Below are 57,671 nucleotides of genomic sequence, written 5' to 3'. Positions count from 1 at the left end.
GGTCGGGTTCGCGCTGGGTTATTGCGAACTGGCGCATGAAGAGGGTCGCAGGCGCCATTTCAACACGATGGATCTGGTCGGGCCGGAGGGCGCCTCCATCGGCCGCTATCGCAAGATGCATGTGCCGGGTTCGAGCGAGCCGGAAGCAGGCACGACCACCCATCTCGAACGGCGCTACTTCGAACCCGGCAACCTCGGCTTTCCGGTCTTCGACTATCGCGGCGTGCGCGTAGGTCTCGCCATCTGTAATGACCGCCGCTGGCCCGAGACCTATCGCATGCTATGCCTCAACGGCGCCGAGGTGGCGCTGCTCGGCTACAACACGCCGCTGCTGCTCGACGAGGCGCCGGCGCTGGCGCATCTGAGAATGTTCCACAATCATCTGCCGATGCAGGCCGGCGCCTACCAGAACACGCTTTGGATAGGCGCCGCCGCCAAGGCGGGCCTGGAAGACGGGCAAGCGCTGATCGGCGGATCCTGCATCATCGCGCCGACCGGCGAGATCGCCGCGCAGGCGATGTCGCTCGACGACGAGGTCATTGTCCACCGCGCCGATCTCGATCTGATCGAGACCTGCCGGAAGGTGAATTTCAACTTCGAGCTCTATCGCCGCCCCGACCAGTACAAGCGCATCTCGGAGCCTGTCTGAGACCGCGATGGGCCTGATCGAAACCGGATCCAGCCAGGACACCGCGGCGCTCGCAGCCGGCCCGCTGTCGCTTGGCGACATCGTGGAGAACGGACTTTGCATCGGTTGCGGCCTTTGCGTCTCGATTGCCGGTGCTGGAGAAATCGAGATGGTTATAACGCCGGAAGGCCGAGAGCGGCCAGTGGCGAGGCAGGCGCTGGATAAGGCGACCTTGGCGAAGATCAACGCCGTCTGCCCAGGAACGAGGATCGCCGGTCCGCCTCCGGCGCAACGGCGCGAGGCCAGGCTAGCGGATACCGTCTGGGGGCCTGTCGAACGGCTTGTGCTCGGCTCCGCTGGAAATCCCACAGTGCGGTTTATCGGCTCCGGCGGCGGGACGCTGACGGCGCTCGGGCAGTTCCTGCTCGACTCGGGACGGGTCAAGTTCGTGCTGCACGTCGCGGCCTCGCGTTCCATGCCGATGCGCACGGAACGAAGGCTAAGCTTCGACAGCGCTTCGGTGCTCGAAGGCGCCGGCTCGCGCTATGGGCCGGCGGCGACGCTGGTGGATTTCAATGACATCCTCGACCGCGGCGAGCCGTTCGCCCTGATCGCCAAGCCCTGCGACATCACCACGGTGCGAAACCTGGCGCGGCTCGATCTGCGTGTCGACGAATATATGCGCTATGCGCTCGCCTTCGTCTGCGGCGGGGCCTCTGACCTGACCAAGTCGGAACAGGTGCTGGAGCGTTTTGGCCTTCGTGAGGACGAGTTGTCTCTCTTCCGCTACCGGGGCCACGGCAATCCAGGCCTCAATCGCATCGAAACCAAAGACGGCCGCGCCTTCGAGATCAGTTACCGGCAGCTGTGGGAAGACGAGGACAAATGGATGATCCAGCCGCGCTGCAAGATCTGCCCCGACGCGATCGGCCAGGTGGCGGATATCGCGGTATCGGATTCCTGGCTGAACGGCGGACCGGCCGTCGAGGACGAGCCACTCAACGGCATCATCGTGCGCACGAAGCGCGGGCTGGAGCTGTTCGACGCGGCCGTTGAGACTGGAGTACTGCAGATCAAGCGGGAGAGCGGCATGGCCGAGATCAGCGAATTGCAGTCGCATCAGGTGCGCAAGCGGCGCGCCGTGTGGGCGCGGCTGACAGGCATGGCAATCGCAGGCAAGCCGGTGCCTTTTGTCAGCGACCTCGCTTTGCGGGATTGCGCCGTGCAGAACTCGCCGGCCGACAATCTGGCCGAAGGGCGGGGCGCCCGCGATCGCGCCCGGCGCGGCCGCCTGGGCGAGCCGCCAGCTGTGCCGCGCAAAATAGTCGTGGAGGATGAGCGCCGATGAGCGAGCAGACCGAAGTCATCATCATCGGCGGGGGCATGGCCGGCGCCGGCGCTGCCTTCGAGATTTCGCGCGACAAAAAGGTCGTGCTGCTCGAGCGCGAGAGCCATTGCGGCTATCACACCACGGGACGCTCGGCGGCGAGTTTCACGGAGAATTACGGCAACGGCGTCATCCGCCGCATCGTGCTCGCCAGCCGGGCGTTTCTCACCGAGCCGCCGACGGGTTTTTGTGATTATCCGCTGCTCAGCAAGCGCGGCATGATCACCGTGGCGCGCACCGACCAACTCGACCTTTTGCGTGAAGATCTGGCGGCCGCGCAGGCGCTCGTTCCCTCGATCGTCGCGATGACGCCGGCGGAGGCGATCGCGCGCGTGCCGGTGCTGCGCCGGGACTACCTCGCCGGCGCCTATATCGAACCGCATTCGATGGACATCGACGTCAACGGCCTGCACCAGGGTTTTTTGCGCGGCGCGCGAGCGCATGGCGCGCGCATCGTCACCAAGGCGGGTGTACGGACCATCGGCCGACAGGGCGGTCTATGGCGGGTCGAGACGGAGGCGGGAACATTCCTTGCGCCGCTGATCGTCAATGCGGCTGGCGCCTGGGGCGACGAGGTCGCTGCGATGGCTGGCGTGCGCCCGGTCGGCCTGCAGCCAAAGCGCCGCACCGCCTTCAACATTCCCGCACCTGCGGGTGTCGACATTAGCGACTGGCCGCTGGTCAACGATGTCGGCGCGGAATTCTATTTCAAGCCGGATGCCGGGCAATTGTTCGTGTCGCCGGCCGACGCCACGCCGTCGACGCCGATGGACGCATTTGCCGAAGACATCGATGTCGCGATCGGCGCCGAGCGTCTCGAACGGGCGACGACAATCGAGGTGCAGCGCGTGTCGCGCTCCTGGGCGGGCTTGCGGACATTTGTCGCCGACGGGTCACCAGTGGTCGGGCCGGATAACGAATTTCCGGATTTCGTCTGGCTAGTCGGGCAGGGCGGCTACGGCATCAAGACCTCGCCGGCGTTGTCGCGCATCTGCGCCAGCCTGATCGCCGGCGGCGGCCTGCCGGACAATGTCGCGAGGCAAGGCGTTTCCTTGGACGATCTGACGCCGCACCGGCTGCGCGGCGCCGAGGGCGAAGCTCGACGGGCCGCGCCATGAGCTCACTGACGGCCGGTGGGAAACTGGCGGGACGTATCCTGAACGCACTCGCCGAAGCCACGACGGACGCGCCGGGAATCACGCGCGTTGCTTACGGGCCGGGCGAGCGCTTCGCCCATGACTTTGTGCGCAAGGAGGCGGAAAAGCTCGGCGCCGTCGCGCGCGTCGATGCCGCCGGCAACCTCTATTTGACGCTGAAAGGCCGTGACCCGGATTTGCCGGCGATCGTCATCGGCTCGCATCTCGACAGCGTGGCGCATGGCGGCAATTTCGATGGCGCCGCCGGTGTCGTGGCGGGCCTGGCGGTCATGGCCGAACTGGTCGGGCAGGGCATCCGGTTGCCACGCGACCTCATCGTGCTGGTGACGCGCGCCGAGGAAGCCGTCTGGTTTCCGCTGTCCTACCCCGGCAGCCAGGCAGCGCTTGGCCTGCTGGAGCCACGGGCGCTCGAAGCCAGGCGCTCCGACAGCGGCCGCACACTGGCCGAGCACATGCGCGAGGAAGGTTTCGACCCTGATGTCGTGCGGCGGGGCATGCCGGGCATCGATGCAGGCCGGATCGCGGCTTTTGTCGAGGTGCATATCGAGCAGGGGCCACGCTTGACCGCCGCCGAAGCGCCGGTCGGCATCGTCACCGGGATCGCCGGCGGCTTCCGCTATGTCGACGCGAAATGCCTTGGCGCCTACACCCATTCCGGCGCCGAGCCGCGCTTTGCCCGGCATGACAGCGTGCTTGGCTTTGCCGATCTGGTCGCCGCGCTCGAAACCGAATGGGATGCGCTCGAACGCGAAGGGCGTGAGGCCACCATCACCTTCGGCCGCGTGCAGTCCGATCCGACGCAGCATGGCGGCAGCCGTGTTCTGGGTGAGCTCGGTTTCACACTCGATGTGCGCAGCGCCGAGGCGGCCGTTCTGGAGCGGATCGAGGCGCGGCTGCAGACTATTCTCACGGAGGTTGGCGGCAAGCGTCGGGTGAGCTTCGAGACCGGCCCGCGCTTCACCTGGGAGCCGGCGACCATGTCGCCGGCGTTGATCGCTAGGCTCGACCGCGCCGCGACCGCATTGCAGATGAGGGCGCCGCATGTGCCGAGCGGAGCAGGGCACGATGCGGCCACGTTCGCCGGCGCGGGCATTCCGACCGCCATGCTCTTCGTGCGCAACGAAAACGGCAGCCACAATCCGCATGAAGCGATGGAGATCGCCGATCTCGATCAGGCGATACGTCTGCTTCTGCGCTTCGTCACCGACTTCGACAATCTCCTGGATCAGCCATGAACCTCGCCAAGACTGCCTTGCTCGTCATCGACCTGCAGAATGAGTACCGACCCGGCGCGGCATGGCCGGTCGTCGGCTACGACGCGGTGCTGGCCAATGCCGCAGCGCTGATCGAGGCCGCCCGCAAGGCTGGCGTGCCGGTCATCCACGCTCAGGCTTGGGTCAAGCCGGAAGAGCGTGAAGGCTACGCGCGTCAGGAGGAGATCCTGACCGAAGAATTCCGCTCCGCCGTCGCGGGCAGCGAAGGCGCGGAAATCTGCGCCGAGGTGGCGGCCGTGCCCGGCGACATCGTCATCCACAAACACTGGCCGAGCGCCTTTCGCCGCACCGGTCTTTCGCAGCGCCTCGCCGCGCTCGGGGTTGAAAACCTTGTTGTCACCGGCGTGCTCACCGACAGCTGTGTGACGGAGAGCGTGTTCGATGCGGTTTATCAGGGTTTTCGCGTCTGGCTGGTGAAAGAGGCCTGCGGCAGCATGACGGAAGCCATGCACCGCACCGGCATGCTCGACATGGCGAACCGGCTCTATGGCGGCGGCATATTGCGTCTGCGGCAGGCGTTGAAGGCGCTTGCCGAACAGCCCTTCGAAGGCTGGCGCTGCACGCGGCCGGTGGAATTCGCCTATACGCTGGAGAGCGTAGACCGGATCTATGAGGCGCTGTGACCGGCGCCGCAGCCGCATGCGCCTTTGAATATCGTCTTTGAAGCCGAAGGCTTGAGAACCGCGCCGGGCAGCGCTCCGGTGGCTCTGCCGCCACGCCAGACCGAGACGCCGTTGACGAAGACATGGTCGATGCCGGCGGCGGGCCGGCGCGGCTCCTCGAAGGTGGCGGTGTCGATGATCGTCTCGGGGTCGAAGATGACGAGATCGGCGAAATTGCCTTCGGCGAGAATACCGCGCTCCTGTATGCCGAATTCACGCGCAGGCAGGCCGGTCATGCGGAACACGGCTTCCTCCAGAGTGAGCAACCCTATATCCCGCGCGTAATGTCCGAGCACGCGCGGAAAAGTACCCCAGAGGCGCGGATGCGGGTGGATGTCGTGCGGCAGGCCGTCGGAGCCGATCATGGTGCGCGGATGGGCGATGATGTTGCGCACATCCTCCTCATCGAGCTGGAAATAGACGGCACCTGCCGGCAACAGCCGCTCACCGGCCTCGCGCTCGGTGCAGTTCCATTCGCGGGCAATGTCGGCGATCTCGCGCCTCGCCATCTCAGGATGCGGATCGGACCAGGTGATGAGGATCTTCAGGCCCGTGTCGCAGCGCTCCAGCCGAAGCACCGTCGAGCTCGCGGCATAGGGATAGACATCCATGCCGATGTCCATCGTCTCGCGCGCCCGGTCGATCCGCTCCAGCGAAGGCCGGCTCTTGCCGAAATTGGCGCGGCCGGTGCACTGGTGGTGCGAGATGAACAGCTTGCCGCCGGCATGACCGGCAATGTCGATCGCTTCCTCGATCGCCTCGTCCATCGTCTCGAAATAATTGCGCGTGTGGGTGACATAGGGGCCGCCAAGGCCCGCCGCGGTGGCGGCCAGCGCCTTGACCTCCTCGGTCGACGAGTTGACGGCCGGCGGATAGTCGAGCCCACTGCTGAGGCCGAACGCACCCTCGGCCATCGCCTCGGCCACCGCTTCCTGCATTGCCGCCGTTTCCGCTGAGTTTGCGGGACGGTCGGTCACTGGCATGCAGCGCTGGCGCAAGGTGGTGTGGCCGACGAGCAGGGCCGCGTTGGTGGCGATGCCGCGCCGTTTCAGCTCCGCAACATAGTCGGCGAAGCGGCCGAAGCGGAAGTTCTCCCGGCCGCCGACCAGCGTGAAGGGCGGCGGCGGTGTCTTGTCGAGCAGCAGAGGCGCCAGGCTGACACCGCAATTGCCGGCGATCACCGTCGTCACGCCCTGGCTGATCTTCGGGTCCATGCCGCGCGGCGAAAGCAGCGCGCCGTCATCATGGGTGTGCACGTCGATGAAGCCGGGCGCGACGACCTTGCCCAGAGCATCGATTTCCTCGATGCCGTGCTCATCGTCCAGCCGGCCGATCGCCGCGATTCTGTCGCCGGTAACGGCGATGTCGGCCTCGAACGGTGCCGAGCCGTCGCCGGCGATCAGCGTCGCGTGGCGGATAACGAGGTCGTAAGGCATTGTAGTGTCCTAAGCTTCCGGATTGGCGGAGATCTCCTCGCGGCGGCGCGCGACATAGGCGTCGAGCTCCTCGCGGATTGCAGGATCCATGACCGGCTCCTCATAGTCGTGCAGCGCCTGCTGCCAGAGCTCTGTCGCCCGCTCCAGCGCATCCTTGCCGCCGGCTTCCTGCCAGGCGCCGTAGTTCTGCCAGTTGGAGAGCATCGGCTGGTAGAAGGCGGTGGTGTAGCGCGACATGGTGTGCTCGGCGCCGAAGAAATGGCCGCCGGCCGGCACCGACTTGATGGCTTCGAAGCCGAGGTCGTCCTCCTGGAATGGCAAGGGCCGCAGGAACTCCATCATGTTCTGCAGGATCTCGACGTCGAGCACGAGCTTTTCGTAGGACGCCGTCAGCCCGCCCTCCAGCCAGCCGGCGGCGTGATAGATCAAATTGGCGCCGCCGAGCACCGCGCCCCATGTCGCCATTTCGGTCTCGTAGGCGGCCTGCAAGTCGACCACGTTGGAGGCATTCGCATTTGAGGTGCGGTAGGGCAGGTTGTAGCGCCGCGCCAATTGGCCGGCGATGATGTTGGCCTTGGCGTTTTCCGGCGTGCCGAAGGCCGGCGCGCCCGACTTCATGTCGACATTGGAGGTGAAGGCGCCGTACATCACCGGCGTGCCGGGGTTGACGAGCTGGGTCAGCGTCACGCCGAACAGCGCCTCGGCGTTCTGCTGGCAGAGCGCGGCGGCCAGCGTCACCGGCGTCATCGCGCCCATCAGCGTGAAGGGCGTCACCGTCACCGGCTGGCCGTGCTCGGCCATGGCGATCAGGCCTTCCGCCATCGCGTCATCGAACAGGCGCGGCGAGTTGATCGAGATGATCGTGGTGACGCCCGGCGAGGCGCGCATCTCCTCGACCGAGATGCCGCGCGCGATCGCCATCATGTTGATGCCGTCCATCGCCCTGGCGCGGCCGATCGCCGTGCAATGGAAGGAGAGATCGCTCAGTGTCAGATTGGCATGGTAGGTGTCGAGATGGCGGGAATTCGCCGGCAGCTCGATCGGCGCCACCACCTGGTTGCCGATGATGTGGATGGCGTTGAAGTGGTGCGCCAGCCGGATGAAGTTCTGGTAGTCTGGGAGGTTGCCCGGACGGCGGCCGTTGATGCGGTCATGCACATTGGGCGGACCGGCGACCAGCCCGAAAACCAGCGAATTGCCGCCAAAATGGATCTGCTTGTCCGGATTGCGGCTGGTCAGCGTGAAGGAGGAGGGCACGTTGCTCAGAGCTTCCGTCACGATGCTCTCGTCGATGCGGATGGTCCGCTCCTCGCGATCGACGATGGCGCCGGCCTTGGCGAACAGGTCCATAACCTTTTCGCTCATGACGCGGATCCCGAGCTCCGACAGGATGCGCATCGAGGTCTTGTGCAACTGCTCCATGCGTTCCTCGTCAAGGAGCTGCATAGGCGGGTAGGGGTTCTTGACGCTCTGCCACGGCAGCTGTGCGATGCCGCCGCCACCGCGCCCGAGCTTCGATCTGCGGCCACCGCTGCGCCTGTCCTGTGACATAGCATTCCCCTTCGATTCTTGTTCTCGCACGGAAAACCGCTGCACTTTTCCTGGAATTGCTTTCAGTAGCCGCGTTCCGGATTGACCACATTCTCCAGCGGCTCGCCGCGGCGGTAGCGCGCCAGATTGTCGGCGAACATGCGCACCGACTTGATGTCCCAGCCGTCATAAACCGCAGCGCAATGCGGCGTGACGGCAACGTTGTCGTAGCTCCAGAGCGGATGCTCCGCCGGGAGCGGTTCGGTCGCAAAGACGTCGAGCGCCGCGCCCTTGATCCGCCCCGCATCAAGCGCGGCGAGAAGGGCCTTTTCCTCGATGACGCCGCCGCGCGAAATGTCGATGAGAACGACGGACGGCTTCATCGCGGCGAAAGCGGCCTCGCCCAGCAGGCCGCGCGTGGTGGACAGCAGAGGCACGCAGCAGACGATGAAATCTGCACGGCCGGTCAGAGGCAGCAGCGCGTCGGGCCCATGCACCTCGTCGAGCGACGGCATCGGTTTCGGTCGCGCGCGGATGCCCAGGGTGCGCATGCCCATCGCCTGCGCGCGGCGCGCGACGGTCTCACCGGTCTTGCCGAGGCCGACGATGAGGACGGTCTTACCCTCAATCGGCTCGACGCGGCCGCCGCCCCATTGGCGGGCCTGTTGCCGGCGCTCGAAACCGCGCAGGTCGAGCGAGAAGGAGAGCATGGCTCCGAGCGCATATTCGGCCAGCATACCGGCGGCGACGCCGGCCGAGTTCGTCACCGTCACATGATTCGGATCCCAGCGACCGAGATGGTCGGTGCCAGAGCCGCCGATCGACACCCATTTCACCGTCGGGCTCTCGACGAGGGCCTGGCGCGGATAGTGCGGCGTGCCGTCGAAGCGGATCGAATAGACTACTTCCGCGGCGGTCCGCTCGATCAAAGCGGGAAGGCCGGCATAGGTGTCGCAGGCATGAACATCCAGATCCGGATGTGTCTCGGCAAGCACCGCGAGCGCGCCGGCAGGCTTGTCGGTGTGCAGGATGATTGTTGGGCGCGCCGACATCGCGATCTCAATCGCGGCCGATATGATCGGCGGCGCTGCCGAGGATGGCAAGCAGCGCCCGGCCGTTCTCGAGCGTCGCATTCTCATGCGGCGCGCGCAGGTTCAGCCAGCGCCGGTCGCCGGACTTGACTGCAAGCACCGCCTTCATCGCAGGGATCAACCCGGCATCCTGGATGACCTTCCGGAACGTCTTGATAGCGCCATCGGCTTCGGCGACGTCCTCGCCCTGCCGGGCCGCGTCATAGAGGCGGCGAATGGCGGCGGCGTTCAAATTGACCGTGGCCGAAATGCAGCCGGCCGCGCCGCTGGCGAGGCCCTTGGTGAGTTGCGCCTCGGAGCTCGGGAAAACCGAAATGTCGGGCGTGGCGGCGATGACGGCGGCGGTGTTGTTCCAGTCGCCGGCGCTGTCCTTGTAGGCGACAACGGTGTTTGGGAACGCCTTGCTCAGCCTGGCCGCCAGGGCAGGGCTGACCGGCACGCCGGAGTTCTGCGGGATGTGGTAGAGGATCACGCGCATCGAAGGTTTTGCCACCTTCTCGATCAGCTCGCTGTAGTAGCGCGCCTGGCCGTTGTCGCCGGCGCCGGTGTAGAAGAAGGAGGGCAGCACCATGACGGCGGCGCAGCCGAGGCCGACGGCGTGGGCCGACAATTCGACCGTTTCGGGAAGCGCGGTGACGCCGGTGCCGGGCATAAGCCGGTCCGGCGCAATGCCGGCCTCGACCAGCCATTCCAGCGCCTGCATGCGCTCGCGCAAGGACACCGACAGCGCTTCGCCCGTCGTGCCGAAGGGCGAGAGGAAATGCGCGCCTTGGCCGAGCACCCATTTGGCGTGGGAGATCCACAGATCGCGCGCGATGCGGCCGTCATCTTCGAATGGCGTCAGGATCGGGGCGATGGTTCCTTGCGGGCGGGTCATGACTATCCTCTATGCTTGCCTGTGTGGCCGACCACCGCCGCGACGGCGCGGGCGAAGTAGGCCGAAGCGGTGATGTCGAAGAGTATGTCGAAACCCGCCGGCGAACGGAACGTCACGGCCTCGATATGGCCGACGCGTGTCTGCGCGATATCGTCGGCGCCGAATTTTTGCGGTCTCAGGTCCAGCGCGCAAAGCGCGCTCATCGCTTCGGCAAGGCGGGGACCAGAAAGGCGCATCCATGCCCAGCCTTCCTCGCGCCATGAGGAGTAGCCTTTTGGCGCCGTCGCGGCCTGCCAGGCCGCTTTGACTTCGGCGAGAGTCTCGCCGGCGTCTTCCGCGAGAAGCAGGATGTCCTCGTTGCCGAGGCGCAGAACCCGCATGCCACGGTGGTCGCCGATGCGGTTGACGGCCGGCAGCGTAACGCCCTGCGCGGCAAGCCAGGCGGCACTGCCGCCGCCTTTCAGACCAAAGCGCGGGCGGCCCGTGAGGTCGCTCAGCACGACCGCGTCGGAAATCAGCTTCGTGCTGCCGGCCGCGCCGCCGGGCATGAAGGGGTAGATGCGCATCGCGGTGCTGGCGGCCATCTAGATCTCCTGCCGCGCGTTGGTCGGGTCGAAGAAGGCATGGGCGACGACCGGCACTTCGACCAGTTCACCATTGCGGCACTTCACCGTCAGGCGGCTGCCTTCCGCCTGGTCGTCGACATGGACATAGGCGAGCGCGATGTGTGTCCCCAGAGATGGTGAAAATCCCACCGAGGTGATCTGGCCGACAGGCGCGCCGCCGCGCAACACCAGACAGCTTTCGCCGGGGATGTTCGGCGCGCCGGCGGGGAATTGCAGCCCGACCAGCTTGCGGCTCTGCCCGAGCCTCGCGCGCATCTCGATGGAGCGCTTGCCGACGAAGAACGGCTTCTTCTTCGAGATCGCCCAGCCGAACCCCAATTCTTCAGGCGTGGTGATCGCATCCGTATCCTGGCCGATCAGGATATGGCCCTTCTCCAGCCGCAGTATACGCGACGCCTCCAGTCCATAGGGACGCAGGCCGTGCGGTCTGCCCGCCGCCATCACCGCATCCCAGAGGCTGGGCGCCAGGCTCGAAGCGCAATGCAATTCATAGCTGAGCTCGCCCGTGAAGCCGATGCGCATCACACGGACCGGCACACCGGCGAGGATGCCTTCGCGGCCACTGAGATAGGGGGATGCGTCGCGGCTGAAGTCGATGTCGCTCTCCAGCGTTTCGAGCACCTGGCGCGCCTTGGGTCCGGTGACGTTGAGGCCTGAAAACGCACCGGTGAGGTTGAGCACGTCGACCTTCAGACGCCACTCGGCATTCCAGAACAGCATGTCGGCATAGACGCGCGCGACGGCACCGGTGGTTGCGGTCACATAGAACTGGTCCTGCGCCATCCTATAGGCGACGCCATCGTCGATCACCGAGCCCATCTCGTTCAGCATCAGGCAATAGCGGACACGACCCACCGGCTGATTGGCATGCGCCATTGTGTAGAGGCGGTCGAGAAATTCGCCGGCATCCGGCCCGCGGATCTCCAGCTTGCCGAGCGTCGAGACATCGAGCAGGCCGACGCCTTCGCGCACCGCGAGGATTTCCTCGCGGATCGCTTCCTCGGCGCTGCTTGCGTTGCCATAATAATATGGCCGCCACCATGCGCCAACCGGCTTCATCGCGGCGTTCAGCGCCACGTGCCGCGCATGCAGCGCCGTACGGCGCTCCAGCACCTCGTGGTGGCCGGCGAGCACGCCGAGCGTTTCCGGCCCAACGGGAGGACGCGCCGTGGTGATGCCGATCTCGCCGACCGTGCGACCGGTCGCCTCGGCGACGATGCGGGCAGTCGCCAAGGCCGAATGGCGTCCCTGGCTCGGGCCCATGCCGACGGTGGTGAAACGCTTGACGAGCTCGATCTCGCGATAGCCGTCCTTGGTCGCGTTCTGCAGATCCTTGACTTGCAGATCCTCGTCGAAGTCGACGAAGTCACGTCCCTTGGGGTCGGCGACAATCGGCTGCACATAGCGCGGCCGAATGGTCTTCGCCGTGACCTGAGGCTCATCGGCGACCGCATGGCCGAGTCGCGCGAGCGCGGCTGCCGCCGCGCGCCGGCCGCTGGCGATCGCGTCCTCAAGATCATCCGATCCGGCAACGGCGCCGGCGAGATGGACGGGACCTTGCGGAAGCGTAATCGTCATGGCTCCCATCGCGGCATCATAGCCGACCTTGCCGCCGGCCTGGCACGGCAGCTGCCATGCCGGCGCCTGGCCGATCGAAACCGTCAGCAGGTCGCAGGCGATCCAGCTTCCACCGACGCGGACGCGGGCGAGGTGGTGGTTGCCGGCCGTGCCTTCCGCCGCTTCGATGGTCGCGCCTTTGCGGATGGCGACGCCTTTGCCGCGGAGTTCGGCTTCCAGCGGACCTGCCTCGCCGGCGGGTCTCGGATCGATGAGCTCGACGACCGATACGCCGGCATCCAGCAGGTCGAGCGCCGTCCGGTAGCCGTCGTCATTGGCCGCCAGCACCATCGCGCCCTGGCCGGGCCGCACGCCATAGTGGCGGATCAGACGCTGCGCGGCTCCGCCGAGCATGATCCCAGGCAGGTCGTTGTTGCGGAAGACGGCGGGCTGCTCGATGGCGCCGGTCGCCAGGATCACCTCGCGAGCGCGTGTGCGGTGAAGCCGATTGCCCTCGATCAACGGCAGCCAGTTGTCTTCGTACCAGCCATTGCAGACGGTGCCGGTCAGCACCTTGAGATTGGGCAGAGACTCGAGCCTTGACAACAGACCGGAGAGGATGGCCGGATCGTAGCGGCCATAGCTCAGCGCGCCGCCGATCTCCGGATTCTCGTCGCACAGCGCCACATCGACGCCGGCCTCCGCGGCGGCGATCGCGGCGCTTAATCCCGCCGGGCCGGCGCCGACCACCAGCACGTCGCAATGCAGATGCGTCTTGTCGAAATGCCGGTGCGGCGCCTTGGCGTCAACCACGCCAAGGCCCGCCTTGCGGCGGATCATCGGCTCCCAGAATTTCAGCCAGCTGTCGCGGCGCGGACCCATGAACGTGCGGTAGTAGAACCCGACCGGCAGGAAGCGGCCGAACCTGTCCATGATGGCATCGCGGTCGCGTTCAAGCGAGCCGTTGACGTTCTGCGCGCTGACCCGCAGCCCTTCTCTGATCGGCGTGCGCTCGGCTGCAGCGTTCGGTTCGAATGGCAATTGCACCAGCGCGTTGGCGTCGGTCCCGGTCATCGACAGGATGCCACGCGGTCGATGATATTTGAACGAGCGCGACAACACCCATTGGCCGGAAGCGGCGAGGGCGCTGGCGATGCTGTCGCCTTCATAGCCTTTAAAAGGCTTGCCTTCGAAGGTGAAGCGGATAGGCCGGCTTCGATCGATGCGGCTTCCGAAAGGGGCGAGCAGCCGGTTCATGCGCGGTCCCGCAGCTCGGACGCGTCGAAGGTGCGGATGATCTCGTTGCTGACAAGATCGCGCTCGGCCAGGAAGAAATAGTTGCTCGGCACGTGCCGCCACCACTCGGTCACGACACCTTTGCGGTTTTCTGCGCGGAACAGATGTCGCGACCATTCGGTATCGGCGGTTGCGTCCGGATCTGGCCGCGCACGCACCGGGCCAAAGGACTGGAACTCGTCGATGTTGCGCAGGCCGTTCATGGGGCAGGTAAGCAGTTTCATCGGTCAGTGTGGTTTCATGGCTAATGGCTGGCGGCAGTCGCGCCCATTTCATTGAGCAGCCGGAAGGTTTCGAAGCGCTCCAATGCAAATGGCTTCAGGATGTCGGGCACGCGGCCCTCGGCGATCGTCTGCGCCATGCGCTTGCCTGCGACGGGCGTCGCCTTGAATCCCCAGGTGCCCCAGCCGCAGTCGAGCCAGAGATTGGTAAGCGGGCTGGCGCCCATGATCGGGCTGTAGTCCGGCGTCATGTCGGTGATGCCGGCCCATTGCCTCAGCAGCCGTACGCCCTGCAGGAAGGGGAAGAGGTGGATGGCGCCCTCGGCGAGGTGCTCCTTCATGTCGAGCGTCGAGCGCGTCGAATAGAGCTGGTAGGGATCGGAGCCACCGCCGATGACGACCTCGCCACGCGAGGACTGAACGAGATAGGTGTGCAGCGAAACGGACGAGACCAGCGTGTGCAGCCAGGGTTTCAAGGGCTGGGTCACCATTGCCTGCAGCGGGTAGCAGCGGATGGGAAGCTCGACGCCGGCCTTCAGCGCGACGTCATAGTTCATGCCGCCGGTGGCGATCAGCACCTGGCCGCAAGCGACGCGGCCCCTGTTCGTCTTGACGGCCTGGACCCGGTCGCCGACGACCTCGAAGTCTTGCACCTCGGTGCGCTGGTGGATCTCGACGCCACGTCGCGACGCCTGGGCGGCGTAGCCCCAGGCGACGGCGTCATGGCGCGCCGTCCCGCCGTCGGCATGCCAGAGCCCGCCGAGGATTTCGAGCGGACCGCCATAGTCCATATTCAAAAGCGGACAGAGCTCCTCGACGCCCTTCTGGTCGACGACCTCGGTGCGCGTGCCCATATGCTTGCCCATTTCGGCACGCATGTGGAAGCTGCGCATCGTCGCCTCGCTATGCGCCAGCGTAAGCTGGCCGCGCTGCGAGAACATGACGTTGAAATCGAGCTCGTGCGAGAGCCGCTCGAACAGCTCGACGCCTTCTTTGTAGAAAGCGATGCCTTCCGGCGTGATGTAGTTGGAGCGGATGGTGGTGGTGTTGCGCGCCGTGTTGCCGCCGGCGAGATAGGCTTTCTCCAGCACCGCCACACTCTTTATGCTGTGGTACTTTGCAAGATGATGCGCGCAGGACAGTCCATGCCCGCCGCCGCCGATGATGACGACGTCATAGGCCGGCTTCAGCTCGGGCGTGGCGGGGATGTCGCCGCTCACCGGATAGTCCCTGCTGAGACCGTATTTCAGGAGCCTGAGGGGCATTGCGCGCTCAGCTCGAAATCTTGGGAGGATCGTAGAGCAGCGCCGAGAGATCGGAGAAGCGGCTGTTGCGGTCGTCGAGCGAAAGCACCGCGTCGCGGATCGCAGCGGCGCGGCTAGATCCGAGCACGGGCGCGGCGAACTCCATGTATTTGGCCTCGACGTCCTGCCTGGTCATCGGCGCTTCCGGGCCGCCGCGCGCATGCACGTCGCCGGACGCCAGCACACGTCCGTCCGTCGTCGTGATGACGACGTCGGCCCAGCGGCCGGCCGGGAAGCGGGCGCTGTGGCGCTCGGTTTCGATCACCGTGATGCGCGTCAGCATGTCCGCGACCGCGGCGTCCACGAGCCCGGAGCCGGAAATATGCTCGAGCCCGATCCGCCCATGGAGGATGAAGGTCGCCACGGCGAAGCGCAGGCTGTATTGCGCCTTCGAGGTCGTGTCCGGCATGCCGTCGAAGAGCGTTGCGGCATAGTGGAAGCTGTTGACCTGGACATGGCCGATGTCGGACGGGGCAAGGTTGTGCGCCAGGCAAAGTCCACGCACGGCATCAATGGCCGCATGCGCCCAGCGGCAGATCGGGTAGGGTTTAAGGTATTGATGGAGCGACTGCCAGAAGACGCCGAGGTCCTGCCAATGGGTCGCGACCTCCGGCGCCTCTACCGTGATCGCCGGCGCGCCGGTGAAGCCGCGCTCGGCCAGCACCGCCGCGGAGAGGCCGACGAGAGCGCCGAGGCCGGAGCCGTCATGCAGCATGGTTGGCGTGGCGATCTCGCGCATCATCTGGCTGCGCGGGCCATGATACTCGGCAATGCCCAGCGCCTCGCGCAGTTGCGTTTCGTCGAGCCGCCGCTGCCGTGCCGCGATCGCCGCAACGCCCAGGGCGTTCCAGGCGCCGGAGGTATGATAGTCGCTCACCGTCGCATGCAAGGCGATGCCGGCCCGGCCGGCGATTTCGTAGCCGACGACCAGGGACGCCAGCGCCTCCGGCCCGGTGAGGTCGGGCCTCGCCTCCGCGAGTGCTGCAAGCGCCGGCACGACCGCCACGCCGATATGGCCTTTGGTGGGGCTGTAGCCGTCGTGGGCGTCGAGATTGTCGATCTGCGTGGCGACGGCATAGGCCGCGCCGGCAATGCTGGCGCGCCGTCCGTCGAACAGCATGCGGGCGGAATATTGCGGGTCGCCCGAGCCATAGAGCAGGACGGCGGCGTCGCGGGCGATGCGGCCGGCCTCCATCGGTCCTGCCGCAACGGCGATGCCCAGCGTGTCGAGGAGGAGGTAACGGGCCTGTTCGAGCACCGGCTGAGGGAAGACGGAAGCTGGACGCCGCAGCACGAAATCGGCCAGGCGTGTGAACGTATCGGAACTGACGACAGGCCCTTCACGCCGGTATGACGGCACAGCCACGCGCTTATCTCCCCTGTCTTCTCACAACATCATTAAATTGGGTTCATCGCGCAGGCACGCGATTAGTTTGGCGGCTTTGGCCAAAAATATTGATGCCATGTCGCTTGTCTGCGATTGAACGCCCGGTTGCCCATGCGATAGCTAGGCAACTGTGGAACAGGAGACCGGGATGAAGCCGCCACCCCCCTTGAACTATATCCGCTCGTTCGAGAGCTCGGCCAGGCATCTGAGCTTTACCACCGCTGCCAAGGAACTGGGCTACACGCAAGCCGCGGTCAGCACGCATGTGCGCGCGCTCGAACATTATATCGGCCGGCAGCTGTTCATCCGCTATCCGCGCAGCCTGAAGTTGACCGAGATGGGGGAGGCGTTCCTGCCGACCTTGCGCCAGGCGCTCGATCAGATCGACCAGGCGACTGAGGCGATCGTGGCGTCCTCTCGCAACCGGACAGTCGTGGTTTCGTGCCCGATGAGCCTTGCGGAAAACTGGCTGGCGGGCTGCATGGCCGCCTTCCGCAAGAGGCATCCTGAGATCGAGATCGTCCTGCACGGCACGATCTGGGAGGATCTGAACGAGCAGATCGCCGACATCACAATCTCCACGCGGCGTTTCGATGACAGGCCGCCGGCGGCGATCCCGCTCTGGAACGACGAACTGGTGCTGCTCTGCGCCCCTGCCTTGCTCGAGGGCGAGCATGCGCTGAAGACGCCGCAGGACATGCTAAAGGTGGACTGGATCTTCGTGCATGGCCGCCAGGAATACTGGCAGGCGGTGACCGAGGCGCTCGGCGTTGACATGGAGGACCATGACAAGGGCCTGTCGACCAACGCCTCCAACATCGCGCTCGAGCTCGCCGCGATGGGGGCGGGGCTCGTTGCCACGCAGCGCTCGCTGGCGCATGCCTATATGCGCCGCGGGCTTCTCGTCGAGCCGTTTCCGGTGCGGCCGCCAAGTCCCTGGAATTACTATCTCACCGAGAGCCAGCTTTCGAAGGGAAATATCGCCCGAGCAGTGAGGGAATGGATCTTGTCCAGGGCCAGGGAAGACGCCGCCCGACCATAGGCCTATCCGCTCCTTCAAAAATTTAGCTAGCCAATGCCATTGTTTTTTTAGGCCTCAAGGGCCGGTTTTCTGCGGTTTGTGAAGGGTCGAGCCCTTCCGCGATTTTTGCATCACCCCTAACATGCTGAGCCGCAAGGGGAATGCAACGGGCGGAAAGCCCTGAACCGGAGAACAACGATGACAATGTTCAAGAGCAACGGTGACCGCGTGCCGGCGGTCATCGAAAGCTACGCAGCTGAAGTCAAAGGCGGGCGGATGGACCGCCGCGAATTCCTAGCCATGGCAAGCGTGATGGGTGCTTCAACGGCGCTTGCCTATGCGATGGCAGGGATGGAGCCGGCCAAGGCCTCGACAGCCGTGCCCGGCAAGAAGGGCGGCATCCTGAAGATGCAGATGATCATCAAGGACATGAAGGATCCGCGCGCCTGGGACTGGTCGGAAATCGCCAATGTCATGCGCCAGTGCAACGATTACATGATCCGCTACACCACCGACTTCACCTTCGAGGGCCATCTGGTCGAGAGCTGGGAGGTGAGCGACGACGCCACCGAATACACGCTGCATCTGCGCAAGGGCGTGAAATGGTCGAATGGCGACGACTTCAACGCCGACGACATCGTCTACAACATCGAGCGCTGGTGCGATAAGGCGGCCGAGGGCAACTCGATGGCCGGGCGCATGGGCTCGCTGATCGACGCCGCTACGAAAAAAGCTACCAAAGGCGCCATCACCAAGGTCGACGACCATACGGTGAAGCTGAAATGCAATCAGTCCGACGTTACCATCATCCCGGGCTTCTCCGACTATCCGGCGGTTATCGTCCATCGCGACTTCGACAAGAACGGCGCCAATATGCTGAAGACGCCTGGCACCGGCCCGTATGAGCTGATCTCCTACAAGGTCGGCGAATCCGCCTCGGTGAGGCGGCGCAAGGATTTCACCTGGTTCGGCGGCGAGCCCTATCTCGACGGCGTCGACTGGATCGACTACGGATCGGACGCATCCAACCCCGCCATCGGCAGCGCCTTCGAGGCCGGCGAGATCGACTGCAACTACCAGACGGTCGGCGGCACGGTCGATCTCTATGACAGCATGGGCCTGGTCAAGGAGCAGGTTGTCACCGCCGGCACGATCGTGCTGCGCACCAACGTGACCAACAAGCCCTATGACGACAAGCGCGTGCGCAACGCCATCCAGCTTGCGGTCGACAACGAGACGGTGCTGAAACTCGGCTATAGCGGCCTGGGGCAGATCGCCGAAAACCATCATGTCTGCCCGATCCATCCGGAATATTACGAACTGCCCAAAGTCCCGCGCGACCTGGCCAAGGCAAAGGCGCTGATGGCCGAGGCCGGCCAGACGGATCACGAGTTCGAGCTGATCTCCTACGACGCCGACTATGTGAAGGACCCGGCCGATGTCGTCGCTGCGCAGATGCGCGACGCCGGATTCAAGGTCAAGCGCACCATCATCCCGGGCTCCTCGTTCTGGAACGACTGGACGAAATATCCGTGGTCGACCACCGACTGGGGCATGCGGCCGCTGGGGGTGCAGGTGCTGGCGATCGCCTATCGCAGCGGTGAGGCGTGGAACGAGTCCGGCTATGCCAATCCGGAGTTCGACAAGAAGCTCAACGAAGCCATGGCCATCGCCGACCCGGCCAAGCGCAAGGAGCTGATGAAAGACGTGGAGTTCATCCTGCAGGACTCCGGCATCCTCGTCCAAGCGTTCTGGCGCTCGCTCTACCGCCACCACGCCACCTATGTGAAGAACCTCGGCATGCACCAGACGTTCGAACTGCAGCTCGACAAGGTCTGGTTGGATAGGGCCTAGACCGGCAGCTCAAACACCATTCAGGGGCGCGGTTTGCGCCCCTGAATTCGCTGGCGACTGCGACCGATCAGTCAGCTAATTGAAATGCCAAAGCGCTGCCAAAGAGCGCGAAGCAAAGTCGCCGAACAAAGGGAAGAAATCTCGATATGCGTACTCATGCACAAGCCGTTGTCATTGGCGGTGGTCTGATCGGCTGCTCGATCCTCTATCATCTCGCCAAGTTCGGCTGGACGGATGTCCTGCTTCTGGAACGCAGCGAGCTGACCTCCGGTTCGACCTGGCACGCGGCCGCCAACATCCACGGCCTGCATGATTCCACCAATATCAGCCGGCTGCAGCACTACACGATGGCGCTCTACAAGGAGCTGGAAGCGGAGACCGGCCAGGGCTGTGGTATCTTCCAGCCGGGTTCGCTCTATCTGGCCCAGACCGAGGCCCGCGAGCATCAGCTGCGGCTGCAGGAAGCCAAGGCGCGGCGCTACAAGATGAACTTCTACGAGGTCGGTCGCGACGAAGCGGAGCGACTGCATCCGCTGGTCGATTTCGACGGCATTCGTTGCATCATGTATGAGCCGGAGGGCGGCAATGTCGATCCGTCGGGCGTGACGGCGGCTTACGCCGCGGGGGCGCGGCAGCGCGGCGCGGAAATCCATCGCTTCACCCCGGTCACGGCGACCGAGGCGCAAGCGGACGGCAGCTGGATCGTGCGCACGCCAAAGGGCGATATCCGCACCCAATGGGTAGTCAACGCCGCCGGCCTGTGGGGCAGGGAGGTCGCCGCCATGGCCGGGCTGCAACTCCCGCTGATCCCGACCGAGCACCAGTATTTCGTCACCGAAACCATTCCGGAAATCGCCTCGATGGGCCGACGCCTGCCGTCGGTCGCCGACCGCGATGGCGAATATTATCTGCGCCAGGAAGGCCTCGGGCTGCTGATCGGCGCCTACGAGCGCAACATGAAATTCTGGGCCGAGGACGGCACGCCGATGGATTTCGGCCATGAGCTGTTTCCCGACGATCTCGACCGCATCGAGGAAAACATGATGCGCGCCATCCAGCGCGTTCCGGCGGCGGCCGCCGCCGGTGTCAAGAAGGTGATAAACGGTCCGATGATCTGGTCGCCCGACAGCGCGGTGCTGTTCGGGCCGGCGCCGGAGCTCAGCAATTATTTCTGCTGCAACGGCATCATCCCCGGCTTCTCGCAATCGGGCGGCATGGGCAAGCTCGCGGCCGAGTGGATGATCGAGGGCGAGCCTTCGCTCGACATGTTCGGCTGGGACATGGCGCGCTTCGGCCATTGGGCCGGCAAGGCCTTCACCAAGGCGCGCGTGCAGGACCAGTACAGCCACCGTTTCAAGATCCATTTCCCGAACGAGGAGCGCGCCGCCGGCCGTCCGGTGCGGACACGGCCGGTTTACGAGATGCAGAAGGAGATGGGCGCCGTGTTCGGCCTCAATTTCGGCTGGGAGCACCCGCTGTGGTTCGCGGCCGAGGGCGAGCCGCGCGAGGAAACGATCGGCTTCACGCGCCAGAACTGGTGGGGGCCGGTCGGCCGCGAGGCGCGTATGCTGCGCGAGTATGCCGGCATCATCGACATCTCCAATTTTGCCAAATACGAGATAAAGGGGCCGGACGCGGAAGCCTGGCTGAACGCGCTCTTCGCCAATCGCATGCCGGCCAAGGTCGGCAACTCTTGCCTGACGCCGCTGATCGGCAAGCGCGGCGGCATTGCCGGCGACTTCACCGTGACCAGGCTGGCGGAAGACGAGTTCATGGTGATCGGCTCGGGCATGGCCGAACGCTTCCACCAGCGCTTCTTCAAATCGGTGCCGCTGCCGGAAGGCACGAGCTTCCGCTCGCGTACCGAGGATCTCGGCGGCTTCAACGTCGCCGGCCCGAAATCGCGCGAGCTCCTGCAGCGGCTCACCAATGATGATCTGTCGAACGAGGCCTTCCCGTTCATGCGCTCGCGGCAGATCACCGTCGCCGGCGTCGATGTCGTGGCGTTGAGGGTTTCCTTCACCGGCGATCTTGGCTGGGAGCTGCACTGCAAGTCGGCCGACCAGGTCGAGCTCTACCGCGCGCTGCTCAAGGCGGGCGCGGGAGTCGGCGCCGGGCCGGTCGGCTCACGGGCGCTGATGTCGCTGCGCGTCGAAAAGGGCTATGGCAGCTGGAGCCGCGAATACTCGCCGGAATACTGGCCGCAGGAGGTCAAGCTCGATCGCCTGATCAAGACGGACAAGCAATTCCTCAACCGCGACGCCTATCTCGCCGTCGCCGATAAGCCGGCGCGGGATGAACTCATCATGCTTTCCGTGTCGGCCAAGGACGCGGACGCCACCGGCGGCGAGCCGATCTTCCTGCCGGACGGCACGCCGATCGGCCAGGTGTCATCGGGCGCCTATGGCTATTTCGTCGCTCAGTCGCTGGCGATGGGCTACGTCAAGGCCGGAACCGCCAAGGCCGGCGACAAGGTGACTGTCGCGATACTGGGCAGGCCGCATGACGCGGTGCTGCTCGCCCATCCGCCCTTCGATCCGGAAGGCAAGCGGCTACGGTCGTAAGGGCTGTCGTCGGGAGAACTGGCGGCGGCGGCCGCCAGGCTCAGCCGCCGAAGCGGCTCAGCCAATGCCTGGCGAGGTCAGAGCGGCGGAAGACCCAGATGTCGGGATGGGACATGACCTTGTCGAGGAAGCGTTCCAGCCCGATCATCCGCCCCGGCCGCGCCGCCAGCCGGCAATGCAGCGACACCGTCATCATGCGCGGGGTCTTCTGGCCTTCCTTCAGCAGCCAGTCGACGCCGTCGCTGACATAGTCGAAGAACTGGCTACCGGTCTCCAAGCCTGAACCGCGCGAAAAGCGGCTGTCATTGTTGTCGAAGCTGTGCGGCACGACGAGGTGCCGCTTGGCGCCGACATCGACGAAATAGGGCAGGTCGTCATTGTAGTCGTCGCAGTCGAACAGGAAGCCGCCATGCTCGACTACCAGCCTTCTCGTGTTGAGGCTTGGCCGGCCGGTGTACCACCCGAGGGGATCGATGCCGGTGATGTTTCGCACCGTGTCCACCGTCATGGCGATGTGCTGGCGCTCTTCCTCCTCGCTGAGCGGGGCGTAGTCGATCCAGCGCCAGCCGTGGCAGACGATGTCGCTGCCAAGTGCTGCGATCGCCTTGCCAGCCGCCGGGTTGATCTCAAGCGCGCGCCCGACAATGTAGAAGGTCGGGATGACGCCGTTGTCTCGGAACAGCGAGATGAGCCGCCAGACGCCGACACGCGAACCGTATTCATAAAGCGATTCCATGTTGCGTTTGCGCAGCCCCGGCACGGCGGGCGCGACGGCGAGATCGGACAGGATCGTTTCGGAGACGCCGTCGCCTTCGCCGATCGAGTATTCCGCACCTTCCTCGTAATTGACGACGATGTTGAGCGCCAACTTTGCGCCGCCGGGCCACTCGGCCGGCGGAGGCCGCTCGCCATAGCCGATGAAATCGCGAGCGGGCAGGTACGGTGCGTCTGACGTCATGAAATCCCCTCGGATGAAGCCCTTACCAGCATTGCCGGCCGCGCAGGGCGGTCAGGATACGCAGCGCGCGGTCCATGACTTCCTGCGGCCCGATGGTGATGCGCAGGCAGTCCGTCAGGCCGTAACCGGAGAGGCCGCGCACGATAATGTCGACGCCGCGCAGGGCACTGTCGGCGGCGGCCGCTGCCGCCGCGTCGGCAAAACGCGCCAGAACGAAATTGGTCCGGCTTTCGGGGACTTCGTATCCGGCCGCTCGCAAGCCTTGCGCGAAGCGGTCGCGAATGTCGGCGGTGTGGGTTACGATTGCGCGCGTATAGGCTTGGTCCTCTAGCGCCGCGACGGCCATGGCGAGGCTCACCGTCGAGACTTGGTTGGAGTTCTGCATCTTGCGCACCTCGGCGGCGATCCGCGGCGCGAACAAGCCCCAGCCGATGCGGGCGCCGGCCAGCCCATATGCCTTGGACAGACTACGCAGGATGACGGTGTCGCCGCGCCCGGCCAGCGCGAAGACGGCTTGCGGATCCTGATCGTCGAATTCGCCATAGGCTTGGTCGACCATCAGGAGAACGTCGCCGGGAAGGGCCGCGCGCAGGCGCAGCAGCTCCGCGTTCCTGATGCGCGTGCCGGTCGGGTTGCCCGGATTGCAGACGAACACGATACGCGTCGCCGACGTCACCGCCGCCAGGACGGCGTCGATCGAGACCTCAAAGCCGCGCTCCTGCGCTTTGGCATAGGTCGCCCCGACGCGCGCGGCCGCCGAGGCGGCGAAATTATAGGCATAGTCTGTACCCAGCACGTCAGCGCCCGGTCCGGCGAAGGCCGCGATGGTACAGGCAATCAGCTCCATCGAACCCGCGCCGCACAGGATGAGATCACGCTCGATCCCATAGGATCTTGCGATCGCGTCGCGCAGCAAGGTCCAGTCCGGGTCCGGGTAGAGATGGCTGCGTGCCACAGCGACCCGGCCGGCTTCGATCGCCTTCGGGCTAGGCGGGAAGGCGCTCTCGTTCTGGGCTAGCGTGGGCCGGTCGAAGCCACCGAAATTCGCCAAGGCAAAAGCGGACATGGCCTTGACATGGGTAGTTGCTTTCACAGGCACGGCATATCCATGCAGGTCTGGCGACCAAATTTGTCGGCAAGGTCTTCCGGAACGGAAGCTATGGCACCGCGACCAAGCCGCAAAGCAAAATTAGCCGGTGCAATGACTGCGGGAATCTGGCCCATGGGAGGGGCCATGTCCAGGCTCTTTTCTTGGATCAGCGAGGCCGGCCTGAAGTCTCCGCTATCAGCGCCTCCGGGACAATCATGTTGTTTTTCAATAACTTAGCGGTTTCGCGGCTTTGTGGACGTCAGATTCAGCTGACTTCGTCGGCCCTGCCGCTGACGCCCGCCTGGATCAGCCGGTCGGCGAGGATCGCCAGGAAGGCGATCGACAGGCCGGCGATCAGGCCCATGCCGGCATCGGCCTTGCCGAGCGCGACATAGACTGCCTGGCCAAGATCGCGCGTGCCTACGAGCGCGGCGATTGCCAGCATCGACAGCGCCGCCATGATGGTCTGGTTGAGGCCAAGCATGACAACCGGCAAAGCCAGCGGCAGCTTGGCCTGCAGCAAGGTCTGCATCGGCGTCGCGCCCATCTGCTCGACCGCCTCGACGACATCGGGACGGACATGCCGCAGCCCGTGCTCGACATAGCGGATCGGCGGCACGATGGCGTAGAGCATGATGGCGATCAGCGCCGTGAACTCGCCCACCTTGAAGAACATCAGCGCCGGGATGAGGAAGACGAATTGCGGCATCGTCTGCAGCGCGTCGCAGATCGGCTTCAGGATATGCGAGACTCGATCGCTGTGCGCCGCCCATGTGCCGAGCGCGCCGCCGATCAGAAGGCAGAGCAGGACCGCCAGCGTGCAGAGATAGAGCGACTGCACAAGTTGCGGCCACAGCCCGTTGACCAGGATCAGCCCGAAGCCGACAAGCGCGAAAAAACCGAGCCGCGGCCCGGCCACCTGGCCGGCAAGCAACGCGACGGCAAGGATGAAGGCAGGCCAGGGGAGATCGAGAAAGCCGGTATAGAGAACAAGGCCGGCGGCCAGCACGGCCAGCGCCCCGCGCCAACCGAAGCCGCGCAGCGCCAACACGGCCAAGGCCAGCACCAGGACGAGATAGGCGGCGAGCACCGAAGATGGCAATGTGAAGCCCCACATTGCCGGCGTCGCCGAGCCGGCAATGCCGACGCGCATCGGCAGAAGCAGGCAGTAGAGCACCGCATTGCGCACGCCGTTGAAGAACCAGGCGTAGTCGCGCACGAGCGCCAGCAGCCATTGGTTGACGGCGCCCATCTGCATGCGCAGACCGGTTTCCGGCAGAAGCGCCGCATCTGGCGCGGCCAATCGGATGACCACGGCGAGAGCCAGCGCACCCGCCAGTGACAAGGCCAACCGGCGCGGCGTCATCCAGCGCATGGCGGGCGTCGGCCCGGTCTCCGGCGCCTTCGCGAAGCCGATGGTGAGGCGGTCGATGAGGATGGCGAGCAGCGCGATGACGAGGCCGGAGAGGATGCTCTGGCCGAACTCGGCCTTGCGCATTGAGGAGAGCACCTCCCAGCCAATATCCTCGAAGCCACCGATAATGGCGGCGACGATGACCATCGACAGCGCCGCCATGGTCGTCTGGTTGAAGCCGACGAGAAGCTGCGGCAGCGCAGTCGGCACCTCGACCTGCCAGAATTGCTGACGGCGTGTGCAGCCGCTCATCAAGCCGGCCTCGCTGATGGCCGCCGGCACACGGTCCAATCCGAGCATGGTGTTGCGGACCATCGGCGGCGTCGCATAGATCGCCGAGGCGATCAGCCCAACCACCGGACCGAAGCCGAACAGGAGCAGGAGCGGAATGAGATAGGCGAAGGCCGGCACCGTCTGCATCAGGTCGAGCGCGCCGAGCAGGACCGGACGCCAGCGCGGGCGGGCGTAACCCAGAAAGCCAAGCAGGAAGCCGAGCACGGTGGAGATCGGCACCGCCAGCAGCACCAGCGCCAGCGTGTTCATGCTCTGCGGCCAGTAGCCGGCGAGCAGGATATAGGCGAGCGTGGCGAGCGCGAAGATCGCCAACCGCTCACCGCCCGACTTCAGCGCAAGGGCGGCGATCGCCAGCATCACCGCCGGCCAGGGCAGCCAGGCGAGCGCCAGCCGCGCGCCGCGCATCGGCGCATCGAGCAAAGCGGACAGCGCCCGGAAGGCTGGTTGGATGACGGCGACGACAATGTCGGTCACGGCGTTGATGTAGGTAGCCAGCGGCAGCGTCCATTGCTTGGGGAAATTGACCAGCCAGGGAAGCTCGGTTTTGAGAAGCAGGCAAAGCGCCGTCAGGATGGCCAGGCCGCACCAAGGCAGAAGCGCCGGTTCCACCACGAACCGCGATGAGGGTCGAAATGCCGCGGCCGGCGCCGTCATGAGTTCTTGCGCCTTGCCTGCTCGCGTTCGAGCACCGCGAGCACGGCGCTGGCGTCGAGCACCGCCGGCGGGCTGTCACCCACCCCGGAAACGGTGAAGGCCGTGGCGCCCGCGGCGAGTTGCGGGATGAGCGCCTCGAGGCTGGTGTCGGCGACGACGCTTCGTTCCGGCAACAGCGCGCCATTGGCGGGCGTGGCGATGTCGCCGGCCGTGATGACGCGCAACAGCGGCATGTCCTCGGTGAACTGCGCGACATAGTCGTCGGCCGGGTTGAGCACGATGTCGGCGGGACGGCCGATTTGCACGATCTTGCCGGCCCGCATGATCGCCAGCCTGTCGGCAAGCCGGAAGGCCTCGGCGATATCGTGGGTGATGAAGATGATAGTCTTCTTCAGCATGCGCTGCAGGCGCAGGAACTCATCCTGCATCTGCTTGCGGATCAGCGGATCGAGCGCCGAGAACGGCTCGTCGAGAAACCAGAGCTCCGGCCCCACCGCAAGCGAACGGGCGATGCCGACGCGCTGCTGCTGGCCGCCGGAGAGCTGGTGCGGGAAGGATGCCTCGCGGCCTTCGAGTCCGACCAGCGCGATCATCTCGCGGGCGCGGGCCTCGCGTTCCTTCGCCGGCTTGCCCTGAATTTTCAGCGGGAAGGCGACATTGCCCAACACGTTCAGATGCGGCAGCAGGCCGAAATTCTGGAACACCATGCCCATGGCGTGGCGGCGCAGCTCGATCAGTTCCTTGCCGCTGGCGGCAAGCAGGTTCCTACCGTCGAGCAGTATCTCGCCGGCGCTCGGCTCGACCAGGCGCGACAGGCAGCGCACCAGGGTCGACTTGCCGGAGCCGGACAGACCCATGATGACGAATATCTCGCCGGTCGCCACCTCGAAGCTGGCATCGACCACGGCCGGCAGATGCGCCTCGGCGCGCAGGCGCTCGGCCAGCGCATCGGGATCGATGATATAGCCGCGCGAGTCGAAGTAATAGGCCGGGCGCCGGCCATAGACCTTCCAGACATTTCGGCAGGCAAGCTTTATCGGACGCGCGGCCGTGTTCATCCTCAACCACCCGTGCCGATCGCCCGCCCGGCTCCGCGCAGTGCGGAAACCGGGCCTATGGTGCCCTCAGCCTTTGCCAGGCACATCGGCGAGTTATCCTTTGGCGGCGTCGAGCCAAGGTTTCCACACCGTCTCGTTCTTGTCGATCCATTCCTTGACGACGGCGTCGAGATCCTTGCCTTGCTTGTCGACGGCCAGCATCATCTTCTGCTGCTCGGCCGCATCCATCTTGAAGGCCTTGAGGAAGGCGTAAGCCGCCGGCCATTTGGCGCCAAAGCCCGACCAGACGATCTTGTCGACATCAGGTGGGGTGATGCAGTGCTCGTTGGTCTGCTCCTTGCAGGGCGGCATCGTCACCCAGCCGACGTCGTTCTCGGCCAGCGCGTAATGCGGACCCCAGAACATCATGATGAGCGGCGTCTTGGCGGCTTCGGCGGCTTCCAACTCGGCCACCAGCGCGCCTTCGGAGCCCGACGGCACAGCGGTGTAGGGCATGTTGTTGTCGGCAAGGATGGTGGCCGCGCGCGAGCCCCAATCGGCCGGATAGTCGAGGAAGCGGCCATTGGGCGCGGTTTCGGGTGTCGCCAATGCCTGCACGCATTCGGGCTTGTTCAGCGCGGCCCAGTCCGGCAGGCCGGGGCAGACCTTTTCCATGAATTTCGGATAGATCCAGCCTTCCTGCGTCTTCAGATCGAGCTTGCCGATATCCTCGATCTGCTTGGCGGCCAGCACCTTCGGATAGATGTCGCCGACATTGTTCAACCAGATCTCGACCGATGCGCTGAGCGAGCCGTCGGCGAGACCAGAAAACTGCGGGAAATTGCCGGCGGTGACGTATTCGACTTTATAGCCGAGCTTCTCCAGAAGCTGGCCTGCGATGTGCGTGGAGACGTGCGCGCCCGTCCATTCCAGCATGGCGAGCTTGATCGGCTCGTCCTTCGCGCCAAGATCGGCGCTTTGCCCGGCCGTCGTTGCGGCAAGCATCAGCGCGAGGCCAAGACCGGCCCCTTGCAAGGCATTTCTTATTTTCATGTCAGTTCCCCTGTCTGTTGATGGTCCTTCCGTCTATGCCGGTCTCCTCCCACGAGACCGGAATCCATCGCCCCCCACCGACGCTACCACAAGGCGCCGCCGGTGATCTGGATGTTTTCCATGGTGATCCCCCTGGCGAGGTCCGAGCAAAGGAAGACGGCGAGCGCCGCGATTTCCTCCGGCTGCATCATGCGCCCCTGGGGATTGCCTTTCCTGAACTCGTCCATCAGTTCCTCTGCGCTGCGGCCCTTGCCTTCGCGCTCGACGACCTGCGCCACGTTGCGGCGCATCAGCTCGGTCTCGACCCAGGTCGGACTGATCATGACGCAGGTGACGCCGTGTGCCGCGCCTTCGAGCGCCACGCAACGCGTCAGCCCGAGCAGGCCGGCCTTGGAGGCGCAGTAAGCAGGATTGTCCTTCCAGCCGACGGAAGCCGCGGTCGAGCCGATGTTGACGATGCGGCCCCAGCCGCGTTCGATCATGCCGGGCAGGACCGCGCGGGTCGTACGGAACGCCCCGGTGAGATTGGTGTCGACGATCTTGTCCCAGAGCTCGTCGGAATGGCCGCAGACCGGTTGCTCGGCCGTGGTGCCGGCGGCGTTGACCAGGATGTCTGCCGGGCCGACTGCCGCCTGGGCTTCGGCAAAGAAGAGATTGGTGAGCGCGCTGTCGCGCACGTCGAGATGGGCGGCGTGCACCTTGGTGCCGTGGGCAGCCAGCGCTGACTTGACGCGCTCGATCTCGTCGGCGCCGGGATAGTAGGCGGCATCCGCCCTGTCCGCCTGCGGCGGCGCCACGTAGGAGCCGACGGCGACATTGGCGCCGGCCTTGGCGAGCGCCGTGGCGATGGCAAAACCCATGCCGGAAAAGCCGCCGGTGACGATGGCGCTGCGGCCGGTGAGGTTGGTCATCGCGAACGTGCTCCGTGTTCACACTGCAAGATAGCCTCCGTCGACGACCATTTCGGAGCCGGTGACGAATTTCGATTCGTCCGAGGCGAGGTAGAGGACCATGTAGGCGATGTCGTTGGGTTCGCCGAGGAAGCCGATCGGATGGCGCGACAGCGCCTTCGCCTTCTCCTGCTCGAGCGTGCCCAGATCGCGCAGATAATTCTCGGTCTGCGGCGTCCAGATATAGCCGGGGTGGATCGAATTGCAGCGGATGCCGTAGCGCTGCTCGGCACAGTGTACGGCCACCGCCTTGGTCAAGGTGCGCACGCCGCCCTTGGAGGCGCAGTAGGCGGCAAGATCCGCCTCACCGATGATGCCGTCGATGGAAGAGAGATTGATGATCGATCCGCCGCCGGATTTCTTCATCAGCTTGATGCCTTCCTGGCAGCCGAGGAAGACGCCGTCGAGGTTGATCGCCATGGTGCGCCGCCATTCGGCTAAAGAGGTATCCTCGATGTTCCGAGCGATGGCGATGCCGGCATTGTTGACCAGCACGTCGAGCCGCCCGAAGCGCTGCTCGATCGCCGCCATGGCGGCAGACCAATCCTCGGGCTTCGAGACGTCATGGCGAAGCGCCAACGCCTCGCCGCCAACTTTGATAATCTGCGCCGCCGTATCGCCGGCGAGCCTCTCGTCTATGTCGCTGACGACGAGCCTGGCGCCTTCCGACGCCAGCAAAAGCGACGACGCCCGTCCGAGGCCGAGACCGGCCCCGGTAACGAGCGCCACCTTGCCTGCGACGCGGCCCATTTGCGGCATCAGCCTCCTTTGTTCGACGGCTCCAGCGGCTTGCCCAGCCAATCGCGATAGAATCCTTCGAGATCGGGCTCGAAATCATGCACGATCGGGTAGCCGGGCGCCGCCGCCTCGACTTCATGCAGCGTGCCACATTCAGGGCAGATGAATTCGCGGATCTCCATCCAGTCCGGATCCGGCAGATCGCTGTTGGGGTAGATCTCGCGCAGCGTCTCCTCGCTGTCGCGCACGATGATCGCCGCCTTCAGCTTCCAGTTCTTGCGATAGTCGCCGAAGGAATGGCCGCATTCGCATTTCGTCACCCGCTCGTCGCCGCTCTGGCAGATGAAGAGATGGTCGCCGACCGGAAGCAGGATCGGATCGCTCCAGCCGACGCGGTCCTGCAGCACCGAGATATATTTGAAGAAGCGGTCGTCGTCCTTGTAGGCGCTCATGATGCGGCGCGTCTGCGGCCAGGGCAGCGTGCCGGCAACCAGGTCGGCGATGACTTCCTTGCTGTATGAGGTCATGGTCCCTTACTCCACGCCGAAGGTCGATTTGGCGTCGACATCCCAGAAGGTCGAAAAATCCTTGGTGAAGCGCGGCGAAAGCTTGATCGCGCTGACATACATCTTCCTCACCTCGGGCGCGAAATCGGCCGCCTTCACCCGCTCGCGCTCCTTGGCGATCCACTCCGAAACCGGCTTTGCACGAGCCAAACGTCGCGCCCGCATCTCGGCACGATGGCGGTTGGTGGCCTCCAGATTGGCGATCGGGAAGCCTTCCTCGTCCTCATCGAGCACGATGCCGAAGATGCCTTCGGCAGCCTCCTTGGTGAGGAAGCCGTTCTCGACATCCCAGGCGGTCTTGACCGGATCGCGCTCGAGCACATCGCCGTAACCGCCGCCGCCATTGTAGGAATGGGTGAAGACGTCGCCGGTCTTATGCGGCGCTGTGATATAAGGCCCTTCCAGCGTCACATGCTCGCCTTCCAGCCGGACCTCGAGTTCGGAGCGGTACGGGTTGGTGCCGGTGTGATGGGCCAGCGGCGCGCCATTTTCGGCCAGCTCGAAGATGTTGCTCTCGCGCACGGCGCGGTGCTTCTGGCAGGTCGGCGCCGGATAGCCGCCGCAAAGCCCGCCATTGTCGAACACGCGCGAGGAATGTTCGGACGTGACCAGCCTGAGATGATCGGTCTTGCTCACCAGCCAGGTCGACAGGAAGGAGCAGCCGCCGCGATATTTGCCGGCGCCGCCGGAGTTGGGGACGATGGAGCGGCCGATATAGAGCATCGGCATGTTCTGTTCCCAGATCTCGATATTGCCCATGTCGGATTCCGGGTTCCAGCCGACATAGGCGGTGTCCAAGCCGTCCTTGATCGCGAGCGCGCCGGACCCGGCGGCGGCGCATTCGAAATGCGCCATGCCGAAGGGCGTGCCGTATTGGCTGGTGCCCCCCATCTCGATCATCGGGCTGTTGACCTGGCCGACAAAGGCCTCCTCGACGAAGCCGCGGGCGATGAAGGAGCGCGACAGGAGCCGCTGGAAGACGCCATAGGCGGGCAAAAGCAACGCCCAGGAAGTCGCCGTCGCCACCATCTCGTTGTCGGGGTTGGTCCAGGTGCCCTTGGGCAGCTTCAGCTCGGTCGCCATCCAGGCGCCGTCATTGACGAGACCTTCGAAATTCATGTGCTGGGTCAGCGTCACGAACATGCCGCCATCCATGCCGGCCGGCGTGCAGTTCATCGAATGATACCCCCAGGGCTGCGTGCCCTCGAAGTCCATGACGATCTTGCCGTCGGTGGTGATCTCCATCTCGATCGGCATGTTGTAGAGCCAGTCGGGATCGCCGAGCGGCTGGTAGCCCGGCTTGCCGGCGGTGACATGGCCGTAAAAGGTGTGGCCGCGATAGATGCCGGGCACAGTGAGCTGGCGCGTGCGGGCGAGCTGGGCGCGGCGGCCCTCCTCGATGAATTCCTTCGACACCTGCATCCAGTAGTCGAGGCCGATCTCGTCGATCAGCGCCTTGACGCTTTCGCGCATGTCGATGCACGACGCCACCTTGGCCTTCTCGTCCAGCACCCAGTAGATCGGCATGCGGAGATTGCGCTCGCAGCGGATGACGTAGTCGCGCCGAAGCTCGTCGTTCTCGCCGACCTTCTCGGCGCAGACGAAGAGGCCCTCGGTGAAACGTTCCTGCGCCAGCGCAACGTCGCCGCCCGGCGTGATGCCGCCGGCTTCGAGCTCGTGGCAGACCGCACCGGCCCAGCCGACGAGCTTGCCGGAATGGAAGATCGGCACCACGTCCATCACATCCGGCACCTGCACGGTGCCGATGAAGGCGTCATTGTTGGCGAAGATGTCGCCATCACGGATCTGCGGGTTTTCCTCGTAGCCGTTGCGGATCATCCATTTGATGAAGCGGCTCATCGTGTGCACATGCACCATGATGCCGTTGGAAAGCGCGATGGCATCGCCTTCCGGCGTGTAGATGGCGACGACCATCTCGCCGACCTCGCGCACGCCGGGCGAGGCGGAGATGCGGCGCGCCATCTCGCGGGCCGATACGCAGTAGGCGCGCAATTTGGTGTGCAGCGTCTCGAATTTCAGCGGATCCTGGTTGCGCAGCTTGAGCTCGGTGATGCCGTCATAGCAGCCGGTCTCGTCCATCAGCCGTTCGGATTCGAGCAGCCTTTCGCGGATGCGCAGCGCAGAGGCGGGTTTGTCCAGCATGGCGTTCGCCCTTCTCAAGCGTGAGTGTAGTGCAGCAGCGTCCATTCATCGACATGGACGCGATCCTGCGGATGGACGACGAGCGTCGTCGCCGGATGTTCGATGATGGCGGGGCCGACAACTTCGTGGCCGGGTTGCAGCAAGTCCATCTCGTAGAGATTCGCCTTGTGCCAGCGGCCCCCGATATAGGCCTCGCGCACGCCCTTGTGGGCGGACGCCGGATCGGATTTGCCGAGCGGCCGCTTGACCAGCATCGGCTTGACCTTGTCGGCGGTGGCGATCAGCCCGAGCTCGGTGATCGAGAAGCCGGCCTCGCCATAGCGCGAGACGCGGTGGTTGACCTTGGCATAGACCGCCTCGAACTCGGCGATGACCTTGCGCATGTCGTCGGCCGAGCGAACCGCCGACAGCGGCGCCATGACCTCGACGTCCTCGAGCTGGCCGGTGTAGCGCATCATCAGGAACGGCACGGTCTTGATCTTGTCGTGGCTGTGGCCGTCGGCGATCATTTCGTCGACCGCAGCCTTGGTGAGATCGTCCCAGACATTGGTCACCTTCATGCCAAAGGCCTGCAATTCGTCATCGCTGGCGCGGGCGCCGATGTCGATCTGCGTCGACACCGAATGGCGGCGCATGAAATCGGCCGTGGTGCAGCCGAAGGCCGAGAAGGCTGCGGCGAACTGGAAGGTGATGATGTCCTTGAAGCCGATGCCCCTGGAGCAGCCGGCGAGATGCAATGGCCCCGAGCCGCCATAGGACAGAAGCGTGAATTCCGAGGGGTGAATGCCCTGGCCGGAGATGACGCGGCGGAGCGCATTGTTAGCGTCGGCCTCCAGCATGTCGATCATGCCTTCGGCAGCTTCCTCGACACCGACGCCGAGCACGCGGGCGCATTTCTCCTCGAAGGCTTTGCGCGCCTTCTCGACCTGCAGCACGACCTTGCCGCCGAGGAAGTAATGCGGGTTCAAGCGGCCGAGGATAGCATCGCAATCGGCGATGGTTGGTTCGGTGCCGCCCTTGGCGAAGCAGATCGGGCCGGGATCGGAACCGGCGCTTTCCGGTCCGAGCGAGACTTTTCGGGTCAGCGGGTCGACCTTCAGGATCATGCCGGCGCCAGCGCCGATCGTGTCGAGATGCAGCGTCGGCACGTTGAGCTTGAAGCGGTCCATCAGCGGCTCGTTCTCGATCCGCGTCTGGCCGCGCGTGATGACGCCCATGTCGAAGGACGTGCCGCCCATATCCGAGCAGATCAGCGAGTCGTTGCCAATCAGCTTGCCGACATAGGCCGCGCCGAGGATGCCGCCGATAGGCCCGGAGATCATCGTCTCGTGCAGGCGCGGATGGTCGATCGAGGTCAGGCCACCGAAGGAGAGCAGCGTCTGCACGCCATATTTGAAGCCGTATTTCTTGGAGACGTCCTCAATGCCCTTGAGCTGCTTGCGGCCGCGCGAAGTGGCGTAGGCCTCGATCAGCACCGAGTTCAGCCGCGACTGCTCGCGGATGACCGGACGCACCTCATGGCTGGTGTAGACGAGGATGTCGGCGCCGGCGGCGGCGATCTCCTCGCGGCAGATCTCGGCAATGCGTTTCTCATGCGCCGGATTGACGTGAGAGAAGATGGTCATGATGCAGATCGCCTCGACCTTGTCGGCAATCAGCTTCTTGGCGGCCGCATGCACCTCGTGCTCGTAGAGCGGCAGGATGACGTCGCCGAACTGGTCGATGCGCTCGGTGACGCCATGGGTGCGGCGGCGCGGCACCAGCGGATCGGGATGGTGATGGGTGACCGCATGCAGGCGGTCGGCATAGGAATAGTCGGCCCAGGCCTGCAGGCCGCGGCCCATGAGGATCATGTCCTCGAGGCCCTTGGTGGTGATCAGCCCGAGCTTGCGGCCGGTGCGCGACAACAGCGTGTTGAGCATACCGGTGCCGGAATAGAGCACGACATTGACGCCTGAGAACAGGTCCTGCAGCGAGATGCCCCAGGCATCGGCCGCATCCTCGGCGGAGGCGAGGAAGCCCTCGGCCTCGTTCTTCGGAGTGGTCGCCGACTTGCCGATCTTGAAGTGCCCGTCCTGATCGACAAGGATCGTGTCGGTCATGGTGCCGCCAGCGTCGATGCCGATGACGATTGGGTTGGTGGTAATCTGGTCCACGGGTCGCTTTCCCTTGCCGAGAGTGGCCGCAGGCTAGATTCCCAAAGCCGGATGGCGCCATATGCCTAAAGACACAATGACGCTTGGGCCGGGTTCGCCGAGAAAAGGGCATGCGCATGGGCAACATCTGGGCGCCGCTGGCCAAGGCGATCGCCGCCACCGGCACCGACCGGCATGTCGACTGCCTGATCGACCTGATCGGCGCCGACATCGCGCATGACCTGGTGACGGTGACGCGCTACTCGGCGACCAAGACGCCGGAATTCGTCAAGCACCGGCGCTTCTCCGACGAGATGGTGCGGCGCTATCTCGACAATTACTACGTCTTCGATCCGTTCTATGCCTCGTGGCGCAGCCAGCGCCGTCTAGGCATCATGCCGCTGAAAGGTCTGGCCAACGAGGAGGCCAAACGCGGGCAGTACATAGCCGGTTTCCTGGCGCAGTCGGAAATCTGCGACGAGGTCGGCATCATGCTGGCCGATGGCGGCGATTGGTGCCTCGGCATCTTCCTCGACCGCTCGACGGTGTCGTTCAAGGACAGCGAGATCGCGCTGCTCACCGAGCGATTGCCGGTGTTCGAGGCGCTGCATGCGCTGGACATCAAAGCACGCGGCTCAGACTTCTCCCGCACCTCGGCGCCCAGTGGTCCCGGCGCCTCGCCGCAGCAGAAGCCCAGAATTCCGGAAAGCCTCTGGCCCGAGCTTTCATCGCGCGAGCGCGAACTGGTGCAGCTCATCCTCGCCGGCCATCCCACCGCCAACATTGCCGAGCGGCTCGGCATCACCGTCGGCACGGTGAAGAACCACCGCCGCCGCATCTATGAAAAGCTCGACATCACCACCGAGCGTGAATTGTTCCTGCAGTTCTTCCAACATCTGGGTCCAGCAGCGTAGCTGACATCGGTCAGGAGCAGCGAAATCGCTGAACCGGATCGATTCAATGCTCTTGCGGCCGGATATCGGTTCTGAACCAGATCACGATGCGAGAATAATGTCCGTTCTTGAAGGTTCCGCTGCCCTAAGCTGCCGGCCCGCTTGCGGACCACTCGCCGACCGCAGCTTATCCTTTGACTTCCGGGGGTGGAAACGTCCCTACAGGTTAGTCGCTGTAAATCTCTCGATCTCGACAAGAACTGACTGCGCGGACGGACCTTGCCCGAGGTGAGAGGTACCTTCATCGCTAGTAAGCTCGGAAGAGAAATCATGTTGACGCTCTGCCGATTGTGATACGGCGCGGCATTCGGCCTGGGTGGCTTGTCACCGGCCTGACGCCTGGAACGAGCTGGTCAGAGATCGGCCGGATATAGTGGCTCTATCAAGCCGGTCGCCGCTGCCCGTGGGGCACGATCGGGTCACTGTGTCCGCCAGTCATACTCTTGCCGGAACCCAAGGACGTCGCGCAGCTTCCGGTTGGAGATCGGTCCCTCAAATGCGTCCATGGCGCGGGTGACCGGTATGTTGGGCACATGCTTCCTGAGAAACTCCGCCGTCGGCAATTCAGACACGATGGTGTCGTTGACGGCGTTGAATATCTGGAATCCCAAGCCGTCCCTCTCGACGCACAGGTCGACGATCTGACCGAGATCGCGCACGTCCATATAGGTCCAGGCGTCGCGCCGCCGCTTCGAGGGATCGGCCAGGAATTCCGGAAAGCGGGCATAGTCCTTCGGCTCGACGACGCCACCGATCCGCAGGGCATAAATGTCGGCTCCCGTGCGGGAGGCGAAAGACCGTGCGATTTTTTCGCCGAGCAGTTTGGAGAGGCCGTAGCTGTCGGTCGGATCGACGTCGTAGTCCTCATCCACCGGAAACGATGAGAAGTCGCGTTCGCCTTCGGCAAAGCAGACGCCATAGACCGTTTCGCTGGAAGCCGTGACGATCTTGCGGATACCGAGCTTGGTGGCGGCTTCGATCACGTTGTAGGTCGACTGCACATTGGCGGCGAACATGGCGTTGTCCGGCCGCAGGAATATCCGCGGCAGCGCCGCGAAATGGACGACGGCGTCGACCGGGCGGCGGCCCTTGCCGCCGAAATACTCGCTGAACCCGAAATGCAGCGTCAGCGCATTGTAGGTTTCGCCGGTGTCCGCAAGGTCGGTGATGACGGTGTCGACACCCGGCAGATCGAGCGGCGTCAGATCGAGGTTGAGGACCTGATGCCCGCGTTTCAGCAGATAAGGTATGACGTGGCGGCCGATCTTGCCGCTGCCGCCGGTGAAAACGATCCGCTTGCCCATGGCCTCCTCCTGACGGTCTCTTTTTGCCGAGCAGCGCAGTGCCCGGCCAGAAGAGTCTCCATCCGATCATCCGCTACTCAAAAATGCCGAAGCCAGGAACCGCGTGCTTGCACACACCCTCCATGTCGAGCTCGACGCCGATGCCGGGAACGTCGGACACCGCGATATGGCCGTCCTCGACGATGGACCTTGCGCCGTCCGGCAGGCGGACATAGCTGTCCCACGCGTCCCGTTCCTCGAGCGCGTGCCATTCCAGCACCAGGAAGTTCGGCACGCTGGCGCAGACATGGCATGTCGCCATCGTGCCCAGCGGCGTCGACACAAGATGCGGCGCGAAGGGCACGTAGTACATCTCGGCGAGGTTCGCGATCTTGCGGCTTTCGGCGAGGCCGCCGCATTTCGGCACATCGGGCATGACGACGTCGGCGCCGTAATTCTGGAACAGCTCGCGAAAGCCCCAGCGCAGATAGAGGTTTTCACCGACGCAGATCGGCGTTTTCGTACGCATTCTGATCTGCTTCAGAGCCTCGACATTTTCCGCCGGGATCGGCTCTTCGAGCCACAGAAGATTGAAGCGCTCCATCTCGGCGGCGATGCGGCTGGCGCTCAGCACGTCGTAGCGCGCATGCAAATCGATGCAGAGATCGATGTCGGGGCCGACCGCTTCGCGCACCGCCGCCACACGCTCCACCATGAAGCGGAGTTCCGCGCCGTTGATGGTGTGGTTCATCCGGTCGAATTTCGTTGGATGGTGCAGATTGTCGATGTCGAACTTGAGCGCGGTGAAGCCCTCCTCAACCATGCGGCGCGCGCGCGCCGCACAGCCCTGCGGCGATCCCGATTCGTCATCGCCGTCGCCGCAATCGGCATAGAGCCTTATCCGGTCGCGGAACTTGCCGCCAAACATGCGGTAAAGCGGCTGTCCGGCGGCTTTCGCCGCCACGTCCCACAGCGCCATTTCGAGCCCGGTGAGGGCGATGAGAAAGACGCCGGCCTGCGCGCCGGAAAACACGTGATCGCGGCGGATCTTGTCCCAGCAATATTCGACATTGCGCGGATCCTGGCCGATCAATTCCGACTTCAGTTCCGAAATCAGCCCCACGATTGCGGCGGCACCTGCATCGGGGTTGGCTTCGCCATAACCGGAGATACCGGCGTCCGTATCGATCCGGATCAGCGTCGCCTTGCCGTGATAGGCGACGACCGCTGTCTTGATATCCACGATCTTCATCGGATCCTTCTCCCCGTAATGGCGTCGCACTTTACAGCACACAATTCTGGCTAAATGCCAACTTGTCTAATAAGCATACAAGATTGCCGAATGAGGCGTAAACCCCCTTTGAGAGATTTTGCGTCAGCCGGCTTCAGAGCCTCCCGCCTTACCTTGAATTATTTGGGAATTTGCGGTTTTTTGGCAACGAATTGCGATTCCCGGAGAATGAACTTGTTAGACGAGTATATAAGCGTATAAATTGGGTAACGGCAGGGCCGTGGCCCATATATGCCGCCAATCGGGAGGAACAGGATGCAACAGCGACAGCTGGGATCGTCGCCGGTCAAGGTATCGGAAATCGGACTTGGGACTTGGGGCATGTCGGGCGCGTTTTGGGGCGCGGCCGACGATAAGGAATCGATCCGGGTGATCCGACGCGCGCTGGAGCTTGGCATCACGCTAATCGATACGGCCGAGGCCTATGGACACGGCCATGCCGAGGAAGTCGTCGGCGAGGCACTGGCCGGCCGCCGCGACAAGGCCGTCATCGCGACCAAGGTCGCGCCCAATCATCTGGAACCCGCCGCGATAGAGGCGGCGCTCGACGGTTCGCTGAAGCGCATGCAGACAGATTATGTCGACGTCTATTTCGTCCACTGGCCGAACTCGGAGTTTCCGATCGGCCCGACCATGGAGATGATGGAGCGGCTGCGCGCGTCAGGACGGATCAAGGCGGTCGGCGTCTCGAATTTCAGCACCGCCGACATGGACAGCGCCCGCCAGCATGGCGTCATCGACGTGCTGCAGCCGCCCTACAACATGCTCTGGCGCGAGGTTGAGGCCGAAACGCTGCCTTATTGCCGCAAGCACAATATCGGCGTCATGCCATACAGCGGCCTGGCTCAGGGACTGCTCACCGGCACGCTGTCACCGGGCACGAAATTCGTCGAGGGCGATGAGCGGCGCACAACGGTGCTGTTCCAGCCGGGCACCTATGAGCGGGCGGTGAATGCCGTCGACCTCCTCAAGCCGATCGCGGCGCGCTACGGCAAGACGGTTCCGCAGCTTGCGATCCAGTGGCTCACCAGCAGGCCGGGCGTCAGCTCGCCGCTGGTCGGCGCCCGCACCGTCAAGGAGCTGGAGGAAAACGTCGAGAGCGCCGGCTGGACGATTCCCGACGCGGACATTGCCGCCATCGACAGGATCACGGCCCCGATCTGGGCGGAAATCAAGGACAAGGGCGACATGTTCGGTTTCCGCGCACGCCAGCGCCAGGAACAACAAGCGAAGAGGGCCTAGGGCCGCCTCTCAATTCAACGCCGTGTCCTCCCGGCACGCTGCGGCGCGGCCAGCGCAAATGCTGGCTGCGCTGCTTCTTCACCGAGGCAAGCCGACCGCTGTGGTTTTCTTGAGGTGCCGGCGCATCGCTTCTTCGGCTCGCTTTTCATCGCGCGCCACGAGCGCCTCGTAGATTGCCCTGTGCATTTCGGTCGCGGAGGGAAGCGCATGGGGCATCTGATTGCTGATGCGCCTGCTTGCCATCTGCCACCATCGGGACGAATACATGAAACGGTCGAGAATCCTGTTCTGCGCCGCGCGGCAAATCTCCATGTGGAAATCCAGATCGAGCTTCAGATAGGCATCCGGATTGTCCTCGCTGGCCGACATCGCCGCCAGCAAGGTGCCAAGACGCTCGAGGTTTTCCTTGGTCATATGCTTGGCCGCGATGGCGGCGATGGACGGTTCGATGATGATCCGCGTAGCGTGCGCTTCGGCCAGGATCTCGCGCATCTGCTCGTGCGGCAGCCAGTCGATGAGCAATGGGCTGAGATAGTCCCACTCCTCGGCTGGACGCAGCACCACGCGCCGGCCCTGCGCGATCTCGATCATATCGAGCGACGCCAGGATCTTCAGCGCCTCTCGCGCGACCGCGCGCGAGACCCCGAACTCCTGAAGGATCTGCTGTTCCGAGGGCCCCTGGGCGCCGGCGACACCGCTGGCGGCGATGCGTCGCGCCAGCACACCAGCTACCTGCTTGGGCAAAGTTTGAAGCTTGACCTCGACGGTATCCATCACTAACATCCACTTGTCTGATAAGCTTATAGGCTGATAGCTAGATATGCAGTCAACTTATCTCATAAAAACGCTCACTAGCCTATAACACGGCCTGCGGAAAGGGATCGAGCGGTGTCCAGTCGCCGTGCCCTCTTGCCGCCGTCCGAGATCAAGATCGATACGCCTTACCAACTGAGGCGTGTTGGAGCGCAAGTGCCCGATCGCCCGGAGGCTCGCAAGCGTCGTCCGGGAACCCATACAGGCAGTCTCGCCGCGGGAGGAGCACGCCGGCGGACTGTCGAGGGCGAAAGTCGTCGGCCGTCCCTGGACGGACCGATCCATCAAACCAGGAGGAGATTGTGATGTCCGGAACCTTATCGAGACGCAAATTCCTTGCCGCGAGCGCGGCGGTGACGGCCGGCTCGCTTGCGGCGCCGTGGGTTGCCAGGGCAGACGCTAAAGAGATCACCGCATTGCTGATCACGGGCGGCCCGCTCTATCCCAAATATTGGGAGAAGATCGTCCAGGACTTCACCGCCAAGACCGGCATCAAGGTTCGCTACGACCTCCTGGAATTCACGCCCCTGACGGCGAAGGTGGTCACGTTGAGCGCGGCACGGTCGAGCCAGTACGATGTCTACAGCACCCACACCGCGCAGATCGATTCCTACTTCAACCATTTCGCGCCGCTGAACAGCTATTTCAGCGACTCCGAGCTGGCAGATTTCTATCCCGTCGCGGTTAAATACCTGCGCGATCCCAAGACCGGAAATCTGGCGGCGATTCCGCGCAACATGGATGCGCGCGTTCAGTATTACCGCAGCGACATCTACCAAGAGAAGGGCCTGAAGCCGGCCGGAACCTGGGAAGAACTCGTCGATGTCGGGCTAAAACTCACTGGCAACGGGCACTATCGCCTTGTCGTGCCGGGGCAGGGGGACCCCGCCCAGCGCACCTTCAGCGACCTGCTTTGGCAGGCAGGCGGTGACTGGGTCGACCAGGCCAACAAGCCGGCGTTCAATTCCGAAGCCGGCATCAAGGCGCTCACCTTCTATCGCGATCTGATCCAGAAGCACAAAATCGTGCCGCCCGACGCCGTTGGCTATCAATGGAACGAGAACTCGACGGAATTCTCGTCCGGCACGGTCTATGCCACTTTCGATTGGCCGGGCGCCTTCGCCACCCTGTCTAATCCGGAAACCTCGCGCGTCGTCGGTAAATGGTCGACGGCGCCCTATGTGCGGGACAAGGAGGCGATCTCATGCGCCATCTCGCATGCCATGGCGCTGAACGGCCAATCCGGACGCAAGGAACCCGCCGTCGAGTTAATCAAATACACGGTCAGTACCGACGCCCAGCGGCTCCAGTTCGACCAGTTCACCAACTTCCCGAGCAGCCAGAGTCTGGCCAAGGAAGTGATCGCTGCGGCCAAGGGCCCGCAGGCCACTTGGCTGCAGCAACTCGAGACGACGATCGCGAACGGTAAGGAATGGCCCAAGCTCGCCGGCTTCTCGAAGGTCTGCACCTTGATGTTCTCGGCCATCGAGCAAGCCCTGTCAGATCAGGTTTCGCCCGCCGACTCGCTCAATCAGGCGGCGAAGGAGGCGGAAGAGATCATGCGCCGGGCCGGAGCTTACGACTGAGAATGGCGGCCGTCGCACAGCACCGGGCGCCAGGGCGCCGGCGACGTTCGCCGCTGCCCTACACCTGGCAGAGAGGTTACCTCCTGGCCAGCCCGGCGCTTCTCGTGATGCTGGCCATCCTGATCTATCCGCTCGGATACTCCTTCGTCATGAGCTTCTTCCGCTGGGATCTGAGCGGGTCGGCGCCATTCATCGGAACGGGAAACTACACCGACGAGCTCTTTGGCCGCCAGTTCAACCAGGCGCTGCGAAACCAGACCATTTTCAGCGTCGTTTCCATCACGATCGAAGTGGTGGCTGGCATGGCGATCGCCGTGCTGGTCAACGGCAAATTGCGCGGCATGCGGCTTGCACGCACGTTGCTTTTGGTTCCCCCGATGATTGCGCCCGCCGTCGTCGGCCTGAACATCCGATGGCTGTTCAACACCCAATACGGCTTGGTCGACGCGCTGCTGCGCATGTTCAACCTGCCTGACATTCCGTGGCTCAACCACCCGACCTGGGCGCTCGTCTCGGTGATCGTCGCCGACGTCTGGCAGAACACGCCACTGATGGTGCTTCTGTTCCTTGCCGGCCTGCAATCCCTGCCGCAGGAGCCGCTCGAGGCAGCCACGGTGGATGGCGCGACGCCGTGGCAGCGCTTCTGGCACATCGTTCTGCCGCTGATGCGCCCGGTCATCATGATCGCGCTGATGCTGCGCATCATCGACACCTTCCGCACCTTCGACGTCGTCTGGCTGATGACGCAGGGCGGCCCGGGCGGCGCCACCAATCTGCTCACGGTCTATTCCTACCTGCTGGCGTTTCAGGCGGTGGATTTCGGACACGCGGCGGCGGTCTCCTACATCGCGCTGGGCATGTCGCTGTTCGTGCTCGCCCTGCTCTACGGAGTGCCGTGGCTGATTGCGAAACGGAGGGCGATATGAGCGAAGCCGTCATCGTCAGCGCACGTTCCATGCCAAAGCGCCGGCGCCGCCGGTTCACGGCGGGAATCGCCGGTCAGTATTTGGCGCTAGTCGTCACAGTCGCGCTCACCGTCTTTCCGCTGGTGTGGCTGTTCCTGACCTCGATCCGAAGCTCGGCCGATATCTTCTCGGTTCCGGTGCACATCATCCCCGAGACAGCGACGCTGACACAGTATGTCGCGGTCTTCGCCCAGTACGACACGATGGGCTATGTCTGGAACACCGTCATCGTCTCGGTGGCGACGGTCATCCTTGTCCATCTGCTGGCCATCCCCTGCGCCTATGCGCTGTCGCGCTTCAGGATGCCGGGCGCCATGCTGATCTTCGGGCTGCTTTTGATCATGCGCATGATCCCGGTCATCGCGCTTGCCATCCCGCTCTTCGCCGTGTTCGCCGCCATGGGCCTGCTCGACACTGTCTGGGCGCTGATCCTCAGCCATACGGCCGCCAAGCTGCCGGTTGCCATTTGGCTGCTTCTGGGCTTCATCCAGGATGTGCCGAAAGAGATCGAGGAGGCTGCCCAGTCGGATGGCGCCGGCACCGTGCGCACGCTGGTCCAGATCGTCGCGCCTCTGATTGCGCCGGGCATCGGCGCCAGCGCTGTCATCACCTTCCTCTTCACCTGGAACGACCTGCTGCTCGCGCTAACGCTGACCTCGAGCAAGGCCGCGCAGACGCTGCCGGTCGGTCTCACCAATTTCGTCTCGCAGTTCGGCATCGACTGGGGCGCCATGTCGGCTGCCGGCGTGCTCATGGTCATCCCGACTTTGGTGTTCGTCTGGTTTGCCCAGGGGCTGCTGGTCAAGGGGCTCACGACCGGCGCGGTTCGCGGCTGAACGGCTTCGACTAAGGTTGAATGCAACTGAGTGACGATTAGCGAGGGTTCGCACCTCGCCGCACATTGGAGGAAACGGAATGGAAGCTGACCAGATACCGGCGATACCGGACATTCCCCGGCCGTCACGAGAACTGGTCGACGCGCTGGCGGCGATCGGTTCGGCGACACTGGCCAGCGAGCTTTACCACAAGATGGGCATTCGCGATCCGCAAATCCGTGGGCCGCGTCCGCTGAGGCTCGGCAGCACAGCGGCGGGGCCGGCCCTGACCCTCCAGTGCATGCCGAAGCGCGAGGATCTGTACAACGAGACGGAATACGAGGAGCCGGAGCGGCAACTGCACCGGCACGTGCTTTATCCCACTCAGCCCGGCGACATGGTGGTGGTCGATGCCCGTGGCGATCTAGGCAGCGGTATCTTCGGCGAGATGATGCTGACCTATTTCGCCGGGCGTGGCGGCGCCGGCGTCGTTATCGACGGCTGTATTCGCGATTCCGCCCAGGCGGCGGCGCTCGACATCGGCATCTGGGTGCGAGGCGTCACGCCGAATTTCCATGCCCAGACCAACATCGTTCCCTTCGCCGTCAACGTTCCGATCGCCTGCTCGAACGTGCTGGTCATCCCGGGCGATATCATCGTCGCCGACGACGATGGCGTGGTTGTCGTGCCGGTCGGCCTTGCCCCCAAACTGGTCGAACTCGCCGGCGCGCATATCGAGTGGGAAGAGTTTTCGCGCTTGCGGCTCGCGCAAGGAGGAGACCTGCGGAAATACTACCCGTTGAGCCCCGAGGGCGAGGCTGAATACCGCGCATGGCGGCAGGCTCAACGAAAATGAGCCGTGCCGGTACGGGAGAAGAATAGGTGTCTGCAATCCAGATAGAACAGCTCGGCAAGAGCTTCGGGGCGGTGGAAGTTCTGCGCGACGTCAACATCGAGATCGCCAGCGGCGAGTTCGTGGTCCTGGTCGGTCCGTCGGGCTGCGGCAAGTCGACGTTGCTGCGCATCATCGCGGGGCTCGAAGAGCATACGACTGGCGAGATCCGCATCGGCGGACGCGTCGTCGACGAGATGCCGGCCAAGTCGCGCGACATAGCCATGGTGTTCCAAAGCTATGCCCTCTATCCGCATATGAGCGTGGCCGACAATATGAGCTTCGCGCTGCGGCTGGCCAAGGTTCCCCGGGAAGAGATCGTTTCCAGAGTGAAGGCCGCGGCCGAGATCCTCGGTCTGCAGGACCTGCTCGGGCGCATGCCGCGTCAACTGTCCGGCGGCCAGCGCCAGCGTGTCGCCATGGGCCGCGCCATCGTCCGCGACCCTGCGGCCTTCTTGTTCGATGAGCCGCTCAGCAATCTCGATGCCAAGCTGCGCGTGAAGATGCGTGCCGAGATCAAGAAGCTGCACCAACGGCTGGGACGAACCAGCATCTACGTCACGCATGATCAGACAGAAGCAATGACGCTCGCCGACCGCATCGTGGTGTTGAACAAGGGCCGCATCGAACAGATCGGCACCCCTTCCGAACTCTACGAGAACCCGGCCAATCTGTTCGTCGCAGGTTTTATCGGCTCGCCGGAAATGAATCTCATCAACGGCCGCATCCAGAGTGGCGCATTCATTGCGGAGCAGGGCCTACGCCTGCCCTTGCCTCACGTGGCAGGGGTGGGGGACAAGCAAGGTGTGGTTTACGGGATTCGTCCTCAGCACATCGCTGTCGGAGGCAACCACGCACAGGCGAGAGTCCAGGTTGTCGAGCCGACCGGTGAAGCGCAGGAAATCACCTTGACCGCCGATGGCGTCGACCTGATGGCGGAGATCCGGGACCGGCCGCCCTTCAAGCCGGATCAGGAGGTGAACCTGGAGATCATGATGCATAAGGTACATCTGTTCGACGCCGAGAGCGGCAGGAGGATAAACTAAAGGAGCCTGTCCTTCCGGACTGTCTCCCTTCGAGTGAGCTATGCCGCTGGTGTCCTCCCGGTGATCATATCCGCCGCCTTCTCGGCCATCATAATCACCGCTGCGTTGGTGTTCGATGATACGATGCGTGGCATCACCGAGCTGTCGCAGACGCGTAAGCCTTGCAGTCCGCGCAGGCGCAGTTCCGGATCAACGACGCTGTCGGCATCGCCGCCCATGCGGCAGGTGCCGACCGGATGGTAGGCGCTGCGGCCATACTGGCGGGCAAAGGCTTCGAGCGCCGCGCGGCCCTTTGTCGCCGCTCCAGGCAAATGCTCGCGGCTGATGTATTTGGCGAAGGCCGGCTGAGAGAGGATCTCGCGGCTGATCTCGATGCCGTCGATGGCGCGTTCGAGGTCGTAGCGTTCGGCGAAGGGATTGGGGTCGATAACCGGCGCATCGCGCAGATCCGCCGAGCGCAACGTGACGCTGCCGCGCGAATGCGGGCGCACATGGTAGGAGTTCAACGTGCAGCCATTGCCGCCGGGGACCGAGCCAATGCCTTCCTCGACACCGGCGCCGGGCAGGAAATGAAATTGGATATCTGGCGTCTTTTCCGAGCGGTCGCCCCACCAGAAACCGCCGGCTTCGACGATGTTGGAGGCAACCGGTCCTTTGCCGAAGAGCGCATATTCGAGGCCGGCGACGGCCTGCCAACGCTTCTTCTTGTAGCGGTCGATGCCGTGCGGCCCATTGAGTTCCGCGACGACGTCCACGTCCATGTGATCGTGTAGATTCTGGCCGACCCCAGCGAGATCATGCACAGTTTTGATGTCATGCTTTTCGAGATGCGCGGCAGGGCCGATGCCGGACAGCATCAGGAGTTTCGGCGAGCCGATGGCGCCGGCGGTGACGATCACCTCGCGCTCGGCGTGCAGCAACTCGGCGCGACCATTGGCGATGGTCTCGACGCCGACGGCCCGACCCTTCTCGACGACGACGCGGCTGACCGTGGCGCCGGTGCGCAGCGTCAGGTTCCCGCGGCCGAGCGCCGGTTTCAGATAGGCGACCGCGGTGCTCGAGCGCCTGCCATTGCGCGTCGTCGTCTGGTAGAAGCCGGCGCCTTCCTGCTCGCCGGCATTGAAGTCGGCGCGGAAGGGTAGGCCAGCCTGCTGCGCCGCCTTGACGAAGATCCTGGTCAGCGGGTGCGGCGTGCCGCTGGAAACGCCGAGCGGTCCGTCGATGCCGTGCTGGGAACCGGCAAAAGTGTCGTTGCCCTCGGACCGAACGAAATATGGCAGCACATCGGCGTAGCTCCATCCCGCGCAGCCGAAGTCGGCCGCCCAGTCGTCATAGTCCTGTGGGCAGCCGCGCGTGAACACCTGGGCGTTGATCGAGGAGCCGCCGCCGAGCACGCGCGCCTGCGGGTAGACCATGACGCGGCCGTCGATCTCCTTGCCCGGTGCCGCGTCATAACCCCAGATCAGCGGCCCGGACGTCATCTTGAAGAAGCCCACCGGCATGTGGATGTATCGGTCGGTGTCGGGCGGCCCGGCCTCGAGCAGGACGACGGACAGGCCTGGATCCTCGCTCAGCCTCGCGGCAAGCACGCAGCCGGCCGAGCCGCCGCCAACGATGATATAGTCCGCCATTCTCGCTCCCTTGCCGAGGCAAATCCGGCCTCGCGCTTTTACGCGCGACGATCTCAAGTCGCTTGTGCCACGTCAAGAGAAAGGGTATGGTTGCCGTGTTGAAGGGTTGTCGTACAAGTAGAGGAACTTGACGGCCCGTCTCCGGAGGACCCGGCCGCGCTCCCTGCGCACGAGCCGGGCGGAAACAATTCAATCGGGAGGTTCGAAATGAAGGACAGCAATGGTCTTGTTTTTTCCGGCAGGGTGAGCCGCCGGACGCTGATGCTGGGCGCTGCCGCCGGGGCGGCGACGCTGGCGATGCCGAATGTGCTGCGCGCGGCCGACAAGCCGACGCTGGTGACGTCGATCCGCTCGTTGTCCAATCCCTATCACGCGGTGTGGAAGACCGGCGCCGAGGCTTATGCCAAATGGGCCGGGCTGGAGCACGTCACGCTGGTCTCGGAAGGCAACAGCGAGAAGGGCATCGCCGATATCAAAGCGATGCTGGCCAAGACCAACGGCAACATGGTGCTCAACTCCGATCCCAACGACACGCCCGACGCGCGCCCGATCGTCGAAGCATGCGCCAAGGCCGGCGCCTATGTCGTGACGCAGTGGAACAAGCCTGCCGACCTGCACCCCAAGGACTTCAACCCGAACTATGTCTCGCATATCGAGTTCGACGGCATCGCCAGCGGCAAGACCATCGCCGAGATTCTGTTCAAGGCCATGGGCGGCAAGGGCGGCATCGTCGCGCTCGGCGGCCTGATCTCGACTACAGCAGCGATTGAACGCAAGAAGGGCCTCGATGCTGCGCTCGCCGCGAACCCCGACATCAAGCTGCTCGACTTCCAGGTCGCAAACTGGAAATCCACCGAGGCCTTCGACCTGATGGGCAATCTGCTCACCCGTTTCGGTGACGACATCAAGGGCATCTGGGCCGCCAATGACGACATGGGCTCCGGTGCGCTCGAAGCGCTGCGCGCCGAAAACCTCGCCGGCAAGGTGCCGATCGTCGGTGTCGACGGCATCAAGACGGCGGTCGACGCGGTGCGCACCGGCGAGTTCGCCTGCACGATCACCTCGGATCCGTTCTGGCAGGGCGGCATGGGGCTGGCTATCGGCTACAACGCCAAGATAGGCAAGTTCGACCCGGCCAAGGAGCCGCCGGAACACCGCGAATTCTACGGCAAGGCGGTGCTGATCTCGCACGACAATGTTGAGGAATATTACAAGACCAATGTCGAGTCGAAGCCCGAGATCAACTGGAACGATCTCTGGGGCCGGGTGACCGGAGCGATCCGGGCCTGACCCGTTTGGGGCGGGCCGGCTTCTCCCTGGCAGCGGCCCGCCCCTTTTTGCCGGCGTCTTGCGCCCGCGGCCACGACGCCTGTCACCAGCAGACGGGAAGCGGTTTGTTGACAATCGATACAGAACCCCTGAAGTCCGTTTCGGACATCGAGCGGACAACGCTTATGACATTCCTCCCCGGCCGCATCGCCACTATGCTCGGCGGCAGGCGCTGGCGCAGGCTCGCGCCGTTGGCGGTGCTGGTCGTGCTGTGCGTTCTGATCACCATCGCCAATCCCAATTTCATCGAGCTGCGCAATCTGGTGCGGCTAGCGAACTCCGCCGCCGTACCGCTGACACTGGCGATGGGGCTGACCTTCATTATCGTGATGGGCAGCATCGACCTTTCGGTCGAGGGTACCCTGTCTGTGGCGGCGATGGTGGTGGTGCTGCTCGCCGCCAATGACAGCAACGGCAACGATTATGGTTGGTGGGCGGTGCTGGCGGCGATCGCCGCCGGCACGGTCATGGGCCTCATCAGCGGTCTCGTCCAGACGATGCTGCGTATCCCGTCCTTCATGGCGACGCTCGGCATGTGGTTCATCGGACTGGGCCTGTCGGTCTATATGCTGGGCGGCTCGGCCATACGACTGAACGACGCCTCGATCCGCAATCTCGCCTTGCACCGTTTCCTCGGCCTGCCGCTGGCGGTCTGGGTCGCGCTCGGCGCGTTCGCGCTTGCAGCGGTCATCCAGTATTACACCAGGCTTGGCCGCCACATATTGGCGATCGGCGGCGACGAGGACGTGACCAGGCTCTCCGGCGTCAACGTCACGCGCGTGCGCATAGCGGCGTTCGCGCTGGCCGGCTTCTTCTTCGGCATTGCCGGTGTGCTTGCCGCGGCGCAGCTCGGTCAGTCACATGCCGTCATCGGCGACGGCAGGCTGTTTGCCGCGGTCACCGCGGTGGTCGTCGGCGGCACGGCGCTGACCGGGGGCGAGGGTGGCGTCGTCAATACGCTGATCGGTGTGCTGATCGTCACCGTTTTGGCCAATGGCATGATCCTGCTCGGCATCTCGCCTTACATCCAGCAGACGGTGCAGGGCCTGATGATCATCGCGGCGGTGGCGCTGTCGCTCGACCGCGTTCGCCTGAAGATCGTGAAGTAAGCGCCATGCTGCAGGTAACCGGCATCATCAAGAATTTCCCCGGCGTCCAGGCGTTGCGCGACGTCTCCATAGAAGTGCGGCCGAACGAGGTGGTCGGACTGATCGGCGAGAACGGCGCCGGCAAGTCGACGCTGATGCGCCTGCTGGCCGGCGGCTATCGGCCGGATGGCGGTACGATCACCCTCGACGGCGAACAGCTCAAGCTGCGCAACGCCCGTGACGCGGCCAGGAACGGCATCGGCATGGTGTTCCAGGAACAATCGCTGGTGCTCAACCTGACCGTCGCCGAAAACATCTATCTCGGCGAAGAAGACCGCTTCACCCGCTTCGGTCTTGTCAACTGGCGCGCCATGAATGCTGCGGCGCGCCGGCAACTGGCCAAGATCGGCGTCGACATCGACGTCACCGCGCGCACCTCCGAACTGACCTTCGCCGCGCGCCAGATGGTCGAGCTCGCCAAGGCGCTGACGCTGGAGGAGATGGTCGAGCGTCCGCTGCTCATCTTGCTCGACGAGCCGACCTCGGTGCTCAACGCCGCCGATATCGAGGTTCTGTTCGCGCGGGTGCGCTCGCTCAAATCCCGCGCCAGCTTCGTCTTCGTGTCGCATCGCCTCGACGAAGTGCTGGCGATTTCCGACCGCGTCTACACGATGAAGGACGGCGCGGTCGTGGCCGAACACCGCGCCGCGGAAGTCACCGCGCCGGAGCTGCACGAGATCATGGTCGGGCGCGGGCTGCAGGCCGAATATTATCGCGAGGCCCGTCAGCAGCCGCCGGGCGATAAGATCATGGTCGAGGCCAGGGGCCTGGGCGCCAGCGGCTTCTATCATGGTGTCGACCTTTCGATCCGCGCCGGAGAGATCGTCGGCATCGCCGGCGTCGTCGGCTCCGGACGCGAGGAGGTTACCCGTACGGTCGGCGGCTTCCTGCCACATGATGCGGGCGAGATGAAGATCGCCGGCGAGACGGTTCGCTTCAGCTCGCCAGAGCCGGCAGTGCGCAAGGGCATCGGCTATGTGCCGCGCGAGCGCAGGCTGGAAGGCCTGGTGATGTTTCTGTCGATCGCCGAGAACATTTCGCTGGCGGATCTCTCGAGCGTCATGCGCAACGGGGCCATCGATTACGGCAAGGAGCGGCGGCTTGCCGCTGACTGGATCAAGCGGCTCAGCATCAAGGCGCCAGGACCGGACGCCGCCTGCCGCAAGCTCAGTGGCGGCAACCAGCAGAAGGTGGTGCTGGCGCGCTGGATGACGGCGGGCTCGCGCATCCTGGTGCTCGACCACCCGACGCGCGGGCTTGATGTCGGCGCCAAGGAAGAGGTTTACGAGCTGGTGCGCGACCTCTCGGACCAAGGCGTGGCGATCCTTCTGATCTCCGACACGCTGGAGGAGACGATCGGCCTGTCGCACCAGGTTCTGGTGATGCGCGACGGCGAGATCACCGCGCGCTTCGATGCCAGCCCCGGCAACAAGCCGGATCAGGTCGAGTTGCTACGAGCGATGGTGTAAGCCGATGAATGAAGGTTTTCCCATCAAGCAGGTCTTCGAGGGCAAGTGGACGCAAGGCGCCATCCCGCTGGTGCTGCTTGTCGCCCTTTTGCTGATCATCGAGATCGCCGCGCCCGGCTTCCTGACCGGCGAGACGCTGGCGCTGCTCTTTGCCAACACCGCCGTGCTGTTTATGCTGGCGACCGGCGTCACCTTCGCCATCCTGCTCGGCGGCATCGACCTGTCGATCCAGGCGGTCGCCTCGCTGGCGAGTGTGATGCTGGCGCAATTGTTGCCCTCGCTCGGCTTCGCCGCGTTCCCGGTGGCGATCCTGTCTGGCCTCGCCTTCGGGCTGCTGAGCGGCATCGTACATGTCAAGCTGCGCGTGCCGTCCTTCGTGGCGACATTGGCTACCGGCGGCGTGGTCACGGGCCTGGCGCTCTGGGTCTCCAACGGCCGCGCCATCACCATCGAGGAAGCCGGGCGTGAAAAGACGGCGTGGATCAACGCTACGATTTTCGGCCTGCCGATGGTGGTGCTGATTTCGGCCCTGATCGGCATCGTCAGCTTCCTCGCGCTGCGTTACACCCGCTTCGGCCGCCAGGCGATCGCGGTCGGGGCCGGCGAACCGGCGGCGTGGGCGGCCGGCATTAATGTCGACCGCACCAAGATCATCGCCTTTGCCGCATCGGGCATTCTGGCGGCCATCGCCGGCGTCGTGCTGGCGGCCAGGCTGTCCAGCGGCTCGCCGGTGCTCGCCAACCAGCTGCTGCTCCCCGCCATCGCCGCCGTCATCGTCGGCGGCACGGCCATCACCGGCGGGTTGGGCGGCGTGGCGCGCACCGCGGTCGGCGCGCTGATCATCTCGATCGTGCGCATCGGCATGACCTTCGTCGGCGTCAACATCTTCCTGGAAAACATGGTGTTCGGCGCGGTGCTGATCGCCGCCGTCGCCATAACCATCGACCGCAGCAAGATCGCGGTCATCAAGTGACGAACCGATCCGCACCGCCTCCCAAGCAAACGCGGACGCAGTGGGACCGCATCGGCAATGAGCCGGTGCGGTCCGGGCTGAATTTACTGCATCGTGTCCAGGCCGATCAGCTCGATCTTGTAGCCGTCGGGATCCTCGACGAAGGCGATGTGAGTGGTGCCGTGCTGCATCGGTCCGGGCTTGCGCGGGATCTTGGCACCGCGCCTCTCGAGCTCGGCGCAGACGGCGTAGATATCGTTGACGCCGAGCGCCAGATGGCCAAAGCCGGTGCCGATCTCATAGGGTTCCTCGCGGCCCCAGTTCAGCGTCAGCTCAACGACGGCTTCCTTGTCCTCGGGTCCATAGCCGACAAAGGCATTGGTGAACTTGCCGCCGGGATAATCGTCGCGGCGCAGCAAGGTCATGCCGAGCACCTCGGTGTAGAAGGCGATCGACTTGTCGAGGTCGAGCACCCTGATCATGGTGTGCATATAGCGAAAGCCGGGGGCGTCGCTCATTGGGAAAGTCCTCCGAATTCAGTGATTTGCCGGTCTGACCATCCACATCAAGCGGCTTCGGGAAGAAGCATGCTATCGCTTGATGTTCTCAATCAGGGTTGTATGATAACACGACAAGATTAGTGGTTGTCCAGTCGTTTCCGGAAGGTCCAGGTTCAATTCATGAATGCAGTGCCGCCCATTTCCGCATCGCTGATCGCCGCCCTCGCCGGCGTGCTGTCTGATGGCGGGCTGCTGACCGAACCGCAAGACCTGGCGCGCTACAGCCGCGACTGGTCGGGCGACCATGTCGGCCGCCCGCTGGCGGTGGCGCGGCCCAGCTCGGTGGAAGAAATGTCGGCGCTGATGCGGCACTGTCATGCCGAGCGCATCCCCGTCGTGCCGCAGGGCGGGCTGACCGGCCTTGTCGGCGCGGCGGTGGCGGCTGACGGCAATGAGGTCGTCGTCTCGCTGGAGCGCATGAACAGGATCCGCTCGATCAGTCCGATCGACTTCGCCATGGTGGTCGAGGCCGGCTGCATCCTCGAGGACGCCAAGCGCGCGGCGGAGGAGAGCGACTGCATCCTGCCGATCACCTTCGGAGCGCAAGGCAGCTGCCGCATCGGCGGCAATGTCGCCACCAATGCCGGCGGCTTCAACGTGCTGCGCTACGGCATGACGCGCGACCTGGTGCTTGGCCTCGAAGTCGTGCTGGCCGACGGCCGGATCTGGAACGGGCTGAAGGTGCTGCGCAAGGACAATCGCGGCTACGATTTGAAGCAGGTCTTCATCGGCTCGGAAGGCACGCTCGGCATCGTCACCGCGGCGGCGCTGAAACTCTTCCCCAAGCCGACGCAGATCGAAACGGCGCTTGTCGGCCTACGCTCCGTCGAGGATGCAATGGCGCTCTATGCGCGGGCGCGGCGCGGTTGTAGCGACTTGCTAACCGCCTTCGAGTTGATCCTGCGCGGCGGTATCGAGATCACCATGCGCGAGGGCAAGGATTTCCCCGATCCGCTCGGCAAGCCTTATCCCGCCTATGTGCTGATCGAGGTTTCGTCCGGTGGGCTTATCGACCTCAAGGATATGCTTTTGAGTTTTCTCGCCGGCGTCGAGGATCTTGTCGAGGACGGCATTGTGGCATCGACCCGGGCGCAGGCCGAGCGCCTGTGGCTTTACCGCGAGATCATGGTCGAGCGGCAGGGCCGCGGCGGCCGCTATCTGCGCACCGATGTCGCAGTGCCGATCTCCAAGCTTGCCGATTTTGTCGCCGACGCGCTCACCGAACTTGGACGGGCGAGACCCGACGCGCTGCCCGTCACCTACGGCCATGTCGGCGACGGCAACATCCATCTCAACGTCGTGCCGCCGGAGGGCATGGGGGCCGAGGCGATCGAGCATCTGTTCGAGGAGGCGGAAGCGGAGATTTTCGCCGTCGTCGACCGCTATGGCGGCTCGATCAGCGCCGAGCACGGCATCGGCCGGGTCAAGCAGCGGGCCTTCCTCGACCGCATCGATCCGGTGACGCTCGATCTCGCCGCAGGCATCAAGGATGCTTTCGATCCGCGCCATATATTGAGCAACGGCCGCATTCTGGCGTCCGCATCCGCGCTCGACTATAGGTGAGCGATGACGCTGAAGCTCGACAAGGTCAATCGCGGTCCGCACCTCTCCACGCTCGTGGCGAGTTCCATCTCGCGCGAGATCGCGCAAGGACGCCTCAAACCCGGCGATCAGCTGCCGACCGAACAGGCACTGGCGACCACGTTCGGGGTCAGCCGCAACGTGGTGCGCGAGGCGATCGCAAGGCTGCGCTCCGAAGGCCGCATCTGGTCGCAGCAGGGCAGGGGTGCCTTCGTCGCCGACGCGACCAACGCCACGGTGCTGACGATCGACTATGAGACCTTGCAGCGGGCGGATTCCTTTCGCAATCTTTTCGAGCTGCGCGGCATGCTGGAAGTGCAGATCGCCGCGCTGGCCGCGACCCGCCGCTCCGACGCCGACATCGAGGCGATGGAACAGGCGCTCGATGGGATGCGCGCCGCGCCTTATGGCAGCGTCGCCTGGCTGAAGAACGATCTCGGTTTCCACCGCGCCGTCGCCGAGGCGACCCAGAACCCCTATATGGGCCAGTTCCTCGTCTTCGTCTCGGAACGGGTGCGTGAGAGCATCCTTGCCGCCGGTAATCAGCAGAAGTCCGACGACATGGCGCGCACGACCCTGGGCGAGCACGAACGAATTCTGGCGGCGATCAAGGCCGGCGACGCGAAGGGCGCGAGCGCCGCCATGACGCGGCATCTCGCGGGGGCGGCCTCACGCGTCGGACTGCCAGGCGGCGACGCTGAGGCCGCGTCGCCGACACGGCATTCGAGGTTGCGAAAGGCCGTGCGCGGGCGGGCGGCGGGGTAGGGCCGCGCAGCCACCTCCCTCACTCGGCCGCAGCCTCAATCAATGAAACGCCGTTGAGCTCAGCAACAATATCCGACAGCGCCGGCACGAATTTTTCTCCGTGCCCCGTAGCGACCGCCGTGGCAAAACCGTTGCGGACCACGGCGCCGACCGGGTTGGCGATGCCGGCGGCCTGGGCGAAGGAGGCAAGATAGGTCATGTCCTTCAGCGCATTGGCGATGGCGAAGCGCTGGGCGTTCTCGTTGCGGTTCAGCACGAAGTCGAAGAAGGCCTGGTAGAAGCCGCAATCCATGCGGCTGCCGGAAATCACGCTGTTGAAGACCTGCGGCGTCAGCCCGGCCTTTGCTCCCAGCGTCAGCGCTTCGGAATAGATCGCCGAATAACCCATAGAGACGAAATTGTTGAGCAGCTTCATGGTGTGGCCGCTGCCGGTCGGGCCGGTGTGGATAATTCGCGCGGCGAAGGCTTCGAGCACCGGCCGCGCGCGGGCGATCGCTTCCGCCGCGCCGCCTACCATGACGTCGAGCTTGCCTTCGGCGGCTTCCTTGGGCGTGCGCGCCAGCGGCGCGTCGATCAGCGTCACGCCTTGCGCCGCAAGCTCTGCGGCGAGCGCGATCGTCGAGGACGGGTTGGAGGTCGAGCAGTCAATGATGAGCAGCGGTTTGTCGGCAGCCGCAAGCCCCTCCGGTCCCTTCACGAGCGCTTCCACCTGCGGCGAGCCGGTGACGCAAAGGAGAACGATGTTGCAGCCCTCGGCGAGCGCGCGCGGCGTTGCCGCCTGGCGGGCCCCGGCGCTGACAAGCTTCAGCGCCGCCTCCTGGTTGCGGTGCACCCAGACGGTCAGCGGCCAACCCTTGGCCAGAAGGTTGGCCGCCATGCCCGAGCCCATTGCGCCCAGGCCAATAAAGCCGATTTGCTGCTTCATGTTGGTCTTCCAGTGCTGTTGGAATTTCTGTTTTGATGCATGTCGTTGTCCGGGAACCGCTGTGCACTTCCGGGGGGCATGCATTGGAAACGAAAGATTGCCGTTGCAACCAAGCGGTGCGATCCTTGGCCTGAGAATCGATTTAAGAGGCCGGTTTTCCGATGACGGATCGCCAGGGAGCAATGTTCGGCGCCATTCGCCAGTCCCCCAATCTCAGGGGCGAACTGGTGGAGAAATTTGCCGCGCAGATCGAGGCCGGCGATCTGGCCCCTGGCCAGCGGCTTCCCACCGAGCAGGAGATCGTCAATGCGACGGGTGTGAGCCGGACGGTGGTTCGCGAAGCGCTGGCCTCGTTGCGCGCACGGGGGCTGATCACGACACGGCAGGGCCTCGGCGCCTTTGTGGCCCAGGAGCCCCCGCCGAAAACCTTTTCGATCGTGCCGACGGATGTCGAATCGATCGACGAGATCCTGGCGGTGCTGGAGCTGCGCAGGGGCGTCGAGGCGGAGGCGGCGGCGCTGGCGGCCACGCGCCGGACCGCCAAGGACCTTGGGCTTATGGCTAAGCAGCTCGACGCAATCGACCGGGCGATCGCCGAAACGGGTCTCGCCGCGACCGAGGATGCGGCTTTCCATCGGGCGATTTCGCTCGCCTCGCACAACGCCTACTTCAGCCGGCTCTTCGACACGTTCGGCACTGCGATGATCCCGCGCCAATGGACGCAATTCGACCAGATGGAGTCCGACGAGCGCGAGCGGCATTTCGAGCGGACGCGGCGCGAGCACCGGGCGATCCATGATGCCATCGCGGCGCAAGACGCCAAGGCGGCGCAGCGCGCGATGCGGCTGCATCTTTCCCGTTCCTACAAGCGCTTCGAGCAGCTCCGAGACGGAACCGCACATCTGAAATAGATCGGGCGAGGGCGCCCGAGCGGCGCATGGCGCACCGCGAGAGGCAGCTACGACGCGACTTTCAAAGTGCGGCCGGCCGTGATTGGCATTATGCGCCCATGCCAGGAACATTCCGTCGTCCTCCAGCCTGCCGGTAGATCCAAAACCAGCATTTCCGTCATCACCTTTTGCATGCTTACAGGGTTGTCATACAACCATTCGATCTGATATTCCTGCGGGCATGACCCGTCAAGAGGACGTGGTCTTTGAGGAGTGGTTTCTATGCATCAAAGGCGATTTGGCCGCACCGGCTGGCAAGTGTCGGAAATCGGCTTCGGCAGTTGGGCGATCGGGGCCGATTGGGGCGACGTCGAGGAGAAGGACGCCATCGCGGCGCTTAATGCGGCGCTCGATTCAGGCGTGACGATGATCGACACGGCCGATGTCTATGGCGACGGCCGGGCGGAAAAGCTGATCGCCAAGACGCTGAAGGGGCGGGGCGGCGCGAGGCCGATGGTCGCCACCAAGGCCGGCAAGCGGCTGAACCCGCATGTCGCCGCAGGCTACAATCGCCAGAACCTGACCAGCTTCGTCGAGCGCAGCCTGCGCTA

At 64.4% G+C, this 57,671-nt stretch carries 48 protein-coding genes (2 of these 48 only partly in view); 23 read left to right on the top strand and 25 right to left on the bottom strand.

Going from position 1 to position 57,671, the window contains the following annotated elements; all coding sequences use genetic code 11:
• The 5 genes in view from FJ423_RS03575 to FJ423_RS03555 are tightly spaced (at most 7 nt apart) and all read left to right on the top strand, a layout consistent with a single transcriptional unit that may run on beyond the window.
• Positions 1-649: the 3' portion of a nitrilase-related carbon-nitrogen hydrolase gene (locus FJ423_RS03575; RefSeq protein ID WP_140839268.1), read on the top strand. Its footprint begins 266 nt before the window's first position; only the last 649 of its 915 coding nucleotides appear in the window; its start codon lies beyond the left edge, outside the window; the stop codon is at positions 647-649.
• A 7-nt stretch (positions 650-656) separates the two neighbouring features.
• Entirely contained in the window at positions 657-1,976 is a 1,320-nt protein-coding gene (locus tag FJ423_RS03570; protein WP_140839266.1) for a Coenzyme F420 hydrogenase/dehydrogenase, beta subunit C-terminal domain, read from the top strand.
• Positions 1,973-3,133, top strand: a complete 1,161-nt coding sequence (locus FJ423_RS03565) for an FAD-binding oxidoreductase (RefSeq protein ID WP_140839264.1) — start codon at positions 1,973-1,975, stop codon at positions 3,131-3,133. The genes FJ423_RS03570 and FJ423_RS03565 overlap by 4 nt, the downstream gene beginning before the upstream one ends.
• Positions 3,130-4,407: a Zn-dependent hydrolase gene (locus FJ423_RS03560; RefSeq protein WP_140839262.1), complete on the top strand. Its 1,278-nt coding sequence runs from the start codon at positions 3,130-3,132 to the stop codon at positions 4,405-4,407. Before FJ423_RS03565 ends, FJ423_RS03560 begins: the two co-directional genes overlap by 4 nt.
• Entirely contained in the window at positions 4,404-5,069 is a 666-nt protein-coding gene (locus tag FJ423_RS03555; RefSeq protein ID WP_140839260.1) for an isochorismatase family cysteine hydrolase, read from the top strand. The genes FJ423_RS03560 and FJ423_RS03555 overlap by 4 nt, the downstream gene beginning before the upstream one ends.
• On the opposite strand, the gene FJ423_RS03550 is transcribed toward FJ423_RS03555, so the two are convergent.
• From FJ423_RS03550 to FJ423_RS03510, 9 genes are all read right to left on the bottom strand, one after another.
• Positions 5,054-6,544: a D-aminoacylase gene (locus tag FJ423_RS03550; RefSeq protein ID WP_140839258.1), complete on the bottom strand. Its 1,491-nt coding sequence runs from the start codon at positions 6,542-6,544 to the stop codon at positions 5,054-5,056. The genes FJ423_RS03555 and FJ423_RS03550 overlap by 16 nt on opposite strands.
• Before the next feature lie 9 nt (positions 6,545-6,553).
• Entirely contained in the window at positions 6,554-8,095 is a 1,542-nt protein-coding gene (locus tag FJ423_RS03545; RefSeq protein WP_140839256.1) for a trimethylamine methyltransferase family protein, read from the bottom strand.
• 62 nt (positions 8,096-8,157) lie between these two features.
• On the bottom strand, positions 8,158-9,126 hold the full coding sequence (locus tag FJ423_RS03540; protein ID WP_140839254.1) for a D-2-hydroxyacid dehydrogenase: 969 nt from the start codon (positions 9,124-9,126) through the stop codon (positions 8,158-8,160).
• Between the two features lie 7 nt (positions 9,127-9,133).
• Positions 9,134-10,042, bottom strand: coding sequence for a dihydrodipicolinate synthase family protein (locus FJ423_RS03535; protein WP_140839252.1), 909 nt, complete (start codon positions 10,040-10,042; stop codon positions 9,134-9,136).
• Between the two features lie 2 nt (positions 10,043-10,044).
• On the bottom strand, positions 10,045-10,626 hold the full coding sequence (locus FJ423_RS03530) for a sarcosine oxidase (RefSeq protein ID WP_140839250.1): 582 nt from the start codon (positions 10,624-10,626) through the stop codon (positions 10,045-10,047).
• Positions 10,627-13,482, bottom strand: a complete 2,856-nt coding sequence (locus tag FJ423_RS03525) for a 2Fe-2S iron-sulfur cluster-binding protein (protein WP_140839248.1) — start codon at positions 13,480-13,482, stop codon at positions 10,627-10,629. It lies immediately after the preceding gene.
• Entirely contained in the window at positions 13,479-13,745 is a 267-nt protein-coding gene (locus tag FJ423_RS03520) for a sarcosine oxidase subunit delta (RefSeq protein ID WP_140839246.1), read from the bottom strand. Before FJ423_RS03520 ends, FJ423_RS03525 begins: the two co-directional genes overlap by 4 nt.
• Positions 13,746-13,765: 20 nt before the next feature.
• Complete coding sequence (locus FJ423_RS03515; RefSeq protein WP_140839244.1) at positions 13,766-15,007, bottom strand: FAD-dependent oxidoreductase; 1,242 nt, start codon at positions 15,005-15,007, stop codon at positions 13,766-13,768.
• A gap of 7 nt (positions 15,008-15,014) precedes the next feature.
• On the bottom strand, positions 15,015-16,412 hold the full coding sequence (locus tag FJ423_RS03510) for an MmgE/PrpD family protein (protein WP_224710201.1): 1,398 nt from the start codon (positions 16,410-16,412) through the stop codon (positions 15,015-15,017).
• A gap of 169 nt (positions 16,413-16,581) precedes the next feature.
• Here FJ423_RS03510 and FJ423_RS03505 point away from each other — a divergent pair, with 169 nt between their 5' ends.
• The 3 genes from FJ423_RS03505 to FJ423_RS03495 all read left to right on the top strand — a co-directional run bounded on the left by FJ423_RS03505 (position 16,582) and on the right by FJ423_RS03495 (position 21,872).
• A complete protein-coding gene (locus tag FJ423_RS03505; protein ID WP_140839242.1) occupies positions 16,582-17,475 on the top strand; it encodes a LysR substrate-binding domain-containing protein in 894 nt (297 codons plus the stop codon).
• Positions 17,476-17,652: 177 nt separating this feature from the next.
• Positions 17,653-19,308 (top strand): ABC transporter substrate-binding protein, encoded by a 1,656-nt coding sequence (locus FJ423_RS03500; RefSeq protein WP_140839240.1) that lies wholly within the window; start codon positions 17,653-17,655, stop codon positions 19,306-19,308.
• 146 nt (positions 19,309-19,454) lie between these two features.
• A complete protein-coding gene (locus FJ423_RS03495; RefSeq protein WP_140839238.1) occupies positions 19,455-21,872 on the top strand; it encodes an FAD-dependent oxidoreductase in 2,418 nt (805 codons plus the stop codon).
• Positions 21,873-21,912: 40 nt separating this feature from the next.
• Here the strand turns inward: FJ423_RS03495 and FJ423_RS03490 are convergent, their stop codons facing one another.
• The 10 genes from FJ423_RS03490 to FJ423_RS03445 all read right to left on the bottom strand — a co-directional run bounded on the left by FJ423_RS03490 (position 21,913) and on the right by FJ423_RS03445 (position 34,945).
• On the bottom strand, positions 21,913-22,830 hold the full coding sequence (locus FJ423_RS03490; protein WP_140839236.1) for an allantoinase PuuE: 918 nt from the start codon (positions 22,828-22,830) through the stop codon (positions 21,913-21,915).
• A 22-nt stretch (positions 22,831-22,852) separates the two neighbouring features.
• Positions 22,853-23,929 carry a histidinol-phosphate transaminase gene (locus tag FJ423_RS03485; protein ID WP_246680074.1) on the bottom strand — a complete coding sequence of 359 codons (1,077 nt, stop codon included), beginning with the start codon at positions 23,927-23,929 and terminating at the stop codon, positions 22,853-22,855.
• 256 nt (positions 23,930-24,185) lie between these two features.
• A complete protein-coding gene (locus tag FJ423_RS03480) occupies positions 24,186-26,282 on the bottom strand; it encodes an ABC transporter permease subunit (RefSeq protein WP_140839234.1) in 2,097 nt (698 codons plus the stop codon).
• Positions 26,279-27,340 carry a betaine/proline/choline family ABC transporter ATP-binding protein gene (locus FJ423_RS03475; RefSeq protein WP_140839232.1) on the bottom strand — a complete coding sequence of 354 codons (1,062 nt, stop codon included), beginning with the start codon at positions 27,338-27,340 and terminating at the stop codon, positions 26,279-26,281. Before FJ423_RS03475 ends, FJ423_RS03480 begins: the two co-directional genes overlap by 4 nt.
• 93 nt (positions 27,341-27,433) lie before the next feature.
• Complete coding sequence (locus FJ423_RS03470) at positions 27,434-28,372, bottom strand: ABC transporter substrate-binding protein (protein ID WP_140839230.1); 939 nt, start codon at positions 28,370-28,372, stop codon at positions 27,434-27,436.
• A gap of 83 nt (positions 28,373-28,455) precedes the next feature.
• A complete protein-coding gene (locus tag FJ423_RS03465; RefSeq protein WP_140839228.1) occupies positions 28,456-29,283 on the bottom strand; it encodes an SDR family oxidoreductase in 828 nt (275 codons plus the stop codon).
• An 18-nt stretch (positions 29,284-29,301) separates the two neighbouring features.
• Positions 29,302-30,072 (bottom strand): glucose 1-dehydrogenase, encoded by a 771-nt coding sequence (locus FJ423_RS03460; RefSeq protein ID WP_140839226.1) that lies wholly within the window; start codon positions 30,070-30,072, stop codon positions 29,302-29,304.
• Positions 30,073-30,080: 8 nt separating this feature from the next.
• The gene (locus FJ423_RS03455) at positions 30,081-30,587 is read right to left on the bottom strand and encodes an acetone carboxylase subunit gamma (protein ID WP_140839224.1); all 507 of its coding nucleotides are present in this window, start codon (positions 30,585-30,587) and stop codon (positions 30,081-30,083) included.
• A 6-nt stretch (positions 30,588-30,593) separates the two neighbouring features.
• Positions 30,594-32,789 (bottom strand): hydantoinase B/oxoprolinase family protein, encoded by a 2,196-nt coding sequence (locus tag FJ423_RS03450; protein WP_140839222.1) that lies wholly within the window; start codon positions 32,787-32,789, stop codon positions 30,594-30,596.
• A 14-nt stretch (positions 32,790-32,803) separates the two neighbouring features.
• The gene (locus FJ423_RS03445; RefSeq protein WP_140839220.1) at positions 32,804-34,945 is read right to left on the bottom strand and encodes a hydantoinase/oxoprolinase family protein; all 2,142 of its coding nucleotides are present in this window, start codon (positions 34,943-34,945) and stop codon (positions 32,804-32,806) included.
• Positions 34,946-35,055: 110 nt separating this feature from the next.
• On the opposite strand from FJ423_RS03445, the gene FJ423_RS03440 reads away from it, so the two are divergent.
• The gene (locus tag FJ423_RS03440) at positions 35,056-35,838 is read left to right on the top strand and encodes a helix-turn-helix transcriptional regulator (protein WP_140839218.1); all 783 of its coding nucleotides are present in this window, start codon (positions 35,056-35,058) and stop codon (positions 35,836-35,838) included.
• A 458-nt stretch (positions 35,839-36,296) separates the two neighbouring features.
• On the opposite strand, the gene FJ423_RS03435 is transcribed toward FJ423_RS03440, so the two are convergent.
• Complete coding sequence (locus FJ423_RS03435; protein ID WP_095768581.1) at positions 36,297-37,181, bottom strand: NAD(P)-dependent oxidoreductase; 885 nt, start codon at positions 37,179-37,181, stop codon at positions 36,297-36,299.
• Between the two features lie 73 nt (positions 37,182-37,254).
• Positions 37,255-38,412, bottom strand: a complete 1,158-nt coding sequence (locus FJ423_RS03430; protein ID WP_140839216.1) for a mandelate racemase/muconate lactonizing enzyme family protein — start codon at positions 38,410-38,412, stop codon at positions 37,255-37,257.
• Between the two features lie 294 nt (positions 38,413-38,706).
• Between FJ423_RS03430 and FJ423_RS03425 the strand changes: the two genes are divergently transcribed.
• Positions 38,707-39,693 (top strand): aldo/keto reductase, encoded by a 987-nt coding sequence (locus tag FJ423_RS03425; RefSeq protein ID WP_181174707.1) that lies wholly within the window; start codon positions 38,707-38,709, stop codon positions 39,691-39,693.
• Between the two features lie 78 nt (positions 39,694-39,771).
• On the opposite strand, the gene FJ423_RS03420 is transcribed toward FJ423_RS03425, so the two are convergent.
• A complete protein-coding gene (locus FJ423_RS03420) occupies positions 39,772-40,467 on the bottom strand; it encodes an FCD domain-containing protein (RefSeq protein ID WP_224606327.1) in 696 nt (231 codons plus the stop codon).
• 344 nt (positions 40,468-40,811) lie between these two features.
• On the opposite strand from FJ423_RS03420, the gene FJ423_RS03415 reads away from it, so the two are divergent.
• The 5 genes from FJ423_RS03415 (at position 40,812) to ugpC (ending at position 45,810) form a co-directional block, all read left to right on the top strand.
• Positions 40,812-42,092, top strand: coding sequence for an extracellular solute-binding protein (locus FJ423_RS03415; protein ID WP_140839211.1), 1,281 nt, complete (start codon positions 40,812-40,814; stop codon positions 42,090-42,092).
• A 2-nt stretch (positions 42,093-42,094) separates the two neighbouring features.
• Positions 42,095-43,018, top strand: a complete 924-nt coding sequence (locus tag FJ423_RS03410) for a sugar ABC transporter permease (protein WP_181174706.1) — start codon at positions 42,095-42,097, stop codon at positions 43,016-43,018.
• Complete coding sequence (locus FJ423_RS03405; RefSeq protein WP_140839207.1) at positions 43,015-43,893, top strand: carbohydrate ABC transporter permease; 879 nt, start codon at positions 43,015-43,017, stop codon at positions 43,891-43,893. Before FJ423_RS03410 ends, FJ423_RS03405 begins: the two co-directional genes overlap by 4 nt.
• 94 nt (positions 43,894-43,987) lie before the next feature.
• Positions 43,988-44,728, top strand: a complete 741-nt coding sequence (locus FJ423_RS03400; RefSeq protein WP_181174716.1) for a ribonuclease activity regulator RraA — start codon at positions 43,988-43,990, stop codon at positions 44,726-44,728.
• Positions 44,729-44,754: 26 nt separating this feature from the next.
• Positions 44,755-45,810: a sn-glycerol-3-phosphate ABC transporter ATP-binding protein UgpC gene (ugpC, locus tag FJ423_RS03395; RefSeq protein WP_140839203.1), complete on the top strand. Its 1,056-nt coding sequence runs from the start codon at positions 44,755-44,757 to the stop codon at positions 45,808-45,810.
• 38 nt (positions 45,811-45,848) lie between these two features.
• Here the strand turns inward: ugpC and FJ423_RS03390 are convergent, their stop codons facing one another.
• Positions 45,849-47,441: a GMC family oxidoreductase N-terminal domain-containing protein gene (locus FJ423_RS03390; RefSeq protein ID WP_140839201.1), complete on the bottom strand. Its 1,593-nt coding sequence runs from the start codon at positions 47,439-47,441 to the stop codon at positions 45,849-45,851.
• A 207-nt stretch (positions 47,442-47,648) separates the two neighbouring features.
• On the opposite strand from FJ423_RS03390, the gene FJ423_RS03385 reads away from it, so the two are divergent.
• From FJ423_RS03385 to FJ423_RS03370, 4 genes are all read left to right on the top strand, one after another.
• Entirely contained in the window at positions 47,649-48,731 is a 1,083-nt protein-coding gene (locus tag FJ423_RS03385) for a sugar ABC transporter substrate-binding protein (protein WP_140839199.1), read from the top strand.
• A 164-nt stretch (positions 48,732-48,895) separates the two neighbouring features.
• Positions 48,896-49,879: an ABC transporter permease gene (locus FJ423_RS03380; protein WP_140839197.1), complete on the top strand. Its 984-nt coding sequence runs from the start codon at positions 48,896-48,898 to the stop codon at positions 49,877-49,879.
• A 5-nt stretch (positions 49,880-49,884) separates the two neighbouring features.
• Complete coding sequence (locus FJ423_RS03375) at positions 49,885-51,387, top strand: sugar ABC transporter ATP-binding protein (protein WP_140839195.1); 1,503 nt, start codon at positions 49,885-49,887, stop codon at positions 51,385-51,387.
• A gap of 4 nt (positions 51,388-51,391) precedes the next feature.
• Positions 51,392-52,360 (top strand): ABC transporter permease, encoded by a 969-nt coding sequence (locus tag FJ423_RS03370; protein WP_140839193.1) that lies wholly within the window; start codon positions 51,392-51,394, stop codon positions 52,358-52,360.
• An 83-nt stretch (positions 52,361-52,443) separates the two neighbouring features.
• Here FJ423_RS03370 and gloA read toward each other — a convergent pair whose 3' ends face one another.
• A complete protein-coding gene (gene gloA, locus FJ423_RS03365) occupies positions 52,444-52,857 on the bottom strand; it encodes a lactoylglutathione lyase (RefSeq protein WP_095768594.1) in 414 nt (137 codons plus the stop codon).
• Positions 52,858-53,019: 162 nt separating this feature from the next.
• Between gloA and FJ423_RS03360 the strand changes: the two genes are divergently transcribed.
• Positions 53,020-54,462, top strand: a complete 1,443-nt coding sequence (locus FJ423_RS03360; RefSeq protein WP_140839190.1) for an FAD-binding oxidoreductase — start codon at positions 53,020-53,022, stop codon at positions 54,460-54,462.
• Between the two features lie 3 nt (positions 54,463-54,465).
• On the top strand, positions 54,466-55,245 hold the full coding sequence (locus FJ423_RS03355) for a FadR/GntR family transcriptional regulator (protein ID WP_140839188.1): 780 nt from the start codon (positions 54,466-54,468) through the stop codon (positions 55,243-55,245).
• A 19-nt stretch (positions 55,246-55,264) separates the two neighbouring features.
• Here the strand turns inward: FJ423_RS03355 and FJ423_RS03350 are convergent, their stop codons facing one another.
• Entirely contained in the window at positions 55,265-56,170 is a 906-nt protein-coding gene (locus FJ423_RS03350; RefSeq protein WP_140839186.1) for an NAD(P)-dependent oxidoreductase, read from the bottom strand.
• Between the two features lie 161 nt (positions 56,171-56,331).
• On the opposite strand from FJ423_RS03350, the gene FJ423_RS03345 reads away from it, so the two are divergent.
• Positions 56,332-57,081 (top strand): FCD domain-containing protein, encoded by a 750-nt coding sequence (locus FJ423_RS03345; RefSeq protein ID WP_140839184.1) that lies wholly within the window; start codon positions 56,332-56,334, stop codon positions 57,079-57,081.
• A 261-nt stretch (positions 57,082-57,342) separates the two neighbouring features.
• Positions 57,343-57,671 carry the start of an aldo/keto reductase gene (locus tag FJ423_RS03340; protein WP_140839181.1) on the top strand. The gene runs 658 nt beyond the window's last position, so 329 of the gene's 987 nt are visible here — the first part of the coding sequence; it begins with the start codon at positions 57,343-57,345; the stop codon falls past the right edge of the window.

This window comes from Mesorhizobium sp. B2-8-9, from assembly GCF_006439475.1.
In the GTDB taxonomy this organism is placed as follows: domain Bacteria; phylum Pseudomonadota; class Alphaproteobacteria; order Rhizobiales; family Rhizobiaceae; genus Mesorhizobium.
The sequence above is the reverse complement of the archived record's forward strand: the minus strand, read 5'-3'. Positions and strand labels throughout refer to the sequence as shown.

Bases quoted from the DNA above. Each gene is read 5' to 3' on its own strand.
- FJ423_RS03430 (WP_140839216.1), bottom strand. From the start codon at position 38,412: ATGAAGATCGTGGATATCAAGACAGCGGTCGTCGCCTATCACGGCAAG.
- FJ423_RS03350 (WP_140839186.1), bottom strand. From the start codon at position 56,170: ATGAAGCAGCAAATCGGCTTTATTGGCCTGGGCGCAATGGGCTCGGGC.
- FJ423_RS03405 (WP_140839207.1), top strand. From the start codon at position 43,015: ATGAGCGAAGCCGTCATCGTCAGCGCACGTTCCATGCCAAAGCGCCGG.
- FJ423_RS03385 (WP_140839199.1), top strand. From the start codon at position 47,649: ATGAAGGACAGCAATGGTCTTGTTTTTTCCGGCAGGGTGAGCCGCCGG.
- FJ423_RS03500 (WP_140839240.1), top strand. From the start codon at position 17,653: ATGACAATGTTCAAGAGCAACGGTGACCGCGTGCCGGCGGTCATCGAA.
- FJ423_RS03420 (WP_224606327.1), bottom strand. From the start codon at position 40,467: ATGGATACCGTCGAGGTCAAGCTTCAAACTTTGCCCAAGCAGGTAGCT.
- FJ423_RS03515 (WP_140839244.1), bottom strand. From the start codon at position 15,007: ATGCCCCTCAGGCTCCTGAAATACGGTCTCAGCAGGGACTATCCGGTG.
- FJ423_RS03465 (WP_140839228.1), bottom strand. From the start codon at position 29,283: ATGACCAACCTCACCGGCCGCAGCGCCATCGTCACCGGCGGCTTTTCC.
- FJ423_RS03520 (WP_140839246.1), bottom strand. From the start codon at position 13,745: ATGAAACTGCTTACCTGCCCCATGAACGGCCTGCGCAACATCGACGAG.
- FJ423_RS03530 (WP_140839250.1), bottom strand. From the start codon at position 10,626: ATGGCCGCCAGCACCGCGATGCGCATCTACCCCTTCATGCCCGGCGGC.
- FJ423_RS03375 (WP_140839195.1), top strand. From the start codon at position 49,885: ATGCTGCAGGTAACCGGCATCATCAAGAATTTCCCCGGCGTCCAGGCG.
- FJ423_RS03555 (WP_140839260.1), top strand. From the start codon at position 4,404: ATGAACCTCGCCAAGACTGCCTTGCTCGTCATCGACCTGCAGAATGAG.
- FJ423_RS03525 (WP_140839248.1), bottom strand. From the start codon at position 13,482: ATGAACCGGCTGCTCGCCCCTTTCGGAAGCCGCATCGATCGAAGCCGG.
- FJ423_RS03415 (WP_140839211.1), top strand. From the start codon at position 40,812: ATGTCCGGAACCTTATCGAGACGCAAATTCCTTGCCGCGAGCGCGGCG.
- FJ423_RS03570 (WP_140839266.1), top strand. From the start codon at position 657: ATGGGCCTGATCGAAACCGGATCCAGCCAGGACACCGCGGCGCTCGCA.
- FJ423_RS03380 (WP_140839197.1), top strand. From the start codon at position 48,896: ATGACATTCCTCCCCGGCCGCATCGCCACTATGCTCGGCGGCAGGCGC.
- FJ423_RS03370 (WP_140839193.1), top strand. From the start codon at position 51,392: ATGAATGAAGGTTTTCCCATCAAGCAGGTCTTCGAGGGCAAGTGGACG.
- FJ423_RS03360 (WP_140839190.1), top strand. From the start codon at position 53,020: ATGAATGCAGTGCCGCCCATTTCCGCATCGCTGATCGCCGCCCTCGCC.
- FJ423_RS03410 (WP_181174706.1), top strand. From the start codon at position 42,095: ATGGCGGCCGTCGCACAGCACCGGGCGCCAGGGCGCCGGCGACGTTCG.
- FJ423_RS03560 (WP_140839262.1), top strand. From the start codon at position 3,130: ATGAGCTCACTGACGGCCGGTGGGAAACTGGCGGGACGTATCCTGAAC.
- FJ423_RS03540 (WP_140839254.1), bottom strand. From the start codon at position 9,126: ATGTCGGCGCGCCCAACAATCATCCTGCACACCGACAAGCCTGCCGGC.
- FJ423_RS03535 (WP_140839252.1), bottom strand. From the start codon at position 10,042: ATGACCCGCCCGCAAGGAACCATCGCCCCGATCCTGACGCCATTCGAA.
- FJ423_RS03495 (WP_140839238.1), top strand. From the start codon at position 19,455: ATGCGTACTCATGCACAAGCCGTTGTCATTGGCGGTGGTCTGATCGGC.
- FJ423_RS03460 (WP_140839226.1), bottom strand. From the start codon at position 30,072: ATGGGCCGCGTCGCAGGCAAGGTGGCGCTCGTTACCGGGGCCGGTCTC.
- FJ423_RS03480 (WP_140839234.1), bottom strand. From the start codon at position 26,282: ATGACGGCGCCGGCCGCGGCATTTCGACCCTCATCGCGGTTCGTGGTG.
- FJ423_RS03470 (WP_140839230.1), bottom strand. From the start codon at position 28,372: ATGAAAATAAGAAATGCCTTGCAAGGGGCCGGTCTTGGCCTCGCGCTG.
- gloA (WP_095768594.1), bottom strand. From the start codon at position 52,857: ATGAGCGACGCCCCCGGCTTTCGCTATATGCACACCATGATCAGGGTG.
- FJ423_RS03390 (WP_140839201.1), bottom strand. From the start codon at position 47,441: ATGGCGGACTATATCATCGTTGGCGGCGGCTCGGCCGGCTGCGTGCTT.
- FJ423_RS03455 (WP_140839224.1), bottom strand. From the start codon at position 30,587: ATGACCTCATACAGCAAGGAAGTCATCGCCGACCTGGTTGCCGGCACG.
- FJ423_RS03450 (WP_140839222.1), bottom strand. From the start codon at position 32,789: ATGCTGGACAAACCCGCCTCTGCGCTGCGCATCCGCGAAAGGCTGCTC.
- FJ423_RS03490 (WP_140839236.1), bottom strand. From the start codon at position 22,830: ATGACGTCAGACGCACCGTACCTGCCCGCTCGCGATTTCATCGGCTAT.
- FJ423_RS03355 (WP_140839188.1), top strand. From the start codon at position 54,466: ATGACGCTGAAGCTCGACAAGGTCAATCGCGGTCCGCACCTCTCCACG.
- FJ423_RS03550 (WP_140839258.1), bottom strand. From the start codon at position 6,544: ATGCCTTACGACCTCGTTATCCGCCACGCGACGCTGATCGCCGGCGAC.
- FJ423_RS03435 (WP_095768581.1), bottom strand. From the start codon at position 37,181: ATGGGCAAGCGGATCGTTTTCACCGGCGGCAGCGGCAAGATCGGCCGC.
- FJ423_RS03505 (WP_140839242.1), top strand. From the start codon at position 16,582: ATGAAGCCGCCACCCCCCTTGAACTATATCCGCTCGTTCGAGAGCTCG.
- FJ423_RS03345 (WP_140839184.1), top strand. From the start codon at position 56,332: ATGACGGATCGCCAGGGAGCAATGTTCGGCGCCATTCGCCAGTCCCCC.
- FJ423_RS03425 (WP_181174707.1), top strand. From the start codon at position 38,707: ATGCAACAGCGACAGCTGGGATCGTCGCCGGTCAAGGTATCGGAAATC.
- FJ423_RS03565 (WP_140839264.1), top strand. From the start codon at position 1,973: ATGAGCGAGCAGACCGAAGTCATCATCATCGGCGGGGGCATGGCCGGC.
- FJ423_RS03545 (WP_140839256.1), bottom strand. From the start codon at position 8,095: ATGTCACAGGACAGGCGCAGCGGTGGCCGCAGATCGAAGCTCGGGCGC.
- FJ423_RS03440 (WP_140839218.1), top strand. From the start codon at position 35,056: ATGCGCATGGGCAACATCTGGGCGCCGCTGGCCAAGGCGATCGCCGCC.
- FJ423_RS03475 (WP_140839232.1), bottom strand. From the start codon at position 27,340: ATGAACACGGCCGCGCGTCCGATAAAGCTTGCCTGCCGAAATGTCTGG.